This window comes from Xanthomonas sp. PPL134 (genome assembly GCF_040595915.1).
Taxonomy (GTDB): Bacteria; Pseudomonadota; Gammaproteobacteria; order Xanthomonadales; family Xanthomonadaceae; genus Xanthomonas_A; species Xanthomonas_A indica.
Genome location: NZ_JAMDLL010000011.1, coordinates 1 through 55,851, shown reverse-complemented (window position 1 = coordinate 55,851; position 55,851 = coordinate 1). Strand labels below are relative to the sequence as shown.

Sequence of the window (55,851 nt, the reverse complement as noted above, 5' to 3'; positions counted from 1 at the left end):
CGGGAAGGCGTGGCCGGACAAGGTGTCGCGCAGGCCGTGCGCGCGCTGCCGCTGCGCGTCGGCATCGGCGTCCTCGCTCAGCAGCAGGAAACTGTTGTCGTTGAGCCGCGCCAGCGGCTGCGGCGCGGTGACGCCGGCCAGACGGCGCCCGGCCTGCGCCATCAGCCGCTCGAATGCGGCGTAGCCGTAGCGTTCGCGCAGGCCGAGCGCGCTGGCGATCTCGATGAAGTACAGGCTGCCGGGGCGGCGCGCGCGCAGCGTCGTGTCCAGCAGCTGCAGCAGATGCGCGCGGGTCGGCAGGCCGGTCTCGGGATTGTTCAGCGGCACCGCCTCGGCGTGGTCCTGCTGCGCCTGCTGGCGCGCGCGGCGGATGCGGTTGGAGACCGCGGCGATCAGGTGCCGCGGCCGGATCGGCTTGGTCAGGAAGTCGTCGGCGCCGCTGTCGAGCACCTCGTACTCCAGCTCCGGATCCGCATCGCCGGACAGGAACACGATCGGCAGCAACTGGTGCTGCGGCTGCTGGCGGATCAGCGCGGTCAGGCGCATGCCGTCCAGGCCCGGCATGTGCAGGTCCATCAGGATCAGGTCCGGGCGGTAGTCGACGATGGCCTGCTGCACGTCTTCGGCCTGCATCTGCACCTGCGCGTGCATGCCGGCACCGTGCAGCACGCTCTGCGCGAACAGCGCCTGCGCGCGGTCGTCCTCGACGATCAGCACGCGGTAGGGTGCGGCCGCATCCTGTGCGGCGGAATCGGAGGCGGTGTCGGCGACGACGAAGGCGGCCGCGCTGGCGTCGGCCGGGCCATCGTCATGCTCGCTGCTGGCCAGCGGCATGGCGGCCGCCGCGGAGTCGGCGGCGCGATCATCGGCGGCGAGGTCGGCGGACGCCGTGGTCTGCGCGTCGCCGACCCAGCGGCGCCAGTAGTGCGGCGGCGGAGTCTCGGCGCGGACATGGCGCGCGCGCGGGTCCTCGCGATGGGAAAGCGGAGCGGCGTCGTTGGCGGGCATCGCGTCTGGTTCCTGGTGCGCGTCCAATTATGCGATCAAGTTCGCGAAGGCTGCGTGCCTTGCGGCGCGGCAGACGGCGCCGCCGGCGCCAGCAGGCGGCGCATGCCCCGCCACAGCAGGCGCCACGTCCACCACACCAGCAGCGCGCCGAGCACGCTTGCCGCCAGCACCACGGCCAACGCCAGCCACGGGTGCGCCAGAGCCAGGGCCAGGGCGGCGATCACCACCGAATCCTCGGCCAGCGAGGCGATCCAGTTGCTGGCCGGCTCCGGCGAGGTGTTGAGCAGGGCGCGGGTGCCGGCCTTGAGCGCGTGGCTGGTCAGGGCCACGCCGGCGCCGGTGGCCAGCGCGCCGGCGCCGAGCTGGCCGTCGGGCGAGAGCGTGGCCGCGGCCAGGAAGGCGCCGGCCGGAATCCGGGTCAGGGTCTGCAGCAGGTCCCACACCGAATCCACACCGGGGATCTTGTCGGCGAAGAACTCGGCCAGCGCCAGCGCGCCGGAGGTGCCGAGCACCCACCACGACTGCGTCGCTTGCAGCGCCGGCGGCAGGTCCAGCCAGCCGAGCAGGCCGGCCAGGCCGACACCGAACACGGTCAGGTAGACGCGGATCCCCGCCAGCCAGGCCAGCAGGATGCCGATTACGAAAAGATGGGCGTCGGTCATGGCAGGCGCTCCTGCAACTGCACGGGTGCCGGCCACTATCGGCCAAGCCCGCCACGAAGGCCAGCCCGCGGCGCCGGCCGGCCGCGCAGTCCGGCGCCGCTCAGGAGGGTGGCTTACACTAGGTGGCCCAGTAGGCCGACCCGCGAGGATCGACGCCGGCGCCGCCTCGGTGGCGCGGCAGCGCGCATGAACCGACCCGTTCCCCGTTTCCAGATCGTGCCCAACGGCGCCGCGCCCCGCCGCGGCCGCGGGCTGTGGCTGCTGCTGGCCGGACTGTGGCTGCTGTCGCTGGCGTTGGCCTGGTGGCTGGCTAGCCGTCAGGCCGCACCGCGGCTGAGTGCGGTCAGCGCGCAGTTGCGCGAGGCCGAGCGCAACCTGCAGGCGCAGCAGCGGCAGATCGAGACGCTCAACCAGCGCCAGGCCACCCTGGCCCGCTCCGACCAGATCAGCCGCGCTGCCAACAACGAGGTGCAGAGTTCGCTGGCCGAGCGCGACGAGGAGATCGCCGGGCTGCGTGCCGACGTGGCCTTCTACGAGCGCCTGGTCGGCGCCACTAGCCAGCGCAAGGGCCTGAGCGTGCATTCGGTGGAATTTTCCGCCGAGGCCGGCGGCACCTGGCGCTACAACGTGGTGCTGACCCAGAACCTCAACCGCGGCGCGATCAGCCAGGGCCAGCTGCGCCTGACCGTGGAAGGCGTGCGCGGCGGCAAGCTGACCAGCGTGGGCTGGGACGAATTGCACCAGAAGACCGGTGTGCCCGGGCAGGACTACTCGTTCCGCTACTTCCAGCAACTGGATGGCAGCGTGATCCTGCCCAAGGGCTTCACTCCGCAACGGGTGCGGGTGGTATTGAGCGGCGGCGGGGCGCCGGTCAGCCAGACCTTCGATTGGACATTGGCCGGTAACGGCAAAGGGGAATAATCAGCCTATGTTTGGGAACAAGAACAGCCGCAGCAGCGGCCAGACCGTGGTCGATACGCTGATCGGGGCGCAGGTGGTGATCCGCGGCGACCTGGTGTTCAGCGGCGGGCTCTACGTGGAAGGGCGCATCCTCGGCAAGGTCGTGGCCGAGGACGGCGCGCCGGCCACGCTGACCCTGTCCGAGCACGGCAGCATCGAGGGCGAGGTGCGCGCGCCGGTGGTGATCATCAACGGCCAGCTGATCGGCGACGTGCACGCCGCCGAGCGCGTGGAACTGGCGTCGAAGGCGCGCGTACAGGGCAACGTGCACTACCAGGTGGTGGAGATGAACGCCGGCGCGCAGCTGACCGGGCGCCTGATCCACGCTGGCAGCCTCGCGGCGCTGGCGCCGCCGGAAGCGCATCGCGAGGCCGCCGGCGACGCCGAGCCGCCGCGCGCGCTGACCGCCGAGGCTTGATTCGGGCGGCGGCCGTCCCCATCCTGGCGCCATGAGCACTCTCGTTTCCCTGCCGGGCGCCGCGCCCACGCCCGATTACCAGTCGCTGGATCGGCCGTTGAACTTCACCGCGGCCGCCGCGGCCAAGGTGCGCGAGCTGATCCGCGAGGAAGGCAACGACGCGCTGGCGCTGCGTGTGTACATCCAGGGCGGTGGCTGTTCCGGCTTCCAGTACGGCTTCGAGTTCGACGAGAACCGCGCCGAGGACGACCTGGCGGTGCAGACCGACCAGGTCACCCTCCTGGTCGACCCGCTCAGCCTGCAGTACCTGATGGGCGCGGAAGTGGACTACAGCGAGGGCCTGCACGGGGCGCAGTTCGTGATCCGCAATCCCAACGCCAAGACCACCTGCGGGTGCGGCAGCAGCTTCAGCGTGTAGACACGCTGCGGCTTGCGGGACGCGCGGTTTGCCTGCACCCTGCGGCGCATGTCCGATCCGACTGACTCCTTCGCCTTCGCCGGTCCCGCGATCGACCGTGCCGATACCGTGCGCAACGATCCGGCCGCGCTGCGCCAGGCCTGGGAGCAGGCACGGGTGCTGGTGCTGGACGCCGATGGCCATGCGCATGCCGAGACCGACGGACGCCCGCTGATCGCCAGCGCCGCTGCGCTGGGCGCGCCGGCGGAGCAGGCGCTCTTCCTCGGCCTGGACCATGGCCAGGCCTGGTTCGCGCTGGCCGCCGAGGCGGTGCCGCAGCGGGCGCCGCCGCAGCAGCGCATCGACTTGCGTCGCGCCGCCGCCGAGTGGCCGGCGCTGGAGGCCGGCCTGTTCGCCTACGCCCGCGCGATGCTGCACTGGCAGGCGCGCACCCGCTTCTGCGGCGTGTGCGGCGGTGCCATCGCGCTGCAGCGCGGCGGCTTCCTCGGCGTCTGCACGCAGTGCGCCAGCGAACACTACCCCCGGGTGGATCCGGCGGTGATCGTCGCGGTCAGCGACGGCTGGCGCCTGCTGCTGGGGCGCCAGGCGAGCTGGCCGGCGCGGCGCTACTCGGTGATCGCCGGCTTCGTCGAGCCGGGCGAATCGCTGGAGCAGACGGTGGTGCGCGAGGTGGCCGAGGAGACCCAGGTGCGGGTGCGGCCCGGCAGTTGCCGCTACTACGGTGCGCAGCCGTGGCCGTTTCCGGGCGCGCTGATGCTCGGCTTCAGCGCGCAGGCGGAGGCGGACACGCCGCAGGTGGACGGCGAGCTGGAAGACGCGCGCTGGTTCGAGCGCGAAGAGGTCGGCGCCGCGCTGGCGCGCCTGGCGGCGCACGGCGACAGCGCCGACGACGGCCACGGCCTGCGTCTGCCGCCGCGCATTTCCATCGCCCGTGCGCTGATCGAGGACTGGTACCGGCACGGCGCGCCGGCCTGACCGCGCCGGCGCGCTGCGCGCATCCGTTTCAGAACGGTCCCGGAGGACCTGCATGTTCACGACCCTCGTCGCTGTGATCGTCGCCCTGGTGCTGGGCCATGTCGCGCCCGGCATGGTGGCCTCGTTGCGCCGCTTCGACGCCTTCGGCGACTGGCTGAGCTGGCTGGACACGCATGCCGGCGAGGGCAGCACCTGGCGCGGCCGCTACGGCATCGCGCTGGCATTGCTGCCGCCGCTGCTGCTGGTCGGCCTGCTGCAGTGGCTGCTGGCGGCGCCGCATCTGGGCCTGCTGACGCTGTTGTTCGGGATCGCGGTCCTGGCCTTCAGTTGGGGGCCGCGCGACCTGGATACCGACGTGGAAGCGATCATCGACGCCGACGATGCCGCGGCGCGGCAGCTGGCGGTGGCGCAGTTGCAGGTCGATGGCGGGCCGCTGCGCGCCGATCCGGCCGGGCTGGTCGAGGCGGTGGCGGTCAGCGCGCTGCGGCGCTGGTTCGCGGTGTTGTTCTGGTTCCTGCTGCTGGGGCCGTTCGGCGCGCTGGGCTACCGGCTGCTGGCGCTGGCCGCGGTCGGCCCGTATGCGTCACGGCTGCCGCCGGCCACCGCCGCCGGCGCGCGGGCGCTGCTGACGGCGCTGGAATGGCCGGTGGCGCACCTGATGACGTTTTCGCTGGCCCTGGTCGGCAATTTCGAAGCGGTGTTCGGTGCCTGGCGCGCCGCCGGCAGCAAGCGCTGGCAGCTGGACACCGGCTTTCTCGGGCCGGTGGCCTGCGCCAGCGTGCGTGGCGAACTCGATGCCGAGGCGCACGACTACAGCGACGCGGGCATGGTGGTGCCGGCGCTGCGGCGCCTGCCCGAATTGCGCGATGCGATGAGCCAGGTCTGGCGGGTGCTGCTGCTGTGGCTGGTGCTGCTGGCGCTGCTGGTGATCGCCGGCTGGGTCAGCTGAGGCCGCTCCCGACAACAGGGCACCTCCAACAACCGGCTTCTGCCACGCATGACGGTGTCGCGTAAGAGCGGCTTCAGCCACGACGGAGTTGTCGGGAATGCCCGTCGCGGTACGGGACGCGTGCCGAGGTGATGAGGGGTGCCCATCAACCGGGCTGGCAGGTGCGAGTCTGTTACCCGACCCGACCCGACCCGACCCGACCCGACCCGACCCGACCCGACGAGGCGGATGCGGCAGGCCGGCTAGTGCGGCGCCAGCAGGGTGAAGGGGAACCACGGCAGGTTGCGTGCGATCCAGTAGCCGGGCAGCGCGACCAGCCAGAAGTTCGGGCGCGAGACCACGTTGATCACTGGCGCGAACCAGGCCGCACGCCAGCCGGCCTTCCAGGCGATCAGGCCGGGCAGCAGCGCCAGGCCGAGCATCGCGCCGGGATTCATCGCAAACGCCCCGACCGGGTCCAGGTGCACCAGCGCATGCAAGGCGCGGGTCATGCCGCAGCCCGGGCAGTAGTAGCCGGTGAGCGCATGGAACATGCACGGCGCGAACGGGTTGTTCGCGGCATTGGGGTCGAAGCGGTACAACAACGTGGCGCCGCCGGCCGCGAGTGCGGCGGCGGCGCCCAGGCACGCCCGTTGTTGCCAGGCGCGCATGCCGATCAGCTCGCGTGCTGGATCTGCTGCATGTAGTCCATGTAGCTCTGCATGCCGCCGGTGGCGAGCATGACCACGTTGATCAGCAGGCCGATGATGGCCAGCGCGGTGGTCACCCAGCACCAGGTCTTGGCAGTGTTGGAGGCGCGGCGCGCGCCCTCCAGGTCGCCCTGGTTGAGCAGGCCGTTGACCTTGCTGGAGAACACGATGGCGACGATGCCGGTGATCAGCGCCGGGCAGCACAGGCAGAAACCGAGCACCGTCGAGATGATCGCCCAGGCCAGGTGATTGGGGACCGGACCGGGGACGCCGGAGGCGGGAGGCGGCGGGGGCGCGACGGGGCTGACGGTACTCATGTGGATCTCCTTGATGGGTGGTGCACGGCAGTTGCTGAGTCTAGACGAGTCGCTGCGGTGTGCGGGTGTGGCAGGCCGTCAGTGCGGCGCGAGCAGGGTGAAGGGAGACCAGGGCAGGTTGCGCAGCAGGGCGTAGCCGAGCAGCACCCACAGCCACAGCCGCGGGTCGGCGAGGATCTTCAGCAGCGGCGCCAGCGGGCGCAGGCGCAGGCCGGCGGCGTTGAGCGCCATGATCGCCAGCAGCGGCAGTGCCACCACCAGCAAGGGATTGCTGGTCCAGGCGTGAGCCAGGTCCAGATGCACCAGCGCGTGCAGGCAGCGGGTGCTGCCGCAGCCGGGGCAATACAGGCCGGTGAGGGCGCGGAACGGGCAGCCCGGCAGCGGATTGCCGGGGACGTTGGGATCGACCCGACGCAACACCACGGTGGCGACCACCGCGGCGCCGCTCAATGCGGCCAGCGGCAGCCAGCGGGGCAGGGACTGCAGACGCGGCAGGGACATGGCAGGGAGGCGCTCGCGTGTGGCCGGCCGCCGTCGCAGGCGACGGCGGCCGCGGTGCTCAGGACGCCGAGGCCTGCTGCATCATGCCCAGGCCGCCGAGGGCGAAGATGAAGATCATGTACAGCACGATCAGCACCACCGAGGTGATCGCCGAGTAGATCGCCCACTTCTTGGCCTTGTCCGCCGACTCGCGCGCGCCGGTCACGTCGCCCGCGGCGAGCTTGGTGTTGACCTGCGAGGCGTAGACGATGGACACGATGCCCAGCGGCAGGCAGCAGAACAGCGTGGTCAGGATCGCCCAGACGAGGTTGTTGGACACTTGCGGTGCGGTGGTATTCATCCGTGTTGCTCCGGTGGTTGGGTGGTGAAACGGGAAACGCCCAGGGTCAGTGGCTGGTCAGGCTGCCGAGGAAGGCCAGGCCGCCGAACAGCAGGAACCACAGCGCCATCAGGATCGGCAGCGCGAACGCGGACCACATCGCCCACAGGCCGGCCTTGCGCGAGGCCTCGCGTGCGCCGGCGATGTCGCCCGCGGCGCGGCGGCCATCCACCTGCGAGGCGTAGACGATGGAGACGATGCCCAGCGGCAGGCAGCAGAACAGCGTGGAGAGGATGGCCCAGACGAGATTGTTGGGCACATAGACGCCCGTCGCGTTGGGCGCTGGTGGTGGTACGACCTGATTCACTGTCCTCGGTCCTTCGCAATGGACGCCGCTGCTTGTGGCGTCTCCCCTGCGGGTAATTTACCCGAAGCGCGCGCCCGCGGCACCTGCGCCGCGCTCAGGCGGCGTCGCCGCGCAGCCGCCGCACGTGGGCTTCCAGGGTCTCGGCGGTGGCCTGCGCGCCGGCCACCGGCGCCTCGGCGATCACCTCGACGTGCGCGCGGAAGCGCCGCGGCACGCGCATGCGCCGCAACCGCGAATCGCGCTTGCTCCACATGCTGGTCCACATGTTGCGCAACGCCATCGGCACCACCGGCACCGCGCGGCGCGCCAGGATCTTCTCCACGCCGGACTTGAACGCGGCGATCTCGCCGTCCTTGGTCAGCGCGCCCTCGGGGAAGATGCACACCAGTTCGCCTTCGGCCAGCGCGGCGTCGATGGCGTCGAACGCGCGCTGCATCAGCTCGGGATCTTCGCGCGCACCGGCGATCGGGATCGCCTTGGCGGTGCGGAAGATCCAGCGCATCACCGGAATGTTGAAGATGCGGTAGTACATGACGAAGCGCACCGGCCGCGGGATCGCCGCCGCCAGCACCAGTGCGTCCATGTAGCTGACGTGGTTGCACACGATCAGCGCGGCCCCTTCCTCGGGCACGTGACGTTCGACCGCGTGCAGGCGCAGCCGGTACAGCGTGCGCACCATCACCCAGCTGAGGAAGCGCATCAGGAATTCGGGGACGATGCTGAAGATCCAGATCGCCACCAGCGCGTTGGCGATGGCCAGCGCCAGGAACACCTGCGGGATGCTCAGCCCGGGCATCGGGATGCGCGTGCCGAACAGCTGCAGCTGCTGCATCTGCAGGGCGATGCCGATCATTGCCGCCAGCACGATGAACAGCGAGTTCTGGATGTTGAGCCCGGCGATGACGCGCGACAGCTCCGCCTTCGGCGTGCGGCTCTGGATCAGCGCGAACAGCGGCACCACGAACAGACCAGTGCACAGGCCGATGCCGACCAGGTCGAGCATGATCCGCCAGCTGCCGGCCTGGTGCACGAACTGGCCGATGCCCAGGCCGGTCTGCAGCGCGGCGCCGGGCCGGGCGAAGTACAGGTCGAGCATGAAGGCGCTGATGCCGAACGCGCCCAGCGGCACTAGGCCGATTTCCACGGTGCGCCCGGACAGCTTCTCGCACAGCAGCGAGCCGGTGCCGGTGCCGATCGAGAACAGCGCCAGGGCGAAGATGTACAGGTCCTGCGCGCCGCCCAGGTTGAGTTCGGCGTAGGTCGGCAACTGCGCGGTGAGCACGGTGCCGACGAACCAGAACCAGGACACGCCGAGCACGGCGTTGCGCACCGCCAACTGGCGCCGGGTCAGGCGCATGATCGCCAGCGATTCCGGCAGCGGGTTCCAGTTGATCTTCAGCTCGGGCGCGCCGGCGTCGACCCTGGGGATGCAGCGCGCCACCAGATTGCCGGTGACCGCCAGCGCCACCACCGCGGTGGCCGCGGCCACCGGCCCGTGGTCGCCGGCGATCTGGAAGATCAGCCCGCCCAGGATCATGCCGCACAGGATCGAGATCGAGGTGCCCATCTCGACCAGGCCGTTGCCGCCGGTCAGTTCCTCCGGCTTGAGCACCGACGGCAGGATCGAATACTTCACCGGCCCGAACAGGGTCGATTGCAGTCCGGTGCAGAACAGCGCCACCAGCAGCACCGCCATGTTCTCGGTCAGGAAGCCGACCGCGGCCAGCGACATGATGCCGATCTCCATGGTGGTGGTGATGACCACCAGCCGCGATTTCTCCAGCTTCTCGGCGATCTGCCCGGCCAGCGAGGAGAACAGGAAGTACGGCAGGATGAACAGCGCCGGTGCCAGGTTGGTGTACAGCGTGCGCTGCTCGGGGGTCACGCCCAGATAGAACAGCAGGCCGATGATCGCCTGCCGGTACACGTTGTCGTTGAAGGCGCCCAGCGCCTGGACCACGAAGAACGGCAGAAAGCGGCGTTGCCGCAGCAGGGCGAACTGGCTGTGGGCGGACATGCAGGCTCCTTTGCGAACGCGCGCAGCCTAGCAGGTTCGCCGCGCGCGCAGGCGTGGCGCGCGACGGCCCGCTCCGGGGCTGTCTGGCGCAGCCTGCAGGGCGTCGCGTCGCGCGCGCAGCAGGGCGATGAAGGCGCGCGCGGCCGGGGTCGGGTCCGGCCGCCACACGGCGTAGGTGAGGAAGCGGAAGCGCTCGCGCAGCGCCACCGTGGCCACGCCGTGCATGCCGGTGGCCATGGTCTGCGGCACCACGGCCAGGCCCAGGTCCTCGGCCACCAGTTGCCGCTGCAGGTCGGCGTGGGTGACCTCGTACTGCAGGCGCTGGCGCAGGCCGGCGGCGGCGAAGGCGCGGTCGATGATGCCGCGCACGCCGGCACCGGGGATCAGCCCGGCCATCGGCGCGTCCTCCAGTTCGCGCAGCGAGACCTCGCGCCGTGTGGCGAAGCGGTTGCCCGGCGCGGCGATCAACGCCAGCGGCTCCTCGTGCAACAGCAGGTGCTGCGGCGGCAGCGCCACGTGCGGGCCGACCCCGACCAGGGCCACGTCGAGCCGGCCTTCGCCCAGGTCCAGCAGCAGCGCATCGCTCATGCCGGTGCGCAGGTGCACGTCCACCGCGCTGTGCGCCTCGCGGAACTGGCGCAGCGCCGCCGGCACCTGCACTGCGTTCAACGAGGAGATCTGGCCGATCTGCAGGCGGCCGCGCACCGTGCCCAGGGTCTGCGCCATTTCCTCGTGCAGGCGCTCGGCCGCGCGCAGGGTGGCGCGCGCGTTGTGCAGGAATACCTCGCCGGCGGCGGTGGCGCGCACCTGCCGCGCGCCGCGCTCGAACAGCCGCGCGCCCAGCGCCTGCTCGATCTTGGCAATCTGGTGGCTCAGCGCCGATTGCACGGTGTGGCAGCGGCGCGCGGCCGCGGTGAAGCTGCCTTCCTCGGCGACGGCGACGGCGAATTCGAGCTGGCGCAGGGTCAGCATGGCATGGCCCTGCGCGCGTCGCGGTGGCGGCGCTGCCGCGACGCGGTGTCGCCGCGTGTGTGCCGTGCCGTCCGTTGCAGCGCGGTCTGTTGCAGTGCCAGGCTCATGCCAGCCATCCGAGTCGCTTGCGCCATCGCTGGCGCAGCCACAGGCGGATGTTGTAGCGGCGCTTGCGGCTCATGAACGGGTAGCGCAGGGTAATGCCGAGCAGGCCGCGCAGCGTGTCCAGCCGCGGCGCATGCACGGGCAGGGCGTCGCAGCGCACCGAGATGCGGTCGCAGCCGGCGTCGTGGGTGCGGTGGATGACGTCGGCACGCATGATCAGCAGGTCGCCGACCGCAAGTTGCGGCACCACCTTGTGCGCTTCCAGGTCGAAGCCGATCTTCCAGCCGGGGCTGGCGTCGTGCAGGTCCTCGATCGCATACCAGTCGCCGATGGCGATGGCCTCGCCGGGAAAACGCAGCCGGAACCAGTCCAGCGTGTCGGCCTCCACGCAGCGGAAGCGCAGCGCGCCGCGGCCCTGGATGCGCTCATGCAACCGCGGGTCCAGGCGCGCGACCACGTCGTCGGCGACGATCGCCACGTTGGCCAGGCCGGCGTCGGGCTTGAGCACCGGCATGTAGCAGATCAGGTAGTTGCGGTGGTCGCCATGCAGGAAATAGCTGAAGTGGTCCAGGTGCCAGTTGAGCGCGCCGCCCGGCGCGGTTTTCGGATCGCGGTGCTGGTCGAACGGCAGGCGCAGGCTCGGCGCGGCATGGCTCTCGCGGATGCGGATGGCGCAGTAGCCGAAGCGGTCGGCGGCGATCGCCAGGCCCATGGCCGCGGCCACCGGCGGCACGGTCGCGGCAATGCGCGCCTGGATCCGCTGCATGTCCGCTGCCGGCAGCTCGCCGATCACGCCATCGTGGAACTTCTCGGCGCCTTCCAGGAAGCGCAGCAGGCCCTCGGGAATGTCGCCGTCGCCCAGGAAGCCGCGGATCACCGCGTAGCCGTGCTGGTGCAGCGCCTCGGCGATGTCGGTGCTGGGCATGGAGCGCATTCCTTCAAAGCGATGGCGGTCGGGGTGGCGGCGTCCGAGTCCGGACATGGCGTGCGTCCGGAGCGCCGACCCGCCGACGCGGCCGGGCTGTCGGCAGCCACGCTCACGCTATCTCAAAAGCAGATGGAAGTGGTGAAAAAAATGCGTTGGAAAGATCGATCCCGCCACCACAGACTGCGCCCCTCTCTTCGATCCGGTTCCCGTCCATGGACACGACCTCACATCCGCCGATACGCCGCGGCCTGGTGCTGCTGATGGCCATCGCCACCGGCCTGGCGGTGGCCAGCAACTACTACGCACAGCCGCTGCTGGAAGTGCTGGCGCAGACCTTCGCCATCGACGTGCGCCGCGCCGGCGCGGTGGTCACCACCGCGCAGCTGGCCTATGCCGCCGGCCTGCTGTTCCTGGTGCCGCTGGGCGACCGCTTCGAGCGCCGCAGCCTGATCGTCGGTCTGTATGCGCTCAGCGCGGTCGGCCTGCTGGTCAGCGCGATGGCGCACAGCTTCGCGCTGCTGCTGCTCGGCACGCTGATCACCGGGCTGAGCTCGGTGGCGGCGCAGATCCTGGTGCCGTTCGCCGCCACCCTGGCCGCGCCGCACGAGCGCGGCCGGGTCATCGGCACGGTGATGAGCGGGCTGCTGCTGGGCATCCTGCTGGCGCGCACGGTGTCCGGCCTGCTGGCCGGGATCGGCGGCTGGCACACCGTGTACTGGGTGGCCGCGGCGCTGATCCTGCTGGTGTCGGGGCTGCTTTGGCGCGGCCTGCCGCGGCACCCGGGCAACCCACGCCTGTCCTATCCGCACCTGATCGGCTCGGTACTGGCGCTGCTGCGGGACGAGCCGGTGCTGCGCGCGCGGGCGGTGCTGGGCGGGCTGATCTTCGCCGGCTTCAGCATGTTCTGGACCACGCTGGCGTTCCTGCTGTCCGGCCCGGACTACCGCTACGGCACTGCGACCATCGGCCTGTTCGGGCTGATCGGCGCGGCCGGCGCGTTCGCCGCCAACCTGTCCGGCAAGCTCTCCGACCGCGGCGCCGGCCACTGGGTCGGCTGGGGCGGCCTGGTCATGCTGCTGCTGTCGTGGCTGTTGCTGCTCGGCGCGCCGCACTCGCTGTGGCTGCTGCTGGCCGGGGTGGTGCTGCTGGACGTGGCGGTGCAGGGCGTGCACATCGGCAACCAGAGCGTGATCTACCAACTGGATCCGGCCGCGCGCAACCGCATCACCTCGGCCTACGTCACCTGCTACTTCATCGGCGGTGCGATCGGGTCCAGCCTCGGCACCGCGGCCTACGCCTACGCCGGCTGGCGCGGGGTGGCGATCGGCGGTGCGGCGCTGGCGGTGGCGGCGTTGCTGTGGATGGGCATCAGCGTGCGGCCGGCGCAGCCAGCGTCGGCGCCGGCGGCACCGGCGCGGCGCTGACCGCCTGCGCGGCGGCGCGCAGCTTGGGCAGCAGGCGCAGGGTCAGGGCGAGCTGGTTGCGCACCAGCCGGCGCTTGGCCTCGTCGATGCCCTCCTCGCGCTCCAGCGCCTCGGCCAGCGCGATCTCGGCGGATTCGTCGGCAGCCGGCAGCGCGCGTCGCTCGCTCAGTGCGTCGGCCAACGCGCCCAGCGCCTGCGGCAGGTAGTCGCCGGCGCGGGCGATGTCCGGATCGGTCTCGCCGGCCAGCGCGGCGCGGTGCGCGCCCAGCGCCGACAGATAGCCGAGCAAGGTGTTGGACAGGGCCAGGAAGCGGAAGCCGGCGTCCAGCTTGCGGCGGTAGCGCCCGGGCTCGCGCAACATGTTCGACAGCGCCACCGACAGCGCGGCGTCGGCGTTGTGCATGTCGCGGCGGGCGATGCGGTAGGGCAGGTCGTCGCGCATGCCGCTGCGGTACTGTTCCAGCACCTGCGCCAGGTAGCGCGCGCTGCTGGACAGCACCGTCGCCAGCACCTGGTTGAGGCGCCGGCCCTGCCAGTCCGGCAGGATCAGGAACGAGGCGGCGGCGGCGATCGCGCAGCCGATCAGGGTGTCGAGCAGGCGCGGCCAGATCAGCATGAAGCCGTCGCCGATCAGGTTGAAGCAGAACAGCGCCATCACCGTGATCGCCGCCGTGGCGAGCATGTAGCGGTCGGTGCGGGTGACGAAGAACACCAGGGTGCCGAGCAATGCGAACAGCAACTGCAGCTCGGTGCCGGGGAACAGCTGCATCAGCGCCCAGGCCGCGCCCAGGCCGATCAGGGTGCCGGCGATGCGCTGGGCCAGGCGCAGGCGGGTGGCGCCGTAGTTGGGCCGGCACACGAAGGCGGTGGTCAGCAGGATCCAGTAGCCGTTGCTGGCGTGGATCGACTGCATGATGGCGTAGCCCACCACCAGCGCGATGGCCATGCGCAGGCCGTGCCGGAACAGCACCGAGCCGGGCGTGAGCTGCTGGCCGAGGCGCCGCAGCATCTCGCGCAGGGTGTGCGGCGAGGAGTCGCGCAGGCGGGTATCGAGGGTGTCGCTGGTGGTATCCGATTGCGCGGCCTCGGCCAGGCGCCGCTCGATGCTGTGCAGGTTGGTCACCAGCAGTTCCAGCGAGCCGAGCAGGCGCGCCTGCCGCGGATCGGCGCGCGCGTGCAGGAAATCCAGCGACTGCCGCAGGTCGGTGGTGGCCTGCTGGGTCTGCTCGCCGTAGTCGAACGGCTGGCGCAGCCGGATCGCCTCGCCCAGCGCCGCGCAGGCCTTGCCCTGCAGGGCCAGCAGGCGCTGGCAGCGGTACAGCACGTCGCTGTGGAAGAACGCGTCGGTCAGCGCCTCGTACGGGTAGTGCGAGGAACTGGCGCGCTCGTGGAAATCCTGCGCCATGTAGTACAGGCGGAAGTACAGGCCCGACTGCACGCCGGGCCGGCCGGAGCGGCCGAAGCGGCTGATGATCGCGGTCTTGGCCGCGTTCAGTGCGGCCACCACCCGCGCGTTCTGCTCGGCCAGCGCCAGCCGCCGCGTATGCAGGTCGCTCTGCCGCACCGGCTCGAACAGGGCCGCCTTGAGTCGCAGGTAGCGACCCAGCTCCAGGTACAGCCGCGACAGCCGCTCGCGCACCGGCCGGTTGGCGAACAGCACCGTCCACAGCACCGACAGCACGCCGTACCAGCTGGCGCCGAGCAGCAACAAGGCCACGCCGTGCCAGGCGTTGCCGCCGACGTGGCCGTTCTGGTTGCCGTGGTCCAGGCCGATCATCGCGTAGATCGCCAGCGCCACCGTGGCCTGGGCAATCGAGGCGTAGCGTTCGCCGAGCGCGCCGAGCAGGGTCAGAGCGAAGGTGGACAGCGCCAGGCCGGCCGCGAACGGCCACGGATACGGGAACAGCAGCACCACCGCGGCCGCGGCGGCGGCAAAGCACAGCAGCGACAGCAGCACCGACTTGATCCGGCCCAGCCAGTTGTCGTCGGTCTCGGCGATGGCGCTGGCGATGGTGCCCAGGAAGATCGCCGGCACCGCCTCCAGTTGCTGTTGATGCCAGCACACGCCCATCGCCACCGCCAGCGCGATGAACACGCGCAGCCCGTAGCTGGCCTTTTCATGGGCCCACAGGCGACTCAGGCGGGTTTCGATCGAGGGGCTCGGCACCGCGACACGATAGCGCACCGTCGCTGTATGCGATCCCCCTCGAGCGGGCCCGTCTACACGAGTGCGCTCAGACGTCCAGTTGCCGCAGGCGGGCGTCCAGCAGCGCCGGGAAGCGCTTGTCCCAAGCCTGGTTGAGCGGCGAGGGATGCGGCAGCGGGTACAGCGTCACGCGACGGGTGCGGCGGCCGTCCTCGCTGCGCAGCTCCACCTCGGTCTGCGCCTGGAAGCGGTCCTCGCGTGCCCAGAACGCGTCCAGTGCCGCGCGCACCTCGCGCGGCTGGTCGATGCCGAACCACAGGAAGGCCTCGCGGCCAAGCGTGAGGACGGCGTCGCCGCGCCATTGCTCGAGCAGCAGGCGCCGCATCAGCGGGTGGAAGCGCCGCTTCACCGGCATCGACCACGCCTTGTTGCCCACCGGCTTGTACGGCACGGTGTTGAGCCAGAACGCGACGCGGCCGGCCTCGAGCCCGGCGGCGAAATCGGGCATCTCCGCGCCGTCGTGCAGGTGCCGGTACAGCGCCTTGCGCGCCAGCTGGCCGCCGCTGCCGACGAAGGGCTCGCCGTGCTCTACCTCGCTGCGGCCCGGGTCGCGGCCGAGGATGCAGAGGCGTGCATCGCGGCGGCCGAGGCCGATGATGGGGTCGAGCGGATCCTTGCCGCAGGCGGCGTAGACCGAGGTGTCGATGCCTTCGGTCTGCGCGGCGAGCGCACGGAAGCGGCTGCGGAGGGTCGGGGAGAGGGGCATGGGGTTTGCGCGAACCGGGGGAGGTTTCAGGCTAGCGCAAGGGCGATGGTGGCCGCGTGCGGGCCTCCATAGGAGCGGCTTCAGCCGCGACCGGCGTTCCCGGTCATGCCCGTGTCGCGGCTGAAGCCGCTCCTCCACGTGGCGACGTGCTACGCCCCCTGCTCGCGTGCGATCGCGCGCCAACCAATGTCGTGGCGGTGGAATTCGCTGGCCCAATGAATCTGCTCCACGCCGGCGTACGCATGCCGCTGCGCCTCCGCCACGCTGTCGCCCAGCGCCGCCACGCACAGCACGCGGCCGCCGGCGCTGAGCACGCGGCCCTGCGCGTCCAGCGTGGTGCCGGCATGGAACACCTTGGCGTTGGCCGGTATCGCGTCCAGGCCGGTGATCGGCTCACCGGTGACCGGGGTCTCTGGATACGGGGCGGCGGCCAGCACCACGCCCAGCGACGGGCGCGGGTCCCACTGCGCCTGCGTCGCGTGCAGGCGTTCGTCCAGCGCGGCGTCGAGCAGGTCGAGCAGATCCGACTGCAGGCGCAGCATCACCGGCTGCGTTTCCGGATCGCCGAAGCGCACGTTGAATTCGATCACCTTGGGCGCGCCGCTGGCGTCGATCATCAGCCCGGCGTAGAGGAAGCCGGTGAACGGCACGCCGTCGGCGCGCATGCCGCGCACGGTCGGTTCCACCACCTCGCGCATCACGCGCGCGTGCACCTCGGGCGTCACCACCGGCGCTGGCGAGTACGCGCCCATGCCGCCGGTGTTGGGGCCGGTGTCGCCGTCGCCGACGCGCTTGTGGTCCTGGCTGGTGGCCATCGGCAGCGCGGTGTGGCCGTCGACCATGGAGATGAAGCTGGCTTCCTCGCCCTCGAGGAATTCCTCGATCACCACGCGCGCGCCGGCGTCGCCGAAGGCGTTGCCGGAGAGCATGTCGCGCACCGCGGCCTCGGCCTCGTCCAGCGACATCGCCACGATCACGCCCTTGCCGGCGGCCAGGCCGTCGGCCTTGATCACGATCGGTGCGCCCTTGTCGCGGACATAGGCCAGCGCCGCCTCGACCTCGGTGTGCACGGCGTAGAACGCGGTGGGAATGCCGTGGCGCTGCAGGAAGTCCTTGGCGTAGGCCTTGCTGCCTTCCAGCTGCGCGGCGGCGGCGGTGGGGCCGAAGATGCGCAGCCCGGCGGCGCGGAAGCGGTCGACCACGCCCAGCACCAGCGGCACTTCCGGGCCGACCACGGTCAGCGCCACGCCTTCGTCCTGGGCCAGCGCGAGCAGGCCGTCGAGGTCGTTCACCTTGACCGCCACGTTGCGGCACTTGGCCTCGCCGGCGGTGCCGGCATTGCCGGGCGCCACCAGCACTTCGTCGACACGGGGGGACTGGGCCAGCTTCCAGGCCAGGGCGTGTTCGCGGCCGCCGGAGCCGATGACGAGCAGTTTCATCGCGGAATTCCAGATTGCAGGGGAAAGGGGAGCGGCTGCACCGGGCGCGCGTGCCTCATGCGCAGCCTTCGCGCTGCAGCGCTTCGGGGAAATGGTAGGTCCAGGTCTTGGTGTCCAGCACGAAGCGGTGTTCGCGCTGGACCTGACGCTGGCCGCAATCCACGCCGGTTTCCTCGATCAGCAGCGGCCACACGCGGGCGGCGTGGTCGCGGTCGTCGAAGCGCAGGGCGAAGTCGAGGTCGAACTGGCCGGCCTTGCAGTCCGCTGCCGCATCGGCGGCGTCGCAGTCGGCGGCGGCGCCGTTGTCGATGTGGCTGCGCAGGCTGCCGGCATCGACCAGGCCCTTGGGGCCGGGCAGGATCAGCGTTTGCGATTGCAGCGCGTAGCCCTGGCCGAACCAGCCGTCCTCCACGCGGAACCCGTAGAAGTCGCTGCCGGCGCGGACGATGCCGACCTCGCCCGGCTGGCCGTTGCTGCCGTAGGTGCCGCCGGTGCGCTCGGCGGCGACGGCGAAGCCCTGGCCCTCGGGGCGCAGCACGTAGAAGTCGATGGTGCCCGGCTCCGGATGGCCGGCATCGCGCAGCGTGCCGCACACCGCCAGCAACTGCTGCCAGCCGTCGCCGATGACCACCGGCTGTTCGGCGCAGACCTGCCAATCCACCGCATGGCTCGCGCCATCCTGGGTCCACTGCCCCGGCCAGTGCCCGGCGAGCATGGCAGCGCTGCCGTAGCGTTGTTGCAGGAACGCCTGCAGCCGCGCGGTGCGGCTGACGTGGGCCGGCGCTGCGGCGCTGGCGGACGCAGGTGCCGCGCTGGGTGCGGGCGTCGCGGCCGGCGTGCAGCCGCCGAGCACGAGCACGCCGGCCAGGGCCAGCACGGCGAGCGGACGGGGCGCGACAGCCGACATGCGCAGCGCTCCGGGACTCAGTGCCGGAAGTGGCGCACGCCGGTGAACACCATGGCGATGCCGTGCTCGTCGGCCGCGGCGATGACCTCGGCGTCGCGCATCGAACCGCCGGGCTGGATCACCGCCTTGATGCCGGCCGCGGCGGCGGCGTCGATGCCGTCGCGGAACGGGAAGAACGCATCGGAGGCCATCACCGAGCCTTCCACGGCCAGGCCGGCATCGGTGGCCTTGATGCCGGCGATGCGCGCCGAATACACCCGGCTCATCTGCCCGGCGCCCACGCCGATGGTGCGGTGGTCCTTGGCGTAGACGATGGCGTTGGACTTGACGTACTTGGCCACCTTCCAGGCGAACAGCAGGTCGGCGAACTGCGCCTCGGTCGGCGCCAGGCGGGTCACCACCTTCAGCGCATCGCGCGGGACCACGTGGGCGTCGCTGGTCTGCAGCAGGATGCCGGAGCCGACGCGCTTGCTGTCGATGCCGTAGGCGCCGTCGCCGGCGGGGATGCGCAGCACGCGCACGTTGGCCTTCTTCTTGGCGTACTCCAGCGCGGCGTCATCGTAGTCGGGGGCGATCAGCACCTCGACGAACTGGCGGTCCAGGATGACCTTGGCGGTGGCCGCATCCAGCGTGCGGTTGAAGGCGATGATGCCGCCGAAGGCGCTGGTCGGGTCGGTGGCGTAGGCCAGTTCGTAGGCGTCGCCGCAGCCGGCGCCGACCGCCACGCCGCACGGGTTGGCGTGCTTGACGATGACGCAGGCCGGCGCGTCGAACTGGCGCACGCATTCCCAGGCCGCATCGCTGTCGGCGATGTTGTTGTAGGACAGCTCCTTGCCCTGCAACTGGGTGAAGGTGGCCAGGGTGCCGGGCGTGGGGTGGAGGTCGCGGTAGAACGCGGCCTGCTGGTGCGGGTTCTCGCCGTAGCGCAGTTCCATCACCTTGACGAAGCTGGAGTTCATCTGCGCCGGGAATGCGCTGCGCACCGGCACCGCGGCGTCGCTGGCGGTGACCGCGGACAGGTAGTTGCTGATCGCCGCGTCGTACTGGGCGACGCGGTTGAACGCGGCCACGGCCAGGGCGAAGCGCTTGCCCGCCGACAGGCGGCCGTCGTTGGCCTCCAGCTCGGCCAGCAGCTCGGCGTACTGCGCCGGATCGGTCGCCACGGCCACGCGGGCGAAGTTCTTGGCCGCCGAACGCAGCATCGCCGGGCCGCCGATGTCGATGTTCTCCACCGCCACGTCAAGCGTGCAGTTGGCATCGGCGGTGACCCGCTCGAACGGATACAGGTTGAGCACCAGCAGGTCGATCGCGGCGATGCCGTGCTCGGCCATCACCGCATCGTCGGTGCCGGCGCGGCCGAGCAGGCCGCCGTGCACCAGCGGATGCAGGGTCTTGACCCGGCCGTCCATCATCTCCGGGAAGCCGGTCAGCTCGGACACGTCCTTCACCGCCAGCCCGGCCTCGCGCAGCGCCTTGGCGGTGCCGCCGGTGGACAGCAGCTCGACGTTGCGCGCGGCCAGCGCGCGGGCCAGGTCGATCAGGCCGGTCTTGTCGGAAACGGACAGCAGCGCCCGGCGCACGGGCAGGAAATCGGAGGACATGGGGCAGGGCGGGGGCAGCGGAACGGGCCGCCATTGTAGGCGCTGAGGCCCGCCGACGCCCGGCCGGGGCGCGCGCCCGGCCCGCCGATCGTGCCTGCGGCAGCGCGCTCCAGGCGATCGCGCCGGGGTGCGGTGGTCGTGCGCATGTGCCGATTCGCAGCGCGGGGCACCCTGCCGCGTGTCGATGCGGCGCACGGGGTGGGCCGTCGCTGGCGACGCCCGCGTGGGTCAGCGGGTTGTCGGGCTGCACGCGCGCCATCGCGCGCGCCGCCGCGGCGATGCATTAGGCTGTCGCCGCCCCGCCCTCGCCGTCAGGACCACGCGCGTGTCGATCTATGCCCTCAAAGGACGTTTCCAGGATCTGCTGCGGCCGGGCGTGCGCGTGTTATACCGGCGCGGCGTCACCGCCAACCAGGTGACCGTGGCCGCGGCGCTGCTGTCGTTGCTGGTCGCCGCGGTGGTCTACGCGCAAGGCGCCACGCAGCCGCTGTGGTACGCGTTGCTGCCGCTGTGGATGCTGCTGCGGATGGCCTTGAACGCGGTGGACGGCATGCTGGCGCGCGAGTTCGGCCAGCAGTCGCGGCTGGGCGCCTACCTCAACGAACTGAGCGACGTGGTCGCCGATGCGGCACTGTACCTGAGCCTGCTCGGCGTGCCCGGCGTTGGCGCCGGCTGGCTGTGGCTGATGGCGCTGACTGCCGCGATGACCGAATATGCCGGCGTGCTCGGGCTGATGGTCGGCGCCAGTCGCCGCTACGATGGGCCGATGGGCAAGAGCGATCGTGCCTTCGTCGTCGGCCTGCTGGGGCTGCTGCTGGCCGGCGGCTGGATCGGGGCGGCGACGGTGACTGGGGTCGCCATGGCCACGGCGCTATTGTGCGTGGCGACCGTGGTGCGTCGGGTCGCCGCCGGATTGCGCGAGGCGGCCACGCGCGCGTGAGTGGGGGGCGGCCGGCGCGGCTGCAGGGCACAGGGATTCACGGCAGACAGGACATCGGCAACGGATGCGGCAGGTCAACGAAAGCGAATTCGCCAGTTTCGACGGCACACGGCTGTTCTACCGGCACTGGCCGGCCACCGCGCCGGCGGCGCCGTCGCGGGCGGTGCTGCTGCTGCACCGCGGCCACGAACATTCCGGGCGGGTCATGCACCTGGCCGAGGAACTGGGCCTGGACGACTGCGCGCTGTTCGCGTGGGATGCGCGCGGCAATGGCCGCTCGCCCGGTGCGCGCGGCGACGCGCCCGGCTTCCCGGCGCTGGTGCGCGACCTGGACCGTTTCGTCGCGCACATCGGCGAGGTCCACGGCATCGCCGTGCAGGACATCGTGGTGGTGGCGCAGAGCGTGGGCGCGGTGATCGCCAGCACCTGGGTGCACGACTACGCGCCGCCGCTGCGCGCGCTGGTGCTGGCCTCGCCGGCGTTCAAGGTCAAGCTGTACGTGCCGTTCGCACGGCCCGGGCTGGCCTTGCTGCGGAAGCTGCGCGGCAACTTTTTCGTCAACAGCTACGTCAAGCCGCAGTGGCTGACCCACGACCCGGCGCGGGTCGAGAGCTACCGCACCGATCCGCTGATCACCCGGCCGATCTCGGTGCGGGTGTTGCTGGGCCTGTATGCGGCGGCGGACCGCGTGGTCGGCGATGCGCAGGCGATCACCGTGCCGGTGCAGTTGCTGGTGTCCGGCAGCGATTTCGTGGTGCACCGCGGGCCGCAGGACCGCTTCTACGAGCGTTTGTCCTCGCCGGTGAAGGAGCGTCACCTGCTGCCCGGCTTCTTCCACGACACCCTGGGCGAGCGCGACCGCGCGCCGGCGCTGGCGCAGATCCGCCGCTTCGTGCGCGCGCGCTTCGCCGAGGCGCCGGCGCTGCCCAGCCTGCGCCAGGCGCACCGGCGCGGGCCGACCTTCGAGGAAGCCGAGCGCCTGGCCTGGCCGCCGCAGCGCTACAGCCTGCAGGACCTGCGCTGGCGCGGCGTGCGTGCCGGGCTGCGCCTGGGCGGGCGGCTGTCCGAGGGCATCGCCCTGGGCCTGCAGACCGGCTTCGATTCCGGCAGCACGCTGGACTACATCTACCGCGACCAGGCCGCCGGGCGCGGCCCGTTGGGGCGGATGATCGACCGCAACTACCTGGATGCGATCGGCTGGCGCGGCATCCGCGTGCGCCGCCAGCATCTGCACGAACTGCTGGGCCTGGCGATGCAGCGGCTGCGCGCCGCCGGCCTGCCGGTGCGCGCGCTGGACATCGCCGCCGGCCACGGCCGCTACGTGCTGGAAGCGCTGGCCGGCGGCAGCCAGCGCGCCGACGCGATCCTGTTGCGCGATTTCAGCCCGTTGAACGTGGAGCAGGGCCGCGCGCTGATTGCCGCGCTCGGCGCCGCCGACATTGCCCGCTTCGAGCAGGGCGACGCCTTCGACCGCGACGCGTTGGCGGCGTTGCAGCCGCGGCCGACGCTGGCGGTGGTGTCGGGCCTGTACGAGCTGTTCCCGGACAACGACCAGGTGCTGCGATCGCTGCAGGGCGTGGCCGCGGCGGTGGCGCCGGGCGGTTACCTGGCCTACACCGGCCAGCCCTGGCATCCGCAGTTGGAGTTCATCGCCCGCGCGCTGACCAGCCACCGCGGCGGCGCGGCCTGGGTGATGCGCCGGCGCACCCAGCAGGAGATGGACGAACTGGTGCGCGCGGCCGGCTTCCGCAAGCTGGAGCAGCGCATCGACGACTGGGGCATCTTCACCGTGTCGCTGGCGCAGCGGATCGCGCCATGAGCGTTGCGGCCACGCGGCCGTGGCGGCGTGCGCTGGCCTGGCTGGCGCTGCTGGGGCCGTTCTTCTTCCTCAGCTACGGCCTGGCCAACACCCTGGCCGCGCGCCGCGCCGAGGTGCCGTCGCTGCCGTTCGCCTGGGAAACCCACATCCCGTTCTGGCCGTGGAGCATCGTCCCGTACTGGTCGATCGACCTGTTCTACGCGGCCTCGTTCTTCGTCTGCCGCACGCGCGCCGAACTGGACACGCATGCACGGCGCCTGCTCACCGCGCAGCTGCTGGCGGTGGCCTGCTTCCTGCTGTGGCCGCTGCGCTTCAGCTTCGAGCGGCCGCCGACCGAAGGCGTGTTCGGCTGGCTGTTCGCAGTGCTGCTCGGCTTCGACAAGCCGTTCAACCAGGCGCCGTCGCTGCACATCGTGCTGCTGGTGGTGCTGTGGGTGCGCTATGCGCAGCACCTGCGCGGGCTGGCGAGGTGGGCCCTGCACGGCTGGTTCGCGCTGATCGGGCTGTCGGTGCTGACCACCTACCAGCACCACTTCCTCGACGTGCCCACCGGCCTGGCCGCCGGCTGGCTGTGCGTGTGGCTGTGGCCGGAGCGCATCGCCGCGCCGTGGCGGGCCGCGGCGCCGGCGCGCGATCCGCGGCGCTGGCGCCTGGCCGCGTTGTACCTGCTCGGCAGCGCGGCCTGCGCGGCCGCTGCACGCGCGCTCGGGGGTGCCGGCTGGTGGCTGTTGTGGCCGGCGCTGTCGCTGCTGCTGGTGGCGCTCAGTTACGCGCTGCTCGGCCCGCTCGGCCTGCAGAAGCGCGCCGACGGCCAGCTGAGCCTGGCCGCGCGCTGGCTGTACGCGCCGTACCTCGCCGCTGCGTGGCTCAACTCGCGCGCCTGGACCTGGCGCGATCCGGCGCCGCGCGCGATCGCCGACGGCGTCTGGCTCGGGCGCCTACCCGGCCGTGGCGAGCGCGCACGCTTCGCCGTGGTGGTCGATGTCAGTGCGGAACTGTCGTTGCGCGAGGCGCAGGCGCACGACCGCGTGGTGCCGATGCTGGACCTGGTGGCGCCGCCGGCCGCAGCCTTGCGCATGGCCGCCGACGCGATCGAAGCGGCGCGCGCGCACGGCCAGGTACTGGCCTGCTGCGCGCTGGGCTATTCGCGCAGCGCGGCCGCGGTCGCCACCTGGCTGCTGCGCAGTGGCCGCGCCACCAGCGTGGACGAGGCGCTGGCGCTGTTGCGAGCGCGCGCGCCGCGGATCGTGCTGGGACCGGCGCAGCGTGCCGCCATCGCCGCCGCCTGCACCGCGCCGCCGGCGTCGCTGCAGGCGCAGGAACTGCCGGCATGAGCACGCCGCTGGAATTGCGCACGATGGCGGCGGTGCTGCGCCAGGGCGCGCCGTTGGATCGGCTGTCGCGGGTGTTGCTGGCGACGGTCCTGTTGCTGGGCGCCTGGTATGCCGGCACCGGCGCCATGCTCGCCGCGGCGTTGTGCGGAGGCTCGGTGTTGGCCGGCCTGCTGCAGCGCTACTGGGCGGCACGGGTCGGGTTGGATGCGGATCTGCTCGAGGCGGTGCTGGCCGAGGCCGACCCAGCGCGCGCCGGTGCCGACCTGGACGCGGCGCTGCAGCGGTTGGGCCTGCTGCGCACGCTGCCGCCGCCGCGCGACTGGCTGGCGCGTTGGCAGGGCATGCGCCGCCTGTTGCGGCGGCAGGTGCTGTGCTTCGCCTTGCAGGCGCTCGCCTTGGTGTTGGCGCTGTGCATGGCCCCGGCCGGCTGGGAGGCGATGCGATGACGCGAACGCCCACGCCGCTGCGGCCGGCCGCGGTGGATCCCGATCACGCGGCGCTGTGGCAGCGTCTGCAGGCCGATGGCTTCGGTGAGGGCGAGACGGCGTTGCCGGCGTTCGAGCGCCGCGTCGCCGAGGAGGCCGGCGTGTCGCTGGCGCTGGCCGCGCACCTGGTCGAGGAGTACCGGCGCTTCTGCTTCCTGGCCTGCGTCGCCGGCGAGGAGATCACGCCAAGTCCGCTGGTCGACCAGGCCTGGCATGCCCATCTCACCGATACCCGCGAGTACTGGCAGCGGTTCTGTCCACAGGTCCTGCGCCGTACGCTGCACCACCATCCCGGGCGCGGCGACCCGGCCGACGCCGCGCGCTTCCAGGCCCAGTACGCGGCCACCCTGTCGCACTACCGGCACTACTTCGGCGAACCGCCGGCGGCGTGCTGGCCGGCACCGGCCGGCACGCCGCCGCTCGCGCCGGCAATGCGCCAGGCAAGCACGCGCGACACCGCGACCGCGCGCGGCGGCATCGCCCTGTGGGGCTGGATGCTGGGCGTGGCGCTGTTGTTCGCGGTGCTATGGCAGCGCCACGGCCCGCTTTCGCCGCTGCACTGGCCGGGACCGCCGTTCCTGCTGCTGTTCCTGGCCGGCATCGGCCTGGCCTGGAGTCTGGGCGCGCGTCTGCGCCTGGCGGTGCGCGCACTGCCAGGCGCGGCGCTCGATACGCCACTGGACGCCACCGAACTGGCCTACCTGGCCGGTGGCAGCGAGCGCGTCGCCGATCAACAACTGGCCTTGCTGCTGGCGGCCGGTGCGGTGCGCCTGCAGGCCGAACCGCATGTGCGCCGCCACGCGCGGCTGCGGCTCACCGGTGTCGCGGCACCACCATCGTCGCAGCGCGCGCTGGCGATCGTGCACGCGCATCCGTACCTGCAGCCGGCACTGGCCGCGTTGCAGCGCGACGCCGCGCCGCTGCGCCGGGCGCTGGTCGACAAGGGGCTGTGGCTGGGCCATGGACAGGCGTTGTGCGCGCGCCTGTTCGGCGCCGTACCGTTGCTGGCGCTGTGGACTTTGGGGCTGCTGAAGCTGCGTATCGGCCTGCAACTGCAGCGCCCGATCGGCTTCCTGGTGGCAGCGATGGTGGTGGTCGCGGTCGTTGCGCTCGGCTTCCTGCTCACGCCGCCGCGGCGCAGCGTCGCCGGTGACGCCCTGTTGGCCGAGCGCGATGCGGCCTGGCGCGACGGCGTCGCCGCGCCCTCGCTGGCGCCCGGTTCGCACCTGGCGCTGCCGCTGGCCCTGGCCGGCACCAGCGTGCTGATGACCACGCCCTGGGCCGACTACCACGCCTTGCGCGCACCGGGGCCCAACGGCCGTGGCGGCCGTTGTTCAACGACGAGCTGCAGTAGCTGTGGCGCTGGCAGCAGCGATGGCGGCGGCAGCAGTTGCGGCGGTGGTGGCTGCGGCGGGTGTGGAGGCGGCGACTGATGGCCGGTTCGAGCTGGCAGGTGCGGCGCGCGCAGTGGCGTGCGCGCCTGGCGCTGGCGTTGCGCGCGCGCGGGGCCACGCCCAACGGTGTGTCCTGGAGCGGGCTGGCGTGCGCGGTGCTGGCTGCGCTGATGTTCGCCCTGGCCTGGCGCGAGCCGCCGGCCAACGCCGCTGCGCTGCTGGTGCTGGCGGCGCTGGCGCTGCAGGCGCGGCTGCTGTGCAACCGCCTGGACGGCTTACTGGCGCAGCAAGCGCAGATGATCGGCCGTGCCGGTGCGGTGTACAACGAGGCGCCGGACCGGTTGTCGGACGTGGCGGTGTGCCTGGGCGTGGGCTACGGCCTGCAGCCGGTGCTGGGCATCGGCGCGGAACTGGGCTGGGCCGCCGCCTTGCTGTGCGTGGGCACCGCCTACGTACGCATGCTCGGCCTGGCCTGCGCGGTGCGCGAACCGCTGCAGGGGCCGATGGCGCGCGTGCAGCGCATGCATTGGCTGTCGTTGGCCGCGCTGTTGGCGGCCGCGTCGTTGCTGCTGCAGCACGCCACGCTGGCCCGCATGCTCCTTGCCGTGGCGCTGGCGCTGCTGATCGCCGCTGCCGCCCTCACCATCGTGATCCGCGTGCGCGCCATCGTGCGCGAACTGGAGTGGAAATGATCGCCCGCCTGATCGCCCGCGGCTGCAGCGCCGCGATCCGCCTGCTCACCGGCGCGCGTGCGCTGTGGCGCGGCTGCATGCCGTCCAGCGAACGCCGCGTGTACTACGGCAACCATGCCAGCCATGGCGATTTCGTGCTGATCTGGTCGTCGCTGCCGGCGCCGCTGCGGCGCGAGGTGCGGCCGGTGGCGGCGGCCGACTATTGGCAGCGCGACGCACTGCGCCGCTACCTGATCCACGCCGTATTCAACGGCGTGCTGATCGAGCGCGAGGCCGCGCAGCGCACGCGCGATCCGATCGACTGCCTGTGCGAGGCGGTGGACGCCGGCGGCTCGCTGATCCTGTTCCCGGAAGGCACGCGCAACACCGAGGACGGCCTGCTGCCGTTCAAGAGCGGGCTCTATCACCTGGCGCGGCAGCGTCCGGAACTGGAGTTCGTGCCGGTGTGGATCGACAACCTCAAGCGGGTGATGCCCAAGGGCATGTGGCTGCCGCTGCCGCTGCTGTGCACCACCACCTTCGGCGAACCGCTGCGGCTGGGCGCCGGCGAGGACAAGCAGGCCTTCCTCGATCGCGCGCGTGCCGCCTTGTTGGCGTTGGCGCCGGAGCAGGCGGAGGCGGCCCGATGAATCCGATCGCGCTGAGCGACCACCTGCAGCAATCCTCGCTGCGACAACAGACGGTGTGGCTGTTCCTGGGCATCGCCACGGTGCTGATCGTGGCCACGCTGATCGCCGAGACCTTGCGCTGGCGCGCACGCGGGCGGCCCAGCGCGGTGCTGGACAACCTGGTGGCGCGGATTCGCGCCTGGTGGGTGATGGCCGGGGTGGTGGCGCTGGCGTTCGCCTTCGGCCGGCTCGGCGTGATCGTGCTGTTCGCGCTGGTGTCGCTGTTCGCGCTGCGCGAGTTCATCACCCTCACCCCGACCCGGCGCGGCGACTACTACGCGCTGCTGGCCGCGTTCTACGTGGTGCTGCCGTGGCAGTACTGGCTGGTGTGGAGCGACTGGTACGGCCTGTACACGCTGCTGATCCCGGTCTACGCGTTCCTGGTGCTGCCGATCCTGGCGACCATCGGTGGCGATACCACGCGCTACCTGGAGCGCACGGCCAAGGTGCAGTGGGGGCTGATGATCTGCGTGTTCTGCATCTCGCACGTGCCCGCGCTGCTGAACCTGCGCATCCCCGGCTACGAGGACCGCAACCTGCTGCTGTTCGCGTTCCTGGTGATCGTGGTGCAGTCCTCGGACGTGCTGCAGTACGTCTGGGGCAAGCTGCTGGGCCGGCATCTGATCGCGCCCAAGCTGTCGCCGTCCAAGACCGTGGAAGGCTTCGTCGGCGGCATCCTCTCGGCCAGCCTGCTCGGTGCGGCGCTGTGGTGGATCACCCCGTTCTCGCCGCTGCAGGCATTCGCGCTGGCGCTGGTGGCCAACCTGATGGGTTTCTTCGGCGGCCTGGTGATGTCGGCGATCAAGCGCGACCGCGGCATCAAGGACTGGGGCCACATGATCGAAGGCCACGGCGGCGTGCTCGATCGACTGGATTCGGTGTGTTTTGCGGCGCCGGTGTTCTTCCACCTGATCCGCTATGGATGGGTGTGAGGGGCGGGGAGTGGGGATGGCGGGATGGGGGATTGGTTGGAGCGGCGCGTGGTGCGCGTGTGCGCCGGTGCGGGCGTAGGAGCGGCTTCAGCCGCGATGCTTTGCCGAGAGCGCATTGCGGCTGATCGCGCAGGAGGACAGCATGGCTTCCGCACCCGCATCTTTAGACGATGTCGCGTCGGGGCTGAAGCCCCTCCCACAGTCGCGATGCGCGCGTTTCGGCGTTCGGTGTTTCTTCGCTGCGGTAGTGCGTTCGATCGCCTGGGTAGGTTTCGGGCGTCGCGGCTGAAGCCGCTCCTACGCGGGCGATGTGCAGGCGCTACACGCTCCGTATCGGATTGCTTGACAGTCACGTCATGCAGGACAGCACGCTGGGTTCCCGATTCCCGATTCCCGATTCCCGATTCCCGATTCCCGATTCCCCAATCCCGGCCTCACTCAGGCCAGCCCGTATTCCTTGAGCTTCTTGCGCAGGGTGGCGCGGTGGATGCCCAGCAGCGCGGCGGCGCGGCTCTGGTTGCCTTCGCAATGGTTGAGCACTTCCACGAACAACGGGATCTCCATCTCGCGCAGCACGATCTCGTACACGTCGTCGGCGTCGCAGCCGTCGAGGTCGCGCAGGTAGCGGCGGACCGATTGCGCCACGTGTTCGCGCAGCGGCGGCTTCGGCGCGCCGCGACTGGAGTCAGGACGAGTGGTGGCGGCGTTCAAGTTCGACGGATCCCCGGATGACAGCGGCACCGGACGGCAGGAGGGCCGGCGCGGGGGGACGAGTCTAGCGCGTGGCCTGCGCCGCTGCCATGGCGGAGTGCCCGAACGCAGCGTTCTCAGTGGAAATCGAAACTGAATGCCGCAGTCTCGGCCGCCGGTTCGCGCACCTGGAACGCGATCTGTGCGCTCTGTCCCGGCGCCAGGGTGGCGCTGTCCGGACGCGCGCGGCCCAGGTACTCCTGCGGGCGCAGCACGCGGCTGCCGATGGTGCGGCCGTCGGCGTCGGCCAGCGACAACTGCAGCAGCGGCCAGGCCTGCGCCCAGCGTGCGTCGTTGCGGAAGGTCGCCTGCACCTGCAGGGTGCCGGCCTGGCCGGGCAGCGGCCGCACTTCGCGGCTGAGCATGGTGAAGGCGGCCGGCTCGCGCCAGGCCGGCACGCTGCAGCGCAGGACCTGGCAGACCCCGGCCACCCATGGCCGCCAGCGCGGGTCGGCGCCCAGGCGCTGGCGATCGGCGATGAGGATCTGCAACGCCAGCAGCAGGCCCAGCCCGACCAGCGCGATCCACTGCCACGGTGCAGCGCGCAGCACCGGGCGCCGCCCGCGCGGGCCGTGCAGGAAGCTCGGTGCGGCAACGGGTGCGGCAGCGGGGCTGGCGGTCGCGGTGGCCGCGGTCGTGGCGGGGACCGGTGCGGGCATGGGGTCCGTCGCCTCCAGGTCGTCCGTGTCAGGCGTGGCGTGGTGCGTGTCGATGTCGTGCTCGACCGGCGTCGCGTTCGCAGACGCGGGCGAGACGCTCGGCGCCACGGGCGGCGCTGCGGTATCGGTCAGCGGCGCCGCGGGTGCCGACGCAGCGTCGCCCGCCGCCGGCGCGACCGGCGTCTCGTCCTGTGTGGCGGACGGATCGGGCTGACGCAGCAAGGTGGCGAGGCTGGGGCGGGGCGGAGTGCGATCGGGCATGCGCGACGGCGACGACGGGAGAGCCGTATTCAAGCATGCGCCGGCGGGATCTGCAGCGCACGGCGGACGGGCTGCGGCCTTCCAGGACGGGACAGGGCCGGAGCAAGCGCCGTCACGAGGCTCGACGAGCCTCCATGCCCATGCGCTAGCACGCCACAGCACTTGTCGTTGTCGGAGCGCATGGCCAAACGCGCCATGGGGAGACACCGCCTCCAGCCGGGGCATGCGCAGAAGATCCGCGCCGCCATCGCCCGGGCCTGCTGACGCGGCCGGCTTGGCGATCCGCCGCGGCGTGCTCAGCGCTGCGGCTTGCGGGGATCGAGCAGGTCCAGCAGGCCGGCGCGCTGGCGCGGACTCAGACTTTCGAAGCGTTCCAGCAAGCGCAGGTGCTGGTCGGTGAACTGGTATTGGTTGCGCAGTTCGCCGATGGCGGCGGCGTCCACCGCGATCGGTTCGCCGAACACGCGCTCGCCGCGGCCGGTGGCCAGGTATTCGAAGCTCAGCCCGCTGCGGCGGGCCAGGGCGATCAGGTGCTCCACGGCCGGCGCGGTGCCCTCGGCCATTTCCCACTGCGCCACCGCGCTGCGGGTCACGCCCAGGTCCAGCGCCAGGGCCTCCTGGGTGAGGCCGGTGAGCTTGCGCGCTTCGCGCACCCGTTCGTACAGCTTGCTGTTCACACGCACCTCCGCAGGGGAGGCGAGATATAGCCGCGCCGGCCGCCACGGTTGGTTCGTAGCGCTGTCCGTCGTTGAAATGTTAGCGATACTGTCTTTGCTTCATTGCGGTGGGCCCGCTTCAGCGCGGGCCGCGCTCTGGCTTGGCGAATGCCGCACCCGGTGCTGCCGGGCGTGGTCGCGCCCGCGGTTCAGTCGCGGCGCACGCCGTCGATGCGCATCCAGTCGCCGTCCTGTTCGGTGCGCAGTTGCGTGAACCACGGCGCGTAGCGCTGCAGCAGTTCCTGTTCCTGGCCGTGCAGGATGCCGGACAGGGCGATGCGCCCGCCCGGGGCCACGCGCGCGGCCAGGGTCGGCGCTAGCGCATCCAGCGCCGAGGCCAGGATGTTGGCCACCACCACCGGATAGGTGGCGGCCGGTTCGTCGGCGGGCAGGTACACCGCCAGGCGCTCGCCGACCGCATTGCGCTCGGCGTTGTCGTGGCTGGCCAGCAGCGCCTGCGGGTCGTTGTCCACGCCCACCGCGGCGGCGGCGCCCAGCTTCAGCGCGGCCAGTGCCAGGATCCCCGAACCGCAGCCGAAATCGAGCACGCGCGCCTGCGTCAGGACGCCCTCGGTGGCCAGCGCGTCCAGCCAGCGCAGGCACAGCGCGGTGGTCGGGTGGGTGCCGGAGCCGAACGCCAGGCCCGGATCCAGGCGCACCACCGCGGCGTCGGCGCCGCTGGCGTCCTCCGGCAGGTCGTGGTTCCACGGCACGATGAAGGTGCGCGCACCGAAGCGCATCGGCTGGAACTGGTCCAGCCAGGCCCGTTCCCAGTCCTGGTCGTCGACCTTGCGGAAAGTGACCTGGGCCCAGTCCAGCCCGGGGTCGAACGCCTCCAGCGCGGCCAGCAGCACCAGCGCGTCCTGGTCCTCGGGGAACAGCGCGCTCAGCACCAGCGTGCCCCACAGCGGGGTCTCGCCCACGCCCGGTTCCAGGATCGCGCGTTCGTTGCTGGTGTCGGCATCGGCATCGAGCAGGGTCACCGCCAGCGCGCCGACGTCCTCCAGCGCAGTTTCGTAGCGGGGCTGGGTGGCGTCGGTGCAGCGCAGGGTCAGTTCGAGGAACGGCATCGGTCGGTGGGGAAAGGAGGGGAAGCGCGCATCTTAGACGGGCGGCGGACCTCGCGCTGGAGGCCGCCTTGCCGGCGCAGCGTGCCGTTCGTCCGGGCGCCGCCGCCGCCACAGGCATTTGGCGCATGCCGTGGCCGCGGCCTGGGGTAGACTGTCGGCTCGCAGCGGCCGGGCGACAGGGGGTCCGGCTGCGCTTCTGCCCGTTGTCCGGCTCTCTCGCGCATGCCCGTCGTGTCCCGTCCAACCTGGCTGTTGCTGGCGCCCGCCGCGCTGTTGCTGGGCGTGGTCGCGTATCGCGCGCTGTCCTTGCCGGTGGCGCCGGCCGCGGCCGTGCCGACGACCGCGGTGGCGGCCGGTGCCGCTCCTGCGCCCGCCGCGCCGGCCAGCGCGCCGCTGCCGGCGTCGACGCCGACGCGCCTGCGTGGCGAGACCGAGGGCGAACGCGGCGCCGATCTCTACCGTGCCGCGCAGCAGCTGTCGATCGCCGCCGCGCACGGCGACCCCGAGGCTTCCTGGCGGCTCAGCCGCATCTACGACTATTGCGCCGGCTATGCGATGGACCCGATCGGCTATGGCGCCGACACCCGCGCGATCGCCGACGCGCGCCTGCCGACCTCGGCGCAGATGGTGCAGGCGCGTGCCCGCGTCGGCCGCCGCTGCGCCGGGTTCGTGCCCGGCGACGGCCTGACCCGGCAGACTATCGTCGCCCAGCGCGTGCAGGCCGCGCGCGGCGGCAACCTGGCCGCCGAAGCGGCGCTGCTGGCGTTGGGCCAGCCATTGCACGCCGGCGCCGAGTACAAGCGCGATCTGGTGGCGCGGGTGCGGGCCTCCGGCGATCCCGATGCCTACGTGGCGCTGGCCCCGGCGATGGGCCTGGCCGCCAGCGGCGACGACGGCCTGGACGGCCGCGTGGCCGGCACCCAGTTTTCCGAATTGGCCTGGCAGTTGGCCGCCTGCAGGCTGGGGTTGGATTGCGGCCCGGACAGCGAGTTGATGACCCGCTATTGCGCCAACGGCGGGATCTGCTCGCGCGATCCCACCCAGGATTTCAGCAGCTTTGTTTACGACGCCGCGGTCCCGCGGCAAGGCACGGACACGATGAACGACATGGTCAACCGACTGGTGGACAGCACGGGAGCAGGCTCATGAATTACCGGCGATGGCTGCACGGCGCCAAATTCTGGTTCTGGGTCCTCGCCTTCGTCGCCTATTCGGCGGCGGCGGCGGGCCTGTTGTTGATCGACACCGCCGAGCAGCGCTACCGCGGCCTGTCCAAGGTCGAACTGACCACGGCGCACTCCACGCCGGACGTGCGCCGCGCCGGCGCCGCGCAGGTGGCGGCGATCTACCGCGCCAACAGCGGCATGCCGTTCTCCACCCTGGCCCCGGGCAGCACCTTCCAGATCGTCTGGCCGGACGGCTCCACCGAGACGGTGATGATCGTCAGCCCGACCTCGAGCCTGGGCGTGGAGCCGGTGGTGGGGACGCAGCAGGGGAAGTAGCCGGGAGTGGGAAATCGGGAATGGGGAGTCGCAAGAGCGGATTCCCGGGTCCTGTGAGGTCTTCGCGGTTGGGAGATCAGCGCTCCGTGGCGGGCGCCGGCTGGGGGTCGGGCCGCGCGGACAGTGCCAGGGCATCGGCGCCGGCGGGGTAGTGCAGGCGGTCGCTGGCGTCGTTGGCGGCGTCCCAGATCGCCTGGGCGACGTCGCCGGGCGTGGTCACCGCCGCCGGTTGGCCCAGGCGGGCAAACACCTCGCTGGCGAAGGGCGCGTAGGCATCCGGGACCAGCCCCTGCATGCGCTGCTGGCCATTGGCGGCGAATCGGGTGGACGGGCCGTAGCCGGGTTCCACCAGCTTGACCCGGAGATCGAACGCCTCGAGTTCGTGCGCCAGCGACGCGGTGAAGCCCGCAATCGCGGTCTTGCTGGCCGTGTACGCCGCCACCAGCGGGAAGGGCGCCAGCGTGGCGCTGGAGGTCACGTTGACGATGACGCCGGCGCGGCGCTGGCGGAACTGCGGAATCACCGCCTGGCACAGCGCCATCATGCCGAAGGTATTGGTCTCGAACACCTCGCGCACGGTGACCATGGGGGTGGCTTCGAACGCACCGAACAGGCCGATTCCGGCGTTGTTGACCAGCGCGTCGATCGGACCGGCGGCCGCCAGCGCCCGCGCGATGCTGCCGGCGTCGGTCACATCCAGCGCCAGCAGCCGCAACTGCGGCGATGCCGGCAGCAGATCCGGCTGCGGCTGGCGCATGCTGGCGACGACGTTCCAGCCTTGCGCCAGGAAATGGCGCGCGGTCTCCAGGCCGTAGCCGGAGGAGCAGCCTGTGATCAGGACGGTCTTCATGGGGTTCTCCAGGAGTGCGTGGACGCGGGAGGACACGATAGGCCGGGCGATCCGGATGATCGATAATGCAGAATCCTTTTTTGTTTCGCGATCGTCCGAATGTCCGATCCGCTTTCCGATGTCGTGCGCTTGCTCCACCCACAGGCGGTGTTCGCCAACCTGATCAGCGGCAAGGGCCGCTGGGCGGTGCGCTATGCGGCGTACGGGCAACCGGGGTTCTGCATCGTCCTGGAAGGCAGTGCGGTGCTGGCGGTCGACGGACACCCGCCGATCGCGATCGCGGCAGGCGATTTCGTGCTGTTGCCGGCCACGCCGGCATTCACCCTCTCCGGCGTCCTGCCGGCACCGCCAGTGTTCATCGATCCGCAGGTCGTCCCGGGCGGGCAGGGCGAGCTCCGCCACGGCGAGCAGGGCGGTGCGCCGGACATGCTGGCCTTGGGCGGTGCCTTCCTGTTCGACAGCGCCAATGCCGGGCTGCTGGCCGCGCTGTTGCCGACGGTGGTCCACGTGCGGGGCGCGGGTCGCCTGATGCACCTGGTGCAGATGGTGGGCGAGGAGTACCACGACCGGAAACCGGGCAGCGACTACATGCTGTCGCGGCTGGTGGAGATGCTGCTGGTCGAGGCCATGCGCTGGACCAGCGTGGGCACGGCGCCGCCGGGCCTGCTGCGCGGGCTGGGCGACGAGCGGCTGGCGATGGCGCTCAAGCAGATCCACGCCCGCGTCGACCATGCCTGGACCGTCAGCGAACTGGCCCGGGTGGCGGCGCTGTCGCGCTCGACCTTCTTCGAGCGCTTCACCCGCACCGTCGGCGTGGCGCCGATGGAGTACGTGCTGGCCTGGCGCATGCAACTGGCCAAGGACCTGCTGCGGCGCGACGCAATGACCGTGGCCGCGGTGGCGCAACGCGTCGGCTACGGCTCCACCAGCAGCTTCAGCGTGGCCTTCAGCCGCCAGGTCGGCGAACCGCCCAGCCGCTATGCCAGGCGCTGAGGCCAGAGGCCGCGGCGACGCGTGCGTCGTGGGTGGCGAAGCGCCTGGGACGACGCGCGCAGGGGAGGTGCGATCTCCGCAGGGATCCCGTCGACGCACATCGGCGACCGATTGACGGCGCTCCGGCCGCGCTCGCGGCCGTCGCCAGGCCGGGAGCAGGACCCGGGCTCCGCCTTGCGAAGCCCGAATCCCGGCCGTTCCTACAGCGCGATCGACTTGTTCTTGCGTTCGGCCAGGCGCTTTTCCAGGTAGTGGATGTTCTGGCCGCCGGCCTGGAAGCCCTTGTCGCGCATGATCCGCTGCTGCAGCGGGATGTTGGTCTTGATGCCGTCCACCACCATCTCGCTCAGCGCCACGCGCATGCGCGCGATCGCGGTCTCGCGGTCGGGGCCGTGCACGATCAGCTTACCGATCATCGAGTCGTAGTTCGGCGGCACCTTGTAGCCGCTGTAGATGTGCGTGTCCACGCGCACGCCGGGGCCGCCGGGCGGATGGAAGCCGGTGATCAGGCCCGGGTTGGGCATGAAGGTTTCCGGGTCCTCGGCGTTGATGCGGCACTCGATCGCATGGCCGCGCAGGACGATGTCCTTCTGCTTGATGCTGAGCTTGTGTCCGGCGGCGATGCGCAGCTGCTCGCAGACCAGGTCGATGCCGGTGATGCGCTCGGTGACCGGGTGCTCCACCTGGATGCGCGTGTTCATTTCGATGAAATAGAAGCGCCCGTTCTCGAACAGGAACTCGAAGGTGCCGGCGCCGCGGTAGCCGATGCGGATGCAGGCGTCCACGCAGACCTTGCCGATCTCGTTGCGCAGTTCCTCGGTGATGCCCGGCGCCGGCGCTTCCTCCACCACCTTCTGGTGGCGGCGCTGCATCGAGCAGTCGCGCTCGCCCAGGTGGATGGCGCCGCCCTGGCCGTCGGCCAGCACCTGGATCTCCACGTGGCGCGGATTCTCCAGGAACTTCTCCATGTACACCTGGTCGTTGCTGAAGGCAGCCTTGGCTTCGGACTTGGTGGTCTCGATCGCGGCTTTCAGCGCGGCCTCCGAATGCACCACGCGCATGCCGCGGCCACCGCCGCCGCCGGCGGCCTTGATGATCACCGGGTAGCCGATCTCGCGGGCGATCTTGGTGTTGGCGACGATGTCCTCGCCCAGCGGGCCGCCCGAGCCAGGCACGCACGGCACGCCGGCGGCCTTCATCGCGCGGATCGCCTCGACCTTGTCGCCCATCAGGCGGATGGTGTCGGCCTTGGGCCCGATGAAGATGAAGCCGGACTGCTCCACGCGCTCGGCGAAGTCGGCGTTCTCCGACAGGAAGCCGTAGCCGGGGTGGATGGCCTGGGCGTCGGTGACCTCGGCCGCGGCGATCAGCGCCGGGATGTTGAGGTAGCTCTCCGACGAGGGTGCCGGGCCGATGCACACCGACTCGTCGGCCATGGCCACGTGCTTGAGGTTGCGGTCCACGGTGGAATGCACCGCGACCGTGCGGATGCCGAGCGTATGGCACGCGCGCAGGATGCGCAGCGCGATTTCGCCGCGATTGGCGATGACGACTTTATCGAGCATGGGATGGCCGGGAATTGGGAATGGAGAATCGGGAATGGAGGACGGCGTGCATCGTCAGTCTCCGCGCTTGCTCAGAACATTCATCAATGCGGTCAGTTTGGCGAAGATCGTATCGATCAATCCGTCGAGTGCCGCGATGTCGGAGATGTAGTCGAGCCGACGCGCGATCTGCAGATGCGTGCTGGCCTCGGACAGCGAGCCACGTGCGATCGACAGAAAACGCAGGTATTCGGGAGTGGAACGGCGTGCAGCGCCTTCGGCGATGTTGGCTGGGATGCTGACCGCTGCGCGGCGCAATTGCGCCGTCAGCCCGAAACGTTCCGTCGCCGGAAACGTCTCGGAGAGGCGGTAGATCATTTCCACCAGATCCATGGAGTCACGCCAGACGTCGAGCCGCTCGTGCGGCCGCTTTGACGATTCCCCATTCTCCACTCCCGATTCCCGGCGTCTCAGCCAATCACAAACAACGGCTGGTCGAACTCCACCGGCTGGCCGCTTTCGCCCAGGATCGCGACGATGGTGCCGGAGACGTCGGCTTCGATCGGGTTGAACATCTTCATCGCTTCGATGATCGCCAGGGTCTCGCCGGCCTTGACCGCCTGGCCGACGCTGACGAAGGCCGGCTTGTCCGGCGCCGGCGAGGTGTAGAAGGTGCCGACCATCGGTGCGCGCAGCACGTGGCCCTCGGGCAGGGCGTTGCCGGGCTTGGCGCTGCCGCCGGTGGAGGCCTCGGTGGGCGAGCTCATCGGCATCGGCGCGGCGGCGGCCGGCGCGGCCGCGGGGGCGGCGGCCACGTACTGCGGCGCGCTGGCGGTCATGCCCTTGGGGGTGCGCGCCAGGCGCACGCTTTCCTCGCCTTCCTTGATCTCGATCTCGGCGAGATTCGATTCTTCCAGCAGGTCGATCAGTTTCTTGATTTTGCGGAGATCCATAACGGCCTCGTGAGGTGACTTTTGAAAAAGACCGGGCGCGCGGCCCGGGGACTCAGACGGGGGTGCAGGGCGCCGGTCGGGTGCGGCTCATGCGGCCGCTCCCAGACGGGTCAGCGCCGCGTCCATCGCATAGCGGTAGCTGTCGGCGCCGAAGCCGCAGACCACGCCGACCGCGTGGTCGCTGAAATAGCTGTGGTGGCGGAACGGTTCGCGGGCGTGCGGGTTGGACAGGTGGATCTCGATGAACGGGATCGCCACCGCCGCCAGCGCGTCGCGCAGCGCCACCGAGGTATGGGTGAACGCGGCCGGGTTGATCAGGATGAAGGCGGTGCCGTCGCCGCGCGCGGCCTGCACCCGGTCCACCAGCACGTGCTCGGCGTTGGACTGCAGGCTCTCCAGCTGGTGGCCGGCGGCGCTGGCCTGGGCCTGCAGTGCGGCATCGATCTGCGCCAAGGTGGCATGGCCGTACACGCCCGGCTCGCGGGTGCCGAGCAGGTTGAGGTTGGGGCCATGCAGCAGCAGCAGTCGCGCCATCGGGAACAAAGCAGCCGAAAGGGCGGCAGTCTGCGCGAAGCCGGCATTGCTGTCCAGTTCGGCGAAGTTGCGGGCGTTTTAAACAATCGTTTGATTTTTCCGCCAGGCCGCAGCGGGCGTGCGGGGGCATGTGCCCGGCCTCGACGGCGTGGGACCGCGCGCTGCGCCGCGGCCTGCGGTTATGTCGCATCTTGCGCCGGACCATGCAAGTGTCGCCGCAGCATGGGGCAGGGACATGGCGGCACCGAGGCCATGCCCGGCCACGCCCGGAGAGGTGGTATATACCATTTCAAAATCACTGAAATACCAGTCAAGGGGTGGACGCATGCGAACCGACCGAATTGGCCGTGGCGGCCTTGGCCGCTCCATCCTGGCGCTGGCGCTGCTGGCCGGCGCGATCGCCACGCCCGCGCTGGCGGCGGCGCCGGCGACGCTGCCGGCGGTGTACCCGGCACCCACCGCGCTGCGTCTGCTCGGGCCGGAACTGCCGCTGGGGCCGTCGGTGGTGCTGGTGCAGGCCGGCACGCCCGATCCGGCCACCGACGCGCTGTTGCGTGCGGTGCTGCGCGAGGCCGGGGTCTCCCGCATCCGCCGCGCCAGCGCGCTGCCGCGCGACCCGCACGCGGTGGCGGTGGTGCTCGGCACGGTCGACGCGGCACCGGTGCGCGATGCGCTGGCCGTCGTCGACCTGGACGTGCCGGAGCGCGCGGAGGGCTATGCGCTGGGCAGCGTGGCCCGCGGCCGCGGCGCGCTGATCGTGCTGGCCGGCCGCGACGGCGACGGCCTGTACCACGCGGCGCAGACCTTCCGGCAACTGGTCGCACACGGGCGCATCGCCTCGGTGGCGGTGACCGACGCGCCGGCGATGCCGGTGCGCGGCACGATCGAGGGTTTCTACGGCAAGCCCTGGAGCATGGCCGAGCGTGCCGCGCACCTGGCGTTCCTGGCGCGCTTCAAGGCCAACACCTACATCTACAGCCCCAAGGACGACGCCTTCGCGCGCGACCGCTGGCGCGCGCCATACCCGGCGGCGACGCTGGCGGCGCTGGGCACGCTGGCCGCGGTCGCCAACCGCGAGCACATCAACTTCGTCTACGCGCTCTCGCCGGGGCCGTCGATCTGCTACAGCGACGCGGCCGACCTGCAGGCGATCCGGCGCAAGTTCGCCGCGCTGCGCGCGCGTGGCGTGCGCAGCTTCTACATCGCCTTCGACGACATCGAATACACCAAGTGGAACTGCCCCGGCGACGCCGCCGCGTTCGGCCCCGCCGGCGAACAGGCCGCGGCCACCGCGCAGGCGCAGTTGCTCAACGCGGTGCAGGCGGACATCGCCGCGGCCGGCCACGGCGCGCTGATCATGGTGCCGACCGAGTACTTCAACGTCACCGAGTCCCCATACAAGGCAACGCTGCGGCAGGCGCTGGATCCGCGCGTGGTGGTGCAGTGGACCGGCACCGACGTGGTCCCGGCGTCGATCTCGGTCAGCGATGCGAAGAACGCGACCAAGGCGTTCGGACGCAAGACGCTGCTGTGGGACAACTACCCGGTCAACGATTTCGCCGAGACCGCCGGGCGGCTGCTGCTGGCGCCGTACGATCGCCGCCAGGCCGGGCTGTCGGCGGAATTGAGCGGCATCGTGGCCAACCCGATGAACCAGGAAGTGGCCAGCCGACCGGCGGTAGCCGGGCTGCTCGCCTTCGCCTGGAACGACCGCGGCTACGACGCGCCGCGGACCTGGCGCGCGGCCGCGCGCGACCTGGCCGGCGGCGATGCGCAGGTGGCCGACGCACTGCTCACCTTCTTCGACACCCAGCACCTGGCGCCGACCTTCGGCCATCTGCCCTGGCAGCCGCAGGCGCCGCGACTCAAGGCGCTGATCGACGCCGCCCGCGACGCGCTGGCCGACGGCGATCCGACCGCCCGCACCGCGGCGCTGGCCGCGCTGGGCCGCGCCGCCGACGACCTGGCGGCGGCACCGCAGCGCATCCGCGCCGGCACCGCGACCGGCGCGTTCGTGGCCGAGGCGGCGCCGTGGCTGGACGCGACCGCGCTATGGGGCCGCGCGCTGCGCCTGAGCGTGGACGGACTGAACCAGGCGCTGGCCGGCGATCCGGCAGCCGGGCAGGCCTTCGCCACGGCGAGGCAGCTCGCCGCGCAGGCGGCGGCGATTCCCTCCATTCCCGGCGCGACCCGCTTCGGCGGCCCGGTCAAGGTCGCCGACGGCGTGCTGGATACCTTCATCGCCGATGCGCCCGGCCTGGTGGAACGCCCGCCAGCGCGCTAGTGGGCGGGCGCTCGGCGCTGCAGACCTGCTCATGGGCATCGCCCATGTGCTGATGCCCGATCGCCATGCCGCGCAGCGCACGCATTAACCGGCGATTTACACCCGCGCGCCGCATCCGGGGCACAAAGGATGCCCCGAGCGGCCAAGGTGCGTGCCATGCGAATTGCGATCATCGGCGCAGGATTCTGCGGCAACGTGCTGGCCGCGGCGCTGGCCCGGCAGGGGACCGCCAGCCGTCTCACCCTGGTCGGCATGGCCGACACCTTCGGCCGCGGCGTCGCCTATGGCGCGGCGCGGCCGGAGCATTTGTTGAACGTGCGCGCCAAGGACCTGGGCGTGGATCCGCAGGATCCGGGCGGGTTCGCCGCGGCGCTGCAGCTGGATGCCGCGCAGGGCGTGGCCTTCCTGCCGCGGCTGCAGTACGGCCAGTACCTGGAGCAGCACCTGGCGGCCGCCCTGGCGGAGTCGGCCACCGAGGTGGTGCCGCTGGCGCAGGAGGCGGTGGCATTGGAGCGCGATCCGCAGGGCTTCCGCGTGTTCCTGGCCAATGGCGAGGATTTCGTCAGCGACGTGGTGGTGCTGGCGATCGGCGCGTTGCCGCCGGCGGCATTGCCGGGCGTCGGCCCGCGCCTGGCGGTGCACCGGCGCTACATCGGCTGGCCGTGGCAGGACGGCGTGCTCGACACGGTGCCGCCGCAGGCGCGGCTGCTGCTGGTCGGCACCGGCCTGACCATGGCCGACGTGGCCCTGACCCTGCGCCGGCGCGGCCATCGCGGCGCGATCACCGCCTTGTCGCGGCGCGGGCTGGCGCCGCAGGCGCACCTGCCGCAGCCGGGCGCGCCGGTGAGCCTGCCGCCCAGCGTGGTGCAGGCGCTGCGGGGCCATGACCTGCGTGGCCTGGTGCGCAGCCTGCGCCAGCTGACCACGGTGGTGGAGGACTGGCGCTGCGTGGTGGATGCGCTGCGTCCGCACCTGCAGCCGTTCTGGAGCGGCCTGGCGCCGGCGGCGCGCGCCCGTTTCCTGCGCCACCTGCGGCCGTACTGGGAGGTGGCGCGGCACCGCCTGGCGCCGGCTGCGGCCACCGCGCTGGCGCAGATGCAGCAGCAGGGGCAGTTGCGGATCCGCGCCGGGCGCCTGCTGCGTGCGCGCCTGGGCGAGGACGCCGTGGAAGCGGTGATCCGCGACCGCGCCGACCGCGGCGCGCGCACCGAGCAGTTCGACGTGCTGATCCGCGCCACCGGGCTGGATACCGACGTCGCCCGCACCAGCCATCCGCTGGTCGCGGCGCTGCGCGAGGCCGGCCTGCTGCAGGCCGATCCGCTGGGCCTGGGGGTGGTGGTCGATCCGCGGCTGCGAGTGCGCGACGCCGGCGGCCAGCCGGTCGCCGGCCTGTATTGCCTGGGACCGCTGTTGCGCGGCGGGCTATGGGAGATCACCGCGGTGCCGGAACTGCGCGCCGCCGCGCAGCGCCTGGCCGAGGAGCTGGCGACGCTGGCGCAGGCGCGAACCGCCGATGGTGATGCCAGTGGCGATGCACCGCAGCGGCTGGCGTTCTAGTGCCGGATCCCGCGCGTTCCTAGCTGTCCGTAGGAGCGGCTTCAGCCGCGACTGGGCTTTACCGGTAATGCCTGGTCGCGGCTGAAGCCGCTCCTACGCGAGCGCGTCCAGCGCTCTGCCGGCTAGCGTGGCGGCTGGGCGCCACCGCCCACCCAGCCCTCGATTTCGCCCGGCGCGAACGGGCCGAGCTTCTGCCTGACGATGCGGCCGTCGGCGTCGATCAGCACGCTGTACGGCAGCAGGCCCTGGGTGTCGCCCAGGCGCACGCTGGCGTCGGCCGGGCCGGGGGTCTCAAGCGCGATCGGATAGCCGATCGGCACCCGCTGCAGGAAGGCGCGCACGTCCTCGGCGCGGTCCAGGGCGATGCCCAGCACCTGCAGGCCGTCGGCTGGCTGTGCGCGCGCCAGCCGGTCCAGCTCCGGCATCTCGCGCACGCAGGGCTCGCACCAGCTCGCCCACACGTTGACCAGCAGCGGCCGGCTGCGGAACTGCGCCAGGGTCAGGTGGCCGCCATCGAGCGTGGGCAGGCGCAGCGCCGGGGCGGGATCGCCCGGGCGCGCCGCGGCGACCGGCGGCGCCGCATGGCCGCTGGCCGTGGCGGGCGCGGCCGGGGGCATGGCCGGCGTCTGTCGTTCCCACCAGTGCGCCGCCGCCACGCCGAGCACTGCCGCCACCGCGGCGACCGCCAGCAGGCGCGCGCTGGCGGGGGTCATCGCGCCGCGCGCAGCAGGGCGTCCTCGACCACCGCCTGGCTCAGCACCGGCGGCAGCACCGTCGGCGGCGCGCCGGGGCCGTACACCACGTACAGCGGCACGCCCACCGCCTTGTGCTCGGCGAGGAAGGCGCTGATGCGCGGATCCTCGTTGGTCCAGTCGCCCTTCATGTACACCGCGTCCACCCGCTTGATGGTGTCGCGGAACGCGTCGCTGTCGAACACGTTGCGCTCGTTGGCCTTGCAGGTGACGCACCAGTCGGCGGTCATGTTGACGAACACCACGCGGTTGTCGGTGCGCAGGCGGTCGAGCATCTGCGGCGAATAGGCCACGGTGTTGCGCTCGACGCTGGCGCTGGGCGGCGGCAGCCGGGTCACGCCCCAGGCCGGCAGCAGCGCCAGCAGCAGCAACACGCTGGCCATGCGGGTGCCCAGCGCATGCCCGCGCCAGCGCGCGCGCTCGAACCACCACAGGCCCAGCGCCAGCAGGGTGGCGCCGATCAGCAGCAGCGCCACCGCGTCCACGCCGCGCTGCTTGCCCAGTACCCACAGCAGCCAGATCGCGCTCAGGTACATCGGGAACGCCAGCACCTGCTTGAGCGTCTCCATCCAGGCGCCCGGCTTGGGCAGGCGCTTGGCCAGCGACGGCACGAAGCCGATCAGCAGGAACGGCAGCGCCAGGCCCAGGCCCAGGGTCAGGAACACCAGCATCGCCATCGCCGGCGGCGCGGTCAGCGCATAGCCCAGCGCCGGGCCCATGAACGGGCCGATGCAGGCGCTGGACACCACGCAGGCCAGCACGCCGGTGAAGAAGTCGCCGACCGGGCCGCTGCGCGTGGACAGCGACTGGCCGACGCCACCGAGGTTGGCGCTGAGGGTGAACACGCCCGACAGGCTCAGCCCGACCACGAACATCAGGTACACCAGCACCGCGACGAAGCCCGGGCGCTGCAGCTGGAAGCCCCACAGCAGGCGCGCGGCCACGGCGATGCCGCCGACCACGGCGAAGGAGGCGAGCACACCCAGCGTGTACCACAGCGCATGGCTGCGGGCGCGGCCGCGGCTCTCGCCGCTCTGCGCCAGGCCCAGCACCTTAAGCGACAGGATCGGCAGCACGCACGGCAGCAGGTTCAGCAGCAGGCCGCCGCCGAGCGCCAGCAGCAGGATCCACAGCAGGTTCTGCGTGGCCGGCGGCGGTGCGGCGCTGCGCGCGGCGTTGTGCGCCGAGGCGTCCGGCGTCGCCGGCAGGGCGTCGGCGGCGGCCGCGTCGTTGGCGTCGGCCTGGCGGCTGTCCAGCGGGGTCACCAGCAGCGGGCTGACCTCGGCCTGGTCGGCCGGGGTGATGCTGCCCTTGGGCAGCGCCAGCTTCACCCGCCGGGTCATCGGCGGGTAGCAGATGCCGTCGGTCTGGCAGCCCTGGAAGGTCGCCACCAGGGTCGCTTCGGTGGCGTCGGCGCGCTGGCGCTGCAGCGGCACGGTGACCTCGGTCTGGTCGAAGTACACCACCACCTTGCCGAAGTGCTCGTCCTGGTGCGAGCTGCCCTTGGGCCAGCGCGGCATGCCGGTGCGGATGCCGGGCGCGCCTTCCAGCGCCAGCGCGGTGCGGTCGCGGTACAGGTAGTAGCCGGGCGCCGGGGTGAAGCGCAGCAGCAGGGTATTGCCGTCGCCGACGATGGCTTCGAAGTGGAAGGCCTGGTCCGAGGGCAGGGGCAGGCCCTGCACCGCGCCGGCGCCGGCGCCGAACAGCGGCTTGGCGCCAGTGCTCGCGCCCAGGCCACTGCCCGGCAGCCCGCCCAGCGCGGCCGGCGTCGGCGTGGGATCGGCAGCGGCAGCGGCCGTGGCGGTGGCGGCCGGCAGGGTCACCTCGAGCAGGCGCTTCTGCGGCGGGTAGCACACGCCGGCATCGGCGCAGCCCTGGTAGCGCACCTCGACCTGTACGCGGTCGGTGCCGGGGTCGGCGATGCCGCTCTGCACCGCGTTCAGCGCGTCGCGGTAGGTCTCCACCTCGCCGAAGTACGGGTCGGTCTTCTTGTGGCCGGCCGGCAGCTGCAGGGTCGGGTTGGGCTTGAAGCCGCCGATCACCTTGACCGCGATGCGGTGCCGGTACAGGTAATAGCCCTTGGCGATGTCCCAGTGCAGTGCGATGCGGCCGCGTTCGGGCGCCTGCGCGCTGAGCGCGAAGGCCTGGTCCACCGGCAGCAAGTCCTTTTCGCTGATCGCCAGGGCGGGGAAGGCGGCCACGGCCAGCAGGCACAGGGCGGCGAGGCGGTGCAGCAGGGTCATCGGCTTACGGTTCCTCACGGGTTTCGGCATGCACCCACTGCAGGTAGGCCGGCAGGCCGCCGGCGACCTCGAGTTCGACCAGTTCGGGGACCTCGTAGGGGTGCAACGCGCACAGCCGCTGCCGCAGGGCAGGCAGGCGGTCGGCGGCGGTCTTGATCAGCAGCAGCACTTCCTCGCCCTGTTCCACCGCGCCTTGCCAGCGGTAGGTGGACTGCACGCCGGGCAGGCGGCTGACGCAGGCGGCCAGGCGTTCGTCGACCAGCGCCTGGGCGACCCGCGCGGCGCTGGCCGCATCGGGGCAGGTGCTGAGCAGCAAGCGGAGGGCGGGCGCGGACATGCGGCCGACAGTATAGGGATGCCGGCCCCGCTTTGGCGGCGCCCGTGGGGAAAGCCGGCGCCGCTCTGAATCCCCAATCCCGAATCCCGGGCTTTTCAGCAGCCGAATGGCTGATCATCCCCGCCCGCTGCAAATGCAGCGGGCGAGGCATCACGCCTCAGTTGACCAACTGGCAACTGGCGGGCTTGGCGGAAGTGAACAGCGACGAGGTCGCCCACTCGGGGTGGTCGATGAACGGGTTGCGGTTGCCCTGGAAGCTGTAGATCACCTCGTTGCGGGCGCGCTCGGCGTCGTCCGGCGGGTCCTGCTGGCTCCACGCGATCAGGGTCGACAGCAGGCCCATGTAGGCCGGCGAGGACGAGGTCTTGACGATCTTGCTGCGGTCGTCGGTCAGCTCCAGGTCCGGCTCGGACTGCCCGGTCTTGGCGTCGACCCCGCCTTCATAGCGGATCGCCATGTACATCACCGCACGCGCCATGTCGCCCTTGCGGTGGTCCCACACCTCGAAGGTGCCGCTGTTGCCGTCCGGGGTGCGCACCCAGTTGGAATTGCCCGGGTAGCGGCCGCTGCCGCCGCCGAAGCCGGCGTTGGCCTCGGTGGCACGCTCGCCGCAGTTGCTGTCGCACTTGGCGTAGGGCTTGTTGCCGCGGTCGGCGTTCCAGGTGGCATCGGTCAGGTACAGCATATGGGTGTCGGTGTACGGCGCGTAGGGCAGGCCCTTGTCGCCGGTGGAGGTGCCGAAGCCCAGCGAGTTCGGCCAGCTGTGCTCGCGGTTGTACTTCAGGCCGCTGCCGCTGCCGGCACGGTCGGTGCCCTTGGCGTAGCTGCGGTTGCGGTAGGCGTCGAGGACGCGCTGGCTGTTGTTCGGATCCTCGTCGGCGATCTCCAGGATGGCCCAGGTATCGGTGCCGGAGCTGCTGCTGTACGGGTAGACGGTGTGGCCCTTGATCGTCTCGTGCAGCGAGCAGCGCAGCTGGCTGGGGCTGGAGGTGTTGACGTGCGAATAGTAGGTGCCGGCGCCGCTGCCGCCGGAACCGTTGGCGACGTTGAAGGCGACGCTGCGGTCCTGCGCCGGATGCGCGCCGTCGGCATCGCTCACGCGTGCGGCGACGATGCTCAGGGTGCAGCTCTCGCCGGCCTTCAGTGCAGTGTTGGTGGACAGGGCGAACTGGGTGCCGCTGCTGGGGTAGGTCAGCGCCACGCTGCCGGACTGCTGGCAACTCAGGCCGAACGCGCCGCTGGCCAGGCTCACCGCCTCGCTGAAGGTCACCGCCAGGTCGCCGGCGGCGGGGAAGTCGGTGGCGCCCTGGGTCGGGGTGGTGGCGGTCACGGTCGGCGCGGCATTGCTGCTGCCGCCGGCGAAGGTCTGGCCGTTGTTGCAGGCGCCGAAGGTGCTGGTGGCGCTCTCGCTCCAGCTGAAATCGGCCGCGGCGCTGCCGTTGCCGCGCAGCTGCAGCGAGGTGCCGGCCGGGGTGCTGTTGCTCTCGCTGACCGGCAGGTTCTGGCTGGTCATGCCCGCGGCGGGGCCGCCGCCGCCGGTGATGCTGCCCTCGTAGCTGAGGAACTGCACCACCTTGCCGTTGCCGTCGACCAGCGCCAGGCCATCGTTGGGCCCGTTCTGGATGCCGTTGCTGGCATAGCTGACCGTGGCGATGCGCACCTGCCCGCCGCAGCTGACCAGGTTGCCGGCCGGCACCGCGCTGTTGGCGTAGGCGGTGGCCGAGCTCGGGTTGCTGCCGTTGTACAGATAGACGCGGTAGCCGCTCAGGCTCTCCCCGGCGGTGGCGACGATCTCCACGCCTTCGCCGGTGTCGCCGGCGGCGGTGGCATCGTCATAATGCAATTCATTGATGAATACGGCGGCCTGGGCCGGCCCGGCAAGGGCGAGCAGGCAGGCCAGCGGCAGCGCAACGGCGGATGGCTTCATCGACAACTCCTTTTGGTGACGGATCCCCCCCTGGGTCCGGGCTCAGCCTAGCCTGCCTCTGTGACACTGTGACGGGATTCGGTCACTGCTTGGCACGCAAGGCACGTCTTCGGCAAAAATTTTTTGCCCGCAGCCCTTGAAAGCGCCGGCCACGGCACTACATCAGGCGCATCCCGGCGCTACCGGGTTTTTTCGCGAGCGTTGCTGGCAGTCGTCATGGGCGAGTGCTAACATCGCCGGCCTTTCCTAGACCAATCAATCACTTAAGAGGTCTCTCTCAATGAGCATCAAGCCGCTTCACGACCGCGTCGTAGTCAAGCCGATCGAAGCCGACGAAATCTCCGCCGGCGGCATCGTGATCCCGGATTCGGCCAAGGAAAAGTCCACCAAGGGCGAAGTCGTGGCCGTCGGCGCCGGCAAGCCGCTGGACAACGGCAGCGTGCGCGCCCCGGCGCTCAAGGTCGGCGACAAGGTCATCTACGGCCAGTACGCCGGTTCCAGCTACAAGGCCGAAGGCGTCGAGTACAAGGTGCTGCGCGAAGACGACGTGCTGGCGATCGTCGGCTAACAGCGCCGCCGATCGCGGGAATCGGGAATGGTGAATCGGGAATCGGTCAGGCGCCTTCTTCGCCCGCGATTTCCCTCTCGTCCCGACCGCCCGCTCTTGATCTGCCTATTCCCTGTTCTCCATTCCCTATTCCCGAGGTAACTCAACATGGCTGCCAAAGATATCCGTTTCGGTGAAGACGCCCGTTCGCGCATGGTGCGCGGCGTCAACATCCTCGCCAATGCCGTCAAGGCCACCCTGGGCCCGAAGGGCCGCAACGTCGTGCTCGAGAAGAGCTTCGGCGCCCCGACCATCACCAAGGACGGCGTCTCCGTCGCCAAGGAAATCGAACTGGCCGACAAGTTCGAGAACATGGGCGCGCAGATGGTGAAGGAAGTCGCCTCCAAGACCTCCGACAACGCCGGCGACGGCACCACCACCGCCACCGTGCTGGCGCAGGCGCTGATCCGCGAAGGTTCCAAGGCGGTCGCCGCCGGCATGAACCCGATGGACCTCAAGCGCGGCATCGACAAGGCCGTCGTGGCCGCCGTGGCCGAGCTGAAGAAGATCAGCAAGCCCACCGCCGACGACAAGGCCATCGCCCAGGTCGGCACCATCTCCGCCAACTCCGACGAGTCGATCGGCAACATCATCGCCGACGCGATGAAGAAGGTCGGCAAGGAAGGCGTGATCACGGTCGAGGAAGGCTCGGGCCTGGAGAACGAGCTGGACGTGGTCGAGGGCATGCAGTTCGACCGCGGCTACCTGTCGCCGTACTTCATCAACAACCAGCAGAGCCAGCAGGCCGACCTGGACGACCCGTTCGTGCTGCTGCACGACAAGAAGATCTCCAACGTGCGTGACCTGCTGCCGGTGCTGGAAGGCGTGGCCAAGGCCGGCAAGCCGCTGCTGATCGTCGCCGAGGAAGTGGAAGGCGAGGCGCTGGCGACCCTGGTGGTCAACACCATCCGTGGCATCGTCAAGGTCGTGGCGGTCAAGGCCCCGGGCTTCGGCGACCGTCGCAAGGCGATGCTGGAAGACATGGCCGTGCTGACCGGCGGCACCGTGATCTCCGAGGAAGTGGGCCTGGCGCTGGAAAAGGCGACCATCAAGGACCTGGGCCGCGCCAAGAAGGTGCAGGTCTCCAAGGAGAACACCACCATCATCGACGGCGCCGGCGACACCTCGGCGATCGAGTCGCGCATCAAGCAGATCAAGGCGCAGATCGAAGAGACCTCTTCGGACTACGACCGCGAGAAGCTGCAGGAGCGCGTGGCCAAGCTGGCCGGCGGCGTGGCGGTGATCAAGGTCGGTGCCTCGACCGAGATCGAGATGAAGGAAAAGAAGGCGCGCGTCGAAGACGCCCTGCACGCGACCCGTGCGGCGGTGGAAGAAGGCGTGGTCCCGGGCGGCGGCGTGGCGCTGGTGCGCGCGCTGAGCGCGATCGGCGAGCTGAAGGGCGCCAATGAAGATCAGACCCACGGCATCCAGATCGCGCTGCGCGCGATGGAAGCGCCGCTGCGCGAGATCGTCACCAACGCCGGCGAAGAGCCGTCCGTGATCCTCAACAAGGTCAAGGAAGGCAGCGGCAACTTCGGCTACAACGCCGCCAACGGCGAGTTCGGCGACATGGTCGAGTTCGGCATCCTGGATCCGACCAAGGTGACCCGTTCGGCGCTGCAGAACGCCGCCTCGATCGCCGGCCTGATGATCACCACCGAAGCGATGGTGGCCGAGGCCCCGAAGAAGGAAGAGCCGGCCGCGCCGGGCGGCATGGGTGGCGGCATGGGCGGCATGGGCGGCATGGATTTCTGATCCAGCCGGCTTCGGCCGACCTGTTCCACGCAATCAAAAGGAGCCCCGCAGCGATGCGGGGCTCTTTTTTTGTGCGCGCGCCGGTGGCGGCCGCACCGCGTGGCGGTCATCGCGGTGGCATGCCGATGCGCTCGCCCGCGCGTTCGCACGCCTGGGTCAACGCCGCGGCGCATCCGCTTGCCGTGACGCCGCAGAACCTGCTTGGCGAGCGTGTGTAGCGCACTTCGGCAAAGACGGGGGGAACGATGTGGTAGGAGCGGCTTCAGCCGCGACGAAGCGTTTCCGGCAATGCCCGTCGCGGCTGAAGCCGCTCCTGCGAGGGCAACGGCGTGTCTCGCCGAGCTGCGGAAAGCGGCGAAGCGCATTCTGGAAGCTGCCTGCGCCGGGCTTGTGCGATCTTCCGACCGAGGTGCGGCACAGGCGCTGCAGGCGGCAGTGCCACGACAGGCGGGATGAGAATGCAGGCGTCCCGCCATGCGCCCAAGCACCGCGAGACGCTGCGCGCCGGACCCTCACCCCAACCCCTCTCCCAACGGGAGAGGGGCACGCGATCGCGATGCGCGTGCAGCCCATCGTTGCCCAGCAGCGTCTCCGCCAGCGTTGCGGCTGGCACTGCCTGCGATCGCGATGCGGCGGGAATCGGCGCGCTGCGCGGCGAATCGCGCACAACACGCAATCGTCTACACGCGTGGTGCGGCCGCGTGTTGACAGCGTTTTCAGCGCCATGCAGGTTAGGGCGTACGGGCGTCCAGGGGGATCTGCATGCCCGCATGTTCGTCTTCTTCTGTGCGCCGCGGCCGGCGCAGGGTGGCGCGTGCCCGCGGCATGCGCGGCACGGCCATGGGCGCGGCGCAGCGAAGAGGACGCCGCAGCTCGTGTTCGCACGGCGCTGCTTCCATCCGCCGCCGGGGACATCGCATGCCACTTCGCTCATCCACCACGCTTGCGTTCGGCATCGTGCTGGCGCTGTACGGCGCCGCCGAGGCGCGCGCGCAGGACGCCGACACCGCCGCGCCCAAGGCCGCCGCTACCGACCTGGGCCAGGTCGTGGTGACCGGCTCGCGGATCAAGCGCTCGGAAGTGGAGGGCGCCGAGCCGGTGCTGACGATCAGCGCGCAGCAGATCCAGCAGGAAGGTTTCCTCACCGTCTACGACGTGCTCAGCACGCTCAACCAGCAGGGCAGCGTCGAGGCCGACACCAAGTACGGCTCGCACACGCCCAACGCCTCGCCGGTGAGCCTGCGCGACCTCGGCCCCGGGCGCACGCTGCTGCTGGTCAACGGCCATCGCGTCGCCGACTACCCGCAGCCCTACGCCGGCGAGAGCAACTTCGCCAACTACGCCAACATTCCCTCCGCCGCCGTGGAGCGCATCGAGATCCTCACCGGCGGTGCCTCGGCGATCTATGGCTCGGACGCGGTCGCCGGCGTCATCAACGTGATCCTCAAGCAGGGCTACGAAGGCAACCAGGTGCGCCTGCGCGGCGGCACCGCCACCGCCGGCGGGCGCGACGTGGTCGACCTGTCCTGGGTCGGCGGCCGCAGCGGCGACAAGTGGAACCTGACCTACGCGCTGCAGTGGACCCGGCGCGATCCGCTCTCGGTCGGCGAGCGGCCGAAGATGGACGACCAGGACGACGAGTCCTACAGCAACTGGACCGCGCAGGCGCGCAAGTACGGCTTCAATCCGTTCACCGGCCTGAGCCTGGTCGACGCCGACGACAACACGCGCCTGGCGCCGCCCAGCGGCAACTGCGCACGCTTCGGCGGCCAGTTCATCGACGCGCAGCGGCTGAGCTACGACTACAACAGCGACACCGTGCGCAACCTCGGCGGCTACTGCGGCATGGCACACGACTACGCCGACTGGCTGGCCGCCAGCGGCGGCGACAGCGGCTCGGCGTATCTGTACGGCACCTTCGACTTCGACAACGGCGTGCAGGCCTGGAGCACGCTGTCCACGACCAAGAGCCTCGGCTACTGGACCTACGACCCGCCCTACGTCTATCTCGGCCCGTTCCACGACACCGGCAGCGACCGCGACCTGTACGCGATCCGCCAGCTGACCCGCTTCGAGTCCGGCGGCTGGAAGAACCTGGCCAACACCACCAAGGAACTGTCCTGGGACCTGAGCGCCGGCCTCAAGGGCCGCCTTGCCGATCGCTTCGACTGGGAGGTGGCGGTGGGCCGCGCGCGCTACACCGTGGACGAATACGTGCGTACCGTGGATACGCAGAAGGCCACTGCCTACTTCCTCGGCCCGCAGCTGGGCAGCACCGCCGACGGCACGCCGATCTACGATCTCAACGAGGAACGTTGGTACCAGCCGCTGACCGGCGCGCAGTACAACGACCTGGCGGTGAAGGCACACAACCGCGCCGATTCCTGGGTCAACCAGGCCAGCGCCAACATCACCGGCGAACTGCTGCAGGGCTGGGCCGGGCCGATCAAGTTCGCCGCGGTCGGCGAAGTGGCCAAGCAGGGCTACCGGCTGGCGCCGGACCCGTGCGCCAACACCTGCTATCCGCTGGACGTGGTCGACTACGGCGGCGGCGAGCGCCTGCGCTACTCTGGCGGCATCGAGTTCGACGTGCCGCTGCTGTCCAAACTCAACGCCAGCCTGGCCGCGCGCCACGACCGCTACGGCGACTACCGCGCCTACGGCAGCGACCTGGGCGCGGCGATCGGCACCCAGCGCGACACCACCTGGAGCGCCGGCCTGGAATGGCGGCCGCTGAGCACGCTGCTGCTGCGCGGCAGTGTCGCCACCAGCTTCCGCGCCCCGGACATGCACTACGTGCTCGGCGAACCCAGCTCCACCCAGCAGACCGTGATCGACCAGTACCGCTGCATCCAGAAGGGCTACTACCTCACCGGCGGCTGCAGCGCCGAGAACAGCGACGTGTTCTACCTGATGCAGGTCAACCGCCGCGGCACGCCCGACCTGGAATCGGAGCATGGCCGCTCGGTCACCGCCGGCTTCGTCTGGGACATCGCCGAGGGCCTGTCGTTGACCGCGGATTACTACCGGATCCGGCTGCAGGACATGATCAAGGACCTCAACCGCGACGAGGTGCTCAGCGCCGAAGCCGGCTGCCGCACCGGCCTGACCACCGCCGGCGGCGTGTGGGTCAATCCCGGTGGCGCCGAGTACTGCGCGCGCATCCTCTCGCGCGTGACGCGCGATGCCGCCGGCCGCGTCACCGGCATCGAGCAGGGGCCGATCAACATCGCGCAGATGCACGTGTCCGGCGTCGACGCCTCGCTGAAGTACCGCCTCAACACCGCGCGCTGGGGCAACTTCAGTTTCGCCCTGGACTACAACAACCTGATCGGCTACCACGAGCAGACCTACCGCACCGACGACGACAAGAACCTGCGCGACCAGAAGATCCGCAGCAAGCTGCGCGGCAGCGTGCACTGGGAGAACGGCGGCCCGCTGGACCTGACCGTGTACGCCAAGCGCTTCGGCTCCACCCAGGCGGTGAACTGGGGCACCTGCACCCGCTTCGACGACGGCTACCAGCCCAGTCCCTCCGACGCCTGCCGCGTCACCGACAGCGGCAACCGCCACTTCGGCGAGAGCACCACCCGCTATTTCGGCCGCGTCGGCCCGGCGCTGTACTGGAACCTCACCGCCGGCTACCGCATCGCCCCGAAGATGAAGGTCAACCTGTACATCAACAACGTGCTCAACACCGTCGGCTACGACAACAAGGAGCGCTACTACGGCTACCAGTTCTACAACACCACCCTGTACGACGCGATCGGCCGCGAAGTGGCGGCGGAGTATGTGCTGGATTTCTGAGGGGCGGGGAATGGGGAGTCGGGAATAGGGAATCGAGAGCGGGCGACGGTGCTGCTTTTCCGATTCCCCACTCCCGGTTCCCCATTCCCGGCTCCACAAGTTGCTGATGCAACTGTGGCGCCGCCGCAAACCCTGTGTTATCACTACGTCCCATGAACGCTTCCTGCCGCAGCTTTTACTTTTGGTACTACGGTTTTCCGATGCCGCTGGCGGAGGAAGGATCGCGTTCACCCTGAAGGAAACTTCAGCCGCAATCCCGAAAGCCGCCAGCGAACCTGGCGGCTTTTTTCATGCCGCCGGATCTGGCCCCCACCCAGCCCCCCGACGAGACACGCACATGGCCCCCCACACCGACGATCTGCGCATCCGCAAGATCGAACCGCTGACCCCGCCCTCCCAACTGCAGGCGCTGCTGCCCTGCGACGAAGAGGCCTCGCAGACCGTCACTGCCGCGCGCGCGGCGCTGCACGAAATCCTGCACGGCCGCGACGACCGCCTGGCGGTGGTGATCGGCCCCTGCTCGATCCACGACCCGGTCGCGGCGATGGAGTACGCGCAGCGCCTGCGCCCGCTGCGCGAGACCTACGGCGACGCGCTGGAGATCGTGATGCGGGTGTACTTCGAGAAGCCGCGCACCACAGTGGGCTGGAAGGGCCTGATCAACGACCCCAACCTCGACGGCAGCTTCGACATCAACAAGGGCCTGCGCCTGGCCCGCGGCCTGCTGCGCGACATCAACCGCCTCGGCCTGCCGGCCGGCGTGGAGTTCCTCGACATCATCTCGCCGCAGTACATCGCCGACCTGGTGGCCTGGGGCGCGATCGGCGCGCGCACCACCGAGAGCCAGGTGCACCGCGAGATGGCCTCGGGCCTGTCGTGCCCGGTGGGCTTCAAGAACGGCACCAGCGGCGACGTCAAGATCGCGGTCGACGCGGTCGGCGCGGCCTCGCACCCGCACCATTTCCTGGCGGTGACCAAGGACGGGCAGACCGCAGTCGCAGCGACCGCCGGCAATCCCGACTGCCACGTGATCCTGCGCGGCGGCACCCAGCCCAACTACGACGCCGACAGCGTGGCCGCGGCGGCGCAGGTGCTGGAGAAGGCCGGCCTGCCGGCGCGGCTGATGGTCGACGCCAGCCACGCCAACAGCGGCAAGAACCCGGACAACCAACCCAAGGTGATCGAGGACATCGCCCGCCAGCTCGAGGCCGGGCAGACCCGCATCGTCGGCGCGATGGTGGAGAGCCACCTGCGCGGCGGCCGCCAGGACCTGGTGGCCGGCCAGCCGCTGGTCTACGGCCAGAGCATCACCGACGGCTGCATCGACTGGGACAGCTCGGTGCAGGTGCTGGAGCGGCTGGCGCAGGCGGTGCGCGCGCGTCGCCAGGCGCGCGTGGCGCAGGCGGCCTGAGGGCGGTGGTTGGGGGAGCGCACGCAGCCTGACCGGCTGCGTGCGTGGAGGGCGAGGAACGCCCCGAAAAGGGGCCGGACGCGCCGCCGAATGCGAAGGGAGAGAGCTTCGGTGTCGACGGCTGCGTGCCGGTGATGACGTTATCCGCCTGTCCGGTGGCGGCGGTATGCCGGTGTGTGGCAGCGCCTGGCAAGGTGTTCGCAGCGCGTTAAAGCTTGTTGTCGCCGGTTCAGCGCGACGGCGCGGAAACGGCGCGCTGGGATGTGCACGCTGCGAATGGATGGGTGGGCAGCGGCGATCGCCTGCCGGACGCACCAGGCCCTGCGCGTCGCCACGCTGTTCCAGCGCCATGCGCGGGGGATCAAGCTGACCGCCGACGGCCGGCAGCTGGCCGATGCCGCCAGCGCAGCGCTGGCCGACGTCGGGGTCTGACCACCAGGTGATGCCTTAAGTCGCATGCGCGCATGTGCGGATGCCGCTGCTGGCGAAACCGGCCACCGTGTCGATAATGCCTGCATGGCCGCCGACTCGCCCTGGTTCCTGTACCTGCTCGAATGCCGCAACGGCAGCTACTACGCGGGCATCACCCCGGACCTGCAGGCCCGCTTCCAGGCGCACCTGCGCGGCACCGGCGCCAAGTACACCCGCGCCAACCCGCCGGTGCGCCTGCTGGCCAGCCGTGCCTACCCGGACCGTGCCGCCGCCTCGCGCGCCGAGTACGCGCTCAAGCAACTGCCACGCGGCCGCAAGCTGGCGTTCCTGGCGTCGCCGGAACCCACGCCGCTGCAACCGGTAGCCGAATCCGCAGCGATGTAGGAGCGGCTTCAGCCGCGACAGGCTTGACCGGTAGCGCCTCTCGCGGCTGAAGCCGCTCCTGCAACAGCGCAGTGCAGTCGCGCAGATGTCGGGATGGCACGGGGCTGCCCTGTGGGAGGGACTTCAGTCCCGACGCGCGCTCCTGCAGTTGGTCGATGAGCCTCCATCAGAACCGCCGCCAACAGTTGTAGGAGCGCTTTCAAGCGCGACCCCGGGACAGACGCGTCGCGGCTGAAGCCGCTCCTACGACGACGCCGACATCGGTGCAGATGTCGGATGAAAAGAGGGCTGCACTGTGGGAGGGACTTCAGTCCCGACCCGCGGTCCTGCAGTTGCTCACCGAGCCTCCGGCAGAACCATCGCCAACAGTT

The 55,851-nt window shown here is 71.0% G+C and carries 53 protein-coding genes (1 of these 53 only partly in view); 25 read left to right on the top strand and 28 right to left on the bottom strand.

Annotated features, from left to right (window positions below):
• Positions 1-1,008, bottom strand: partial view of an EAL domain-containing protein gene (locus tag M3U25_RS16980; RefSeq protein WP_355502668.1) — the 5' portion only. 912 nt of this gene lie to the left of the window's left edge; only the first 1,008 of its 1,920 coding nucleotides appear in the window; the start codon lies at positions 1,006-1,008; the stop codon falls past the left edge of the window.
• Positions 1,009-1,043: 35 nt separating this feature from the next.
• A complete protein-coding gene (locus M3U25_RS16975; protein WP_242084692.1) occupies positions 1,044-1,670 on the bottom strand; it encodes a DUF4126 domain-containing protein in 627 nt (208 codons plus the stop codon).
• A gap of 186 nt (positions 1,671-1,856) precedes the next feature.
• Here M3U25_RS16975 and M3U25_RS16970 point away from each other — a divergent pair, with 186 nt between their 5' ends.
• Genes M3U25_RS16970 through M3U25_RS16950 form a run of 5 tightly spaced genes read left to right on the top strand, consistent with a single transcriptional unit; the run spans position 1,857 to position 5,390 of the window.
• Positions 1,857-2,591 (top strand): DUF6776 family protein, encoded by a 735-nt coding sequence (locus M3U25_RS16970; protein WP_355502672.1) that lies wholly within the window; start codon positions 1,857-1,859, stop codon positions 2,589-2,591.
• A gap of 7 nt (positions 2,592-2,598) precedes the next feature.
• A complete protein-coding gene (locus M3U25_RS16965) occupies positions 2,599-3,048 on the top strand; it encodes a polymer-forming cytoskeletal protein (protein WP_160946138.1) in 450 nt (149 codons plus the stop codon).
• A gap of 31 nt (positions 3,049-3,079) precedes the next feature.
• The gene (gene erpA / locus M3U25_RS16960) at positions 3,080-3,466 is read left to right on the top strand and encodes an iron-sulfur cluster insertion protein ErpA (RefSeq protein WP_017908990.1); all 387 of its coding nucleotides are present in this window, start codon (positions 3,080-3,082) and stop codon (positions 3,464-3,466) included.
• 48 nt (positions 3,467-3,514) lie between these two features.
• Positions 3,515-4,441, top strand: a complete 927-nt coding sequence (gene nudC, locus M3U25_RS16955) for an NAD(+) diphosphatase (protein WP_355502676.1) — start codon at positions 3,515-3,517, stop codon at positions 4,439-4,441.
• A 52-nt stretch (positions 4,442-4,493) separates the two neighbouring features.
• Positions 4,494-5,390, top strand: a complete 897-nt coding sequence (locus M3U25_RS16950; RefSeq protein WP_242160206.1) for a hypothetical protein — start codon at positions 4,494-4,496, stop codon at positions 5,388-5,390.
• A 242-nt stretch (positions 5,391-5,632) separates the two neighbouring features.
• Here the strand turns inward: M3U25_RS16950 and M3U25_RS16945 are convergent, their stop codons facing one another.
• From M3U25_RS16945 to M3U25_RS16910, 8 genes are all read right to left on the bottom strand, one after another.
• Positions 5,633-6,040: a DUF2752 domain-containing protein gene (locus M3U25_RS16945; protein WP_019797682.1), complete on the bottom strand. Its 408-nt coding sequence runs from the start codon at positions 6,038-6,040 to the stop codon at positions 5,633-5,635.
• Positions 6,041-6,045: 5 nt separating this feature from the next.
• Positions 6,046-6,396, bottom strand: a complete 351-nt coding sequence (locus M3U25_RS16940) for a CD225/dispanin family protein (RefSeq protein ID WP_242160207.1) — start codon at positions 6,394-6,396, stop codon at positions 6,046-6,048.
• A gap of 78 nt (positions 6,397-6,474) precedes the next feature.
• On the bottom strand, positions 6,475-6,897 hold the full coding sequence (locus M3U25_RS16935) for a DUF2752 domain-containing protein (protein ID WP_242160208.1): 423 nt from the start codon (positions 6,895-6,897) through the stop codon (positions 6,475-6,477).
• A 58-nt stretch (positions 6,898-6,955) separates the two neighbouring features.
• Positions 6,956-7,237, bottom strand: a complete 282-nt coding sequence (locus tag M3U25_RS16930; protein WP_242160209.1) for a CD225/dispanin family protein — start codon at positions 7,235-7,237, stop codon at positions 6,956-6,958.
• Between the two features lie 46 nt (positions 7,238-7,283).
• A complete protein-coding gene (locus M3U25_RS16925) occupies positions 7,284-7,583 on the bottom strand; it encodes a CD225/dispanin family protein (protein ID WP_048489319.1) in 300 nt (99 codons plus the stop codon).
• A 94-nt stretch (positions 7,584-7,677) separates the two neighbouring features.
• Positions 7,678-9,600 (bottom strand): MFS transporter, encoded by a 1,923-nt coding sequence (locus tag M3U25_RS16920; protein ID WP_355502682.1) that lies wholly within the window; start codon positions 9,598-9,600, stop codon positions 7,678-7,680.
• 27 nt (positions 9,601-9,627) lie between these two features.
• Entirely contained in the window at positions 9,628-10,572 is a 945-nt protein-coding gene (locus tag M3U25_RS16915; RefSeq protein ID WP_342074284.1) for a LysR family transcriptional regulator, read from the bottom strand.
• A gap of 103 nt (positions 10,573-10,675) precedes the next feature.
• Complete coding sequence (locus M3U25_RS16910; protein WP_355502685.1) at positions 10,676-11,602, bottom strand: hypothetical protein; 927 nt, start codon at positions 11,600-11,602, stop codon at positions 10,676-10,678.
• A gap of 215 nt (positions 11,603-11,817) precedes the next feature.
• Here M3U25_RS16910 and M3U25_RS16905 point away from each other — a divergent pair, with 215 nt between their 5' ends.
• Complete coding sequence (locus tag M3U25_RS16905) at positions 11,818-13,029, top strand: MFS transporter (protein WP_355502688.1); 1,212 nt, start codon at positions 11,818-11,820, stop codon at positions 13,027-13,029.
• Here the strand turns inward: M3U25_RS16905 and yccS are convergent.
• From yccS to purH, 5 genes are all read right to left on the bottom strand, one after another.
• Positions 12,974-15,196 (bottom strand): YccS family putative transporter, encoded by a 2,223-nt coding sequence (yccS, locus tag M3U25_RS16900; RefSeq protein WP_355502765.1) that lies wholly within the window; start codon positions 15,194-15,196, stop codon positions 12,974-12,976. The genes M3U25_RS16905 and yccS overlap by 56 nt on opposite strands.
• A 67-nt stretch (positions 15,197-15,263) precedes the next feature.
• A complete protein-coding gene (locus tag M3U25_RS16895; protein WP_355502691.1) occupies positions 15,264-15,941 on the bottom strand; it encodes a uracil-DNA glycosylase family protein in 678 nt (225 codons plus the stop codon).
• Positions 15,942-16,090: 149 nt separating this feature from the next.
• Positions 16,091-17,380 (bottom strand): phosphoribosylamine--glycine ligase, encoded by a 1,290-nt coding sequence (gene purD / locus M3U25_RS16890; protein WP_355502694.1) that lies wholly within the window; start codon positions 17,378-17,380, stop codon positions 16,091-16,093.
• A gap of 55 nt (positions 17,381-17,435) precedes the next feature.
• Complete coding sequence (locus M3U25_RS16885; protein WP_242160217.1) at positions 17,436-18,287, bottom strand: hypothetical protein; 852 nt, start codon at positions 18,285-18,287, stop codon at positions 17,436-17,438.
• Positions 18,288-18,304: 17 nt separating this feature from the next.
• Positions 18,305-19,888, bottom strand: coding sequence for a bifunctional phosphoribosylaminoimidazolecarboxamide formyltransferase/IMP cyclohydrolase (gene purH, locus M3U25_RS16880; RefSeq protein ID WP_355502698.1), 1,584 nt, complete (start codon positions 19,886-19,888; stop codon positions 18,305-18,307).
• A 325-nt stretch (positions 19,889-20,213) separates the two neighbouring features.
• On the opposite strand from purH, the gene M3U25_RS16875 reads away from it, so the two are divergent.
• The 8 genes from M3U25_RS16875 (at position 20,214) to M3U25_RS16840 (ending at position 28,152) form a co-directional block, all read left to right on the top strand.
• Complete coding sequence (locus M3U25_RS16875) at positions 20,214-20,828, top strand: CDP-alcohol phosphatidyltransferase family protein (RefSeq protein WP_355502701.1); 615 nt, start codon at positions 20,214-20,216, stop codon at positions 20,826-20,828.
• A gap of 64 nt (positions 20,829-20,892) precedes the next feature.
• On the top strand, positions 20,893-22,647 hold the full coding sequence (locus M3U25_RS16870) for a bifunctional alpha/beta hydrolase/class I SAM-dependent methyltransferase (RefSeq protein WP_355502704.1): 1,755 nt from the start codon (positions 20,893-20,895) through the stop codon (positions 22,645-22,647).
• Positions 22,644-23,981, top strand: a complete 1,338-nt coding sequence (locus tag M3U25_RS16865; protein ID WP_355502707.1) for a phosphatase PAP2/dual specificity phosphatase family protein — start codon at positions 22,644-22,646, stop codon at positions 23,979-23,981. The genes M3U25_RS16870 and M3U25_RS16865 overlap by 4 nt, the downstream gene beginning before the upstream one ends.
• Positions 23,978-24,427 carry a hypothetical protein gene (locus tag M3U25_RS16860; protein ID WP_355502710.1) on the top strand — a complete coding sequence of 150 codons (450 nt, stop codon included), beginning with the start codon at positions 23,978-23,980 and terminating at the stop codon, positions 24,425-24,427. The genes M3U25_RS16865 and M3U25_RS16860 overlap by 4 nt, the downstream gene beginning before the upstream one ends.
• Positions 24,424-25,899 carry a TIGR04222 domain-containing membrane protein gene (locus M3U25_RS16855; RefSeq protein ID WP_355502713.1) on the top strand — a complete coding sequence of 492 codons (1,476 nt, stop codon included), beginning with the start codon at positions 24,424-24,426 and terminating at the stop codon, positions 25,897-25,899. The genes M3U25_RS16860 and M3U25_RS16855 overlap by 4 nt, the downstream gene beginning before the upstream one ends.
• The gene (locus M3U25_RS16850; protein WP_355502716.1) at positions 25,899-26,552 is read left to right on the top strand and encodes a CDP-alcohol phosphatidyltransferase family protein; all 654 of its coding nucleotides are present in this window, start codon (positions 25,899-25,901) and stop codon (positions 26,550-26,552) included. The genes M3U25_RS16855 and M3U25_RS16850 overlap by 1 nt, the downstream gene beginning before the upstream one ends.
• Positions 26,549-27,181: a lysophospholipid acyltransferase family protein gene (locus tag M3U25_RS16845; RefSeq protein ID WP_160946160.1), complete on the top strand. Its 633-nt coding sequence runs from the start codon at positions 26,549-26,551 to the stop codon at positions 27,179-27,181. Before M3U25_RS16850 ends, M3U25_RS16845 begins: the two co-directional genes overlap by 4 nt.
• On the top strand, positions 27,178-28,152 hold the full coding sequence (locus M3U25_RS16840) for a phosphatidate cytidylyltransferase (RefSeq protein WP_160946161.1): 975 nt from the start codon (positions 27,178-27,180) through the stop codon (positions 28,150-28,152). The genes M3U25_RS16845 and M3U25_RS16840 overlap by 4 nt, the downstream gene beginning before the upstream one ends.
• A gap of 438 nt (positions 28,153-28,590) precedes the next feature.
• Here M3U25_RS16840 and fis read toward each other — a convergent pair whose 3' ends face one another.
• The 4 genes from fis to prmA form a co-directional block, all read right to left on the bottom strand.
• Positions 28,591-28,863 (bottom strand): DNA-binding transcriptional regulator Fis, encoded by a 273-nt coding sequence (gene fis / locus M3U25_RS16835; protein ID WP_010343856.1) that lies wholly within the window; start codon positions 28,861-28,863, stop codon positions 28,591-28,593.
• Positions 28,864-28,979: 116 nt separating this feature from the next.
• Entirely contained in the window at positions 28,980-29,822 is an 843-nt protein-coding gene (locus tag M3U25_RS16830) for a DUF3426 domain-containing protein (protein WP_355502721.1), read from the bottom strand.
• 296 nt (positions 29,823-30,118) lie between these two features.
• Positions 30,119-30,499: a helix-turn-helix domain-containing protein gene (locus M3U25_RS16825; protein WP_242160227.1), complete on the bottom strand. Its 381-nt coding sequence runs from the start codon at positions 30,497-30,499 to the stop codon at positions 30,119-30,121.
• Between the two features lie 188 nt (positions 30,500-30,687).
• Entirely contained in the window at positions 30,688-31,608 is a 921-nt protein-coding gene (prmA, locus tag M3U25_RS16820) for a 50S ribosomal protein L11 methyltransferase (RefSeq protein ID WP_242160228.1), read from the bottom strand.
• A gap of 222 nt (positions 31,609-31,830) precedes the next feature.
• Here prmA and M3U25_RS16815 point away from each other — a divergent pair, with 222 nt between their 5' ends.
• Both M3U25_RS16815 and M3U25_RS16810 read left to right on the top strand, forming a co-directional pair.
• Entirely contained in the window at positions 31,831-32,757 is a 927-nt protein-coding gene (locus M3U25_RS16815; RefSeq protein WP_355502726.1) for a hypothetical protein, read from the top strand.
• Positions 32,754-33,110, top strand: coding sequence for a hypothetical protein (locus M3U25_RS16810; protein ID WP_242084645.1), 357 nt, complete (start codon positions 32,754-32,756; stop codon positions 33,108-33,110). Before M3U25_RS16815 ends, M3U25_RS16810 begins: the two co-directional genes overlap by 4 nt.
• A 76-nt stretch (positions 33,111-33,186) precedes the next feature.
• On the opposite strand, the gene M3U25_RS16805 is transcribed toward M3U25_RS16810, so the two are convergent.
• The gene (locus M3U25_RS16805) at positions 33,187-33,960 is read right to left on the bottom strand and encodes an SDR family oxidoreductase (protein WP_355502730.1); all 774 of its coding nucleotides are present in this window, start codon (positions 33,958-33,960) and stop codon (positions 33,187-33,189) included.
• 99 nt (positions 33,961-34,059) lie between these two features.
• Between M3U25_RS16805 and M3U25_RS16800 the strand changes: the two genes are divergently transcribed.
• Positions 34,060-34,953: an AraC family transcriptional regulator gene (locus tag M3U25_RS16800; RefSeq protein ID WP_355502733.1), complete on the top strand. Its 894-nt coding sequence runs from the start codon at positions 34,060-34,062 to the stop codon at positions 34,951-34,953.
• A gap of 200 nt (positions 34,954-35,153) precedes the next feature.
• Here M3U25_RS16800 and accC read toward each other — a convergent pair whose 3' ends face one another.
• The 4 genes from accC to aroQ all read right to left on the bottom strand — a co-directional run bounded on the left by accC (position 35,154) and on the right by aroQ (position 37,984).
• Positions 35,154-36,518, bottom strand: coding sequence for an acetyl-CoA carboxylase biotin carboxylase subunit (gene accC / locus M3U25_RS16795; protein ID WP_010343850.1), 1,365 nt, complete (start codon positions 36,516-36,518; stop codon positions 35,154-35,156).
• Positions 36,519-36,572: 54 nt separating this feature from the next.
• Entirely contained in the window at positions 36,573-36,950 is a 378-nt protein-coding gene (locus M3U25_RS16790; protein WP_242160232.1) for a four helix bundle protein, read from the bottom strand.
• A 17-nt stretch (positions 36,951-36,967) separates the two neighbouring features.
• Positions 36,968-37,450, bottom strand: a complete 483-nt coding sequence (gene accB, locus M3U25_RS16785; RefSeq protein WP_148827977.1) for an acetyl-CoA carboxylase biotin carboxyl carrier protein — start codon at positions 37,448-37,450, stop codon at positions 36,968-36,970.
• A gap of 87 nt (positions 37,451-37,537) precedes the next feature.
• Positions 37,538-37,984, bottom strand: coding sequence for a type II 3-dehydroquinate dehydratase (gene aroQ, locus M3U25_RS16780; protein WP_355502740.1), 447 nt, complete (start codon positions 37,982-37,984; stop codon positions 37,538-37,540).
• 325 nt (positions 37,985-38,309) lie between these two features.
• Between aroQ and M3U25_RS16775 the strand changes: the two genes are divergently transcribed.
• Positions 38,310-40,268 carry a beta-N-acetylglucosaminidase domain-containing protein gene (locus tag M3U25_RS16775; RefSeq protein ID WP_355502743.1) on the top strand — a complete coding sequence of 653 codons (1,959 nt, stop codon included), beginning with the start codon at positions 38,310-38,312 and terminating at the stop codon, positions 40,266-40,268.
• A 156-nt stretch (positions 40,269-40,424) separates the two neighbouring features.
• Positions 40,425-41,825 (top strand): FAD/NAD(P)-binding protein, encoded by a 1,401-nt coding sequence (locus tag M3U25_RS16770; RefSeq protein WP_355502746.1) that lies wholly within the window; start codon positions 40,425-40,427, stop codon positions 41,823-41,825.
• Between the two features lie 122 nt (positions 41,826-41,947).
• Here M3U25_RS16770 and M3U25_RS16765 read toward each other — a convergent pair whose 3' ends face one another.
• The 4 genes from M3U25_RS16765 to M3U25_RS16750 form a co-directional block, all read right to left on the bottom strand.
• Positions 41,948-42,538 (bottom strand): TlpA disulfide reductase family protein, encoded by a 591-nt coding sequence (locus M3U25_RS16765; protein WP_355502748.1) that lies wholly within the window; start codon positions 42,536-42,538, stop codon positions 41,948-41,950.
• Entirely contained in the window at positions 42,535-44,820 is a 2,286-nt protein-coding gene (locus M3U25_RS16760) for a protein-disulfide reductase DsbD (RefSeq protein ID WP_355502751.1), read from the bottom strand. The genes M3U25_RS16765 and M3U25_RS16760 overlap by 4 nt, the downstream gene beginning before the upstream one ends.
• Before the next feature lie 4 nt (positions 44,821-44,824).
• Positions 44,825-45,157, bottom strand: a complete 333-nt coding sequence (cutA, locus tag M3U25_RS16755; protein WP_355502754.1) for a divalent-cation tolerance protein CutA — start codon at positions 45,155-45,157, stop codon at positions 44,825-44,827.
• A 157-nt stretch (positions 45,158-45,314) separates the two neighbouring features.
• Positions 45,315-47,084: an endonuclease gene (locus tag M3U25_RS16750; RefSeq protein WP_355502758.1), complete on the bottom strand. Its 1,770-nt coding sequence runs from the start codon at positions 47,082-47,084 to the stop codon at positions 45,315-45,317.
• Positions 47,085-47,364: 280 nt separating this feature from the next.
• Here M3U25_RS16750 and M3U25_RS16745 point away from each other — a divergent pair, with 280 nt between their 5' ends.
• The 6 genes from M3U25_RS16745 (at position 47,365) to M3U25_RS16720 (ending at position 55,480) form a co-directional block, all read left to right on the top strand.
• Positions 47,365-47,652, top strand: coding sequence for a co-chaperone GroES (locus M3U25_RS16745; protein ID WP_010340979.1), 288 nt, complete (start codon positions 47,365-47,367; stop codon positions 47,650-47,652).
• 147 nt (positions 47,653-47,799) lie between these two features.
• Positions 47,800-49,446, top strand: a complete 1,647-nt coding sequence (gene groL, locus M3U25_RS16740) for a chaperonin GroEL (protein ID WP_010340980.1) — start codon at positions 47,800-47,802, stop codon at positions 49,444-49,446.
• Positions 49,447-50,343: 897 nt separating this feature from the next.
• Positions 50,344-53,253, top strand: coding sequence for a TonB-dependent receptor (locus M3U25_RS16735; protein ID WP_355502767.1), 2,910 nt, complete (start codon positions 50,344-50,346; stop codon positions 53,251-53,253).
• A 337-nt stretch (positions 53,254-53,590) separates the two neighbouring features.
• Positions 53,591-54,664 carry a 3-deoxy-7-phosphoheptulonate synthase gene (locus tag M3U25_RS16730; protein WP_017911936.1) on the top strand — a complete coding sequence of 358 codons (1,074 nt, stop codon included), beginning with the start codon at positions 53,591-53,593 and terminating at the stop codon, positions 54,662-54,664.
• Positions 54,665-54,940: 276 nt separating this feature from the next.
• The gene (locus tag M3U25_RS16725) at positions 54,941-55,096 is read left to right on the top strand and encodes a hypothetical protein (protein ID WP_355502769.1); all 156 of its coding nucleotides are present in this window, start codon (positions 54,941-54,943) and stop codon (positions 55,094-55,096) included.
• A gap of 84 nt (positions 55,097-55,180) precedes the next feature.
• On the top strand, positions 55,181-55,480 hold the full coding sequence (locus M3U25_RS16720; protein WP_242160240.1) for a GIY-YIG nuclease family protein: 300 nt from the start codon (positions 55,181-55,183) through the stop codon (positions 55,478-55,480).
• The last annotated feature ends 371 nt before the right edge of the window (positions 55,481-55,851 follow it).

Bases quoted from the DNA above. Each gene is read 5' to 3' on its own strand.
- M3U25_RS16975 (WP_242084692.1), bottom strand. From the start codon at position 1,670: ATGACCGACGCCCATCTTTTCGTAATCGGCATCCTGCTGGCCTGGCTG.
- M3U25_RS16970 (WP_355502672.1), top strand. From the start codon at position 1,857: ATGAACCGACCCGTTCCCCGTTTCCAGATCGTGCCCAACGGCGCCGCG.
- M3U25_RS16965 (WP_160946138.1), top strand. From the start codon at position 2,599: ATGTTTGGGAACAAGAACAGCCGCAGCAGCGGCCAGACCGTGGTCGAT.
- erpA (WP_017908990.1), top strand. From the start codon at position 3,080: ATGAGCACTCTCGTTTCCCTGCCGGGCGCCGCGCCCACGCCCGATTAC.
- nudC (WP_355502676.1), top strand. From the start codon at position 3,515: ATGTCCGATCCGACTGACTCCTTCGCCTTCGCCGGTCCCGCGATCGAC.
- M3U25_RS16950 (WP_242160206.1), top strand. From the start codon at position 4,494: ATGTTCACGACCCTCGTCGCTGTGATCGTCGCCCTGGTGCTGGGCCAT.
- M3U25_RS16945 (WP_019797682.1), bottom strand. From the start codon at position 6,040: ATGCGCGCCTGGCAACAACGGGCGTGCCTGGGCGCCGCCGCCGCACTC.
- M3U25_RS16940 (WP_242160207.1), bottom strand. From the start codon at position 6,396: ATGAGTACCGTCAGCCCCGTCGCGCCCCCGCCGCCTCCCGCCTCCGGC.
- M3U25_RS16935 (WP_242160208.1), bottom strand. From the start codon at position 6,897: ATGTCCCTGCCGCGTCTGCAGTCCCTGCCCCGCTGGCTGCCGCTGGCC.
- M3U25_RS16930 (WP_242160209.1), bottom strand. From the start codon at position 7,237: ATGAATACCACCGCACCGCAAGTGTCCAACAACCTCGTCTGGGCGATC.
- M3U25_RS16920 (WP_355502682.1), bottom strand. From the start codon at position 9,600: ATGTCCGCCCACAGCCAGTTCGCCCTGCTGCGGCAACGCCGCTTTCTG.
- M3U25_RS16915 (WP_342074284.1), bottom strand. From the start codon at position 10,572: ATGCTGACCCTGCGCCAGCTCGAATTCGCCGTCGCCGTCGCCGAGGAA.
- M3U25_RS16910 (WP_355502685.1), bottom strand. From the start codon at position 11,602: ATGCCCAGCACCGACATCGCCGAGGCGCTGCACCAGCACGGCTACGCG.
- M3U25_RS16905 (WP_355502688.1), top strand. From the start codon at position 11,818: ATGGACACGACCTCACATCCGCCGATACGCCGCGGCCTGGTGCTGCTG.
- M3U25_RS16895 (WP_355502691.1), bottom strand. From the start codon at position 15,941: ATGCCCCTCTCCCCGACCCTCCGCAGCCGCTTCCGTGCGCTCGCCGCG.
- purD (WP_355502694.1), bottom strand. From the start codon at position 17,380: ATGAAACTGCTCGTCATCGGCTCCGGCGGCCGCGAACACGCCCTGGCC.
- M3U25_RS16885 (WP_242160217.1), bottom strand. From the start codon at position 18,287: ATGTCGGCTGTCGCGCCCCGTCCGCTCGCCGTGCTGGCCCTGGCCGGC.
- purH (WP_355502698.1), bottom strand. From the start codon at position 19,888: ATGTCCTCCGATTTCCTGCCCGTGCGCCGGGCGCTGCTGTCCGTTTCC.
- M3U25_RS16870 (WP_355502704.1), top strand. From the start codon at position 20,893: ATGCGGCAGGTCAACGAAAGCGAATTCGCCAGTTTCGACGGCACACGG.
- M3U25_RS16865 (WP_355502707.1), top strand. From the start codon at position 22,644: ATGAGCGTTGCGGCCACGCGGCCGTGGCGGCGTGCGCTGGCCTGGCTG.
- M3U25_RS16860 (WP_355502710.1), top strand. From the start codon at position 23,978: ATGAGCACGCCGCTGGAATTGCGCACGATGGCGGCGGTGCTGCGCCAG.
- M3U25_RS16855 (WP_355502713.1), top strand. From the start codon at position 24,424: ATGACGCGAACGCCCACGCCGCTGCGGCCGGCCGCGGTGGATCCCGAT.
- M3U25_RS16850 (WP_355502716.1), top strand. From the start codon at position 25,899: ATGGCCGGTTCGAGCTGGCAGGTGCGGCGCGCGCAGTGGCGTGCGCGC.
- M3U25_RS16845 (WP_160946160.1), top strand. From the start codon at position 26,549: ATGATCGCCCGCCTGATCGCCCGCGGCTGCAGCGCCGCGATCCGCCTG.
- M3U25_RS16840 (WP_160946161.1), top strand. From the start codon at position 27,178: ATGAATCCGATCGCGCTGAGCGACCACCTGCAGCAATCCTCGCTGCGA.
- M3U25_RS16830 (WP_355502721.1), bottom strand. From the start codon at position 29,822: ATGCCCGATCGCACTCCGCCCCGCCCCAGCCTCGCCACCTTGCTGCGT.
- prmA (WP_242160228.1), bottom strand. From the start codon at position 31,608: ATGCCGTTCCTCGAACTGACCCTGCGCTGCACCGACGCCACCCAGCCC.
- M3U25_RS16815 (WP_355502726.1), top strand. From the start codon at position 31,831: ATGCCCGTCGTGTCCCGTCCAACCTGGCTGTTGCTGGCGCCCGCCGCG.
- M3U25_RS16810 (WP_242084645.1), top strand. From the start codon at position 32,754: ATGAATTACCGGCGATGGCTGCACGGCGCCAAATTCTGGTTCTGGGTC.
- M3U25_RS16805 (WP_355502730.1), bottom strand. From the start codon at position 33,960: ATGAAGACCGTCCTGATCACAGGCTGCTCCTCCGGCTACGGCCTGGAG.
- M3U25_RS16800 (WP_355502733.1), top strand. From the start codon at position 34,060: ATGTCCGATCCGCTTTCCGATGTCGTGCGCTTGCTCCACCCACAGGCG.
- accC (WP_010343850.1), bottom strand. From the start codon at position 36,518: ATGCTCGATAAAGTCGTCATCGCCAATCGCGGCGAAATCGCGCTGCGC.
- accB (WP_148827977.1), bottom strand. From the start codon at position 37,450: ATGGATCTCCGCAAAATCAAGAAACTGATCGACCTGCTGGAAGAATCG.
- aroQ (WP_355502740.1), bottom strand. From the start codon at position 37,984: ATGGCGCGACTGCTGCTGCTGCATGGCCCCAACCTCAACCTGCTCGGC.
- M3U25_RS16775 (WP_355502743.1), top strand. From the start codon at position 38,310: ATGCGAACCGACCGAATTGGCCGTGGCGGCCTTGGCCGCTCCATCCTG.
- M3U25_RS16770 (WP_355502746.1), top strand. From the start codon at position 40,425: ATGCGAATTGCGATCATCGGCGCAGGATTCTGCGGCAACGTGCTGGCC.
- M3U25_RS16765 (WP_355502748.1), bottom strand. From the start codon at position 42,538: ATGACCCCCGCCAGCGCGCGCCTGCTGGCGGTCGCCGCGGTGGCGGCA.
- M3U25_RS16760 (WP_355502751.1), bottom strand. From the start codon at position 44,820: ATGACCCTGCTGCACCGCCTCGCCGCCCTGTGCCTGCTGGCCGTGGCC.
- cutA (WP_355502754.1), bottom strand. From the start codon at position 45,157: ATGTCCGCGCCCGCCCTCCGCTTGCTGCTCAGCACCTGCCCCGATGCG.
- M3U25_RS16750 (WP_355502758.1), bottom strand. From the start codon at position 47,084: ATGAAGCCATCCGCCGTTGCGCTGCCGCTGGCCTGCCTGCTCGCCCTT.
- M3U25_RS16745 (WP_010340979.1), top strand. From the start codon at position 47,365: ATGAGCATCAAGCCGCTTCACGACCGCGTCGTAGTCAAGCCGATCGAA.
- groL (WP_010340980.1), top strand. From the start codon at position 47,800: ATGGCTGCCAAAGATATCCGTTTCGGTGAAGACGCCCGTTCGCGCATG.
- M3U25_RS16730 (WP_017911936.1), top strand. From the start codon at position 53,591: ATGGCCCCCCACACCGACGATCTGCGCATCCGCAAGATCGAACCGCTG.
- M3U25_RS16725 (WP_355502769.1), top strand. From the start codon at position 54,941: ATGGATGGGTGGGCAGCGGCGATCGCCTGCCGGACGCACCAGGCCCTG.
- M3U25_RS16720 (WP_242160240.1), top strand. From the start codon at position 55,181: ATGGCCGCCGACTCGCCCTGGTTCCTGTACCTGCTCGAATGCCGCAAC.